A 57,671-nucleotide genomic window follows, 5' to 3' on the forward strand; every position below is an offset into this window, starting at 1 on the left:
TCGTCTGGAACGACGACAATCTGACATACGGCAGCATCATCACCGTTTACACTGGACCGGATGAGACCATTACGGCGCTCACCGACGATGGCGTCGACGAATTGTCAGATATGCTTCGAGAAGCACGCCGCACCACCCAGACCTGGCACGGCTTTCTCGATGCCTTCGTCGGCGACCCCGAGCTCGCTACGCGCTTCAAGGCCCAACCACCGCGGTAACAATCGGACGGTTACTGTGATTGCGGCGGGGACGTCTGCTCATCTCTGCTCCTGTCTGGCGGCCAACATGGCCCCCGTCAGGCAGAAAATCCACTTATCACGCTGTCCAGTTTCTCCAGGCCACCTCTCATCGCTGCATCACGATCGACACCCAGCCCTATGTTCATCATGGGGACACGTTCGTGTCAAAAGCACACCCTACGCGCAGTCGGTGTGTTTCCTCGAAAATCGGCCTTGCCAGGCAGCTGGCGATGGCATGAGACAGGGAATTCTGCCCCCCGTTACAATCTGGCCCGACTCAATCGAATGGATTGTTGTCCGAGTAGCGTTGTCCGATGAACTTCGTATTGTTTGTAAATGCATCGATATCGTGCTGAGCCAGGTTGCGCAGTATTTCGTCGACTTTATGCTGCATCTGATCCAAAGATTCATTTAGAATGAAGCTGGCGGACTTGCCCGTCTTACGGAATATTTCTGAGCGGTGCTCGGCGGGAATGTCGATGTAGCTCTTCACCAGCTTAGGCAGGTGTTGCTCGCGCATCTGAATGACGTCAACCTGCGTGAAGCCCGGGATCTGTTCGCGGGCCATCGCCTTTTCGGCGTCTACAAGACAGGCCAGAATGCGGCGGATACGCTCTTTGGCCCCGCTCGGAACCCGATCATCCTCATAGTCGATTTCTACGGGAGGAATGGCAGGCGCTGCTGGTACGGGCGGGAGGCTGGGCGAGGGCGCTCCGCTCAGCGCGCGCGCAATGCGACTGAAAATCCCATCGTCGCTCATCGTCGTTTGTCCTCCTTTCCATGCTGGCAGGGTGTCGGTTCGGCTGCGTATAAGCCGATTGTCCGGAGAAATGTAGTCTGCTCGTGGTATCCGCCAGACGAGTAGCCGGATCTGGACGCGCCCGATGATCTCGAGGATCAGCCGGGCAGCGAAGGCAAGTCCGATTATACAGAGGACAAGAGCGATCATGTGAGGCTGAGAAGGGGATCCGAAGTCGAGCTATTGCCGGTTGCCTGGGCTCGGGCGATGTAGCCCTTGGCTTTTTCGTTCTCGGCCGACAGAGTGTCGATCGTCGTCTTCATGTTGCCGAGAGCTTTGAGCTTGAACTCGTCGACCGCGTCCATCGTGGCGTAAATGTTTGCGAAGGCGCGCTGCAGGACCTCGACCTGAATCGTGGCGGAACTGGCCTGTTCGTGGATCTTGGCGGTGTTTTCCCGCAGCATCGTTCCGGTGGCGTCGATGATATTTGACGTCGTCGTGTTGAGCGCGCTGATCTGCTGCAGCACGAGACGCTGGTTCGTCAATGCCTGCGCGACGGTAACCGCAGTGCGCAATGCGCCGACTGTTGTCGTCGAGGCGCGGTCCACACCCTTGATGAGCTCGATGTTGTTCTTCTTGACCAGGTCGAGAGCAAGGTAGCCTTGGACTGTCACGGCCATCTGGGTGAGAAGATCGGTCGTGCGCTGGCGAACGTAAAAAAGAGCGCTCTCTCGAACTGCTTTGGCCTTGGAGGGATCTACATGGTCCAGCTCGTTGGCCTTGTCTTCGAGACGAGTGTCGAGCGTCTTGGAGATGACAATCATCTGTTCGAGCTTGCCCATCAGCTCCCAGAGTTTGGTGCGCTCGCCGTCAATCGCGATGTTGTCCTGAAGAAGCTCGTCCTTCCCGCGGGTGAGCGTTGCCAGGATCGCCTGGATGTGGCCTTGCGCTGAGGTGTAGCGATCGAAGTAGGCCTTGATCTTGCTGCCGAAGGGAATGATCCCGAGAAGCTTTCGTGGCTTGAGAAGATCTCCTTCGCGGCTGGGATCGAGATCCTCGACCACGGTCCGCAACTGCGTGAGCGCTTGACCCACGCCGCCTTCGCCGTCCATCGCCTTGGTCGGCCGGTCGAGGAAGCGGTTCGACTGGTTCGAGAGGGCGACGACCTCCTTCTGGCCGATATTGGTGAGTTGACTGGCCTTGTTGCCGAACTCTGGGCTCTGCGCATCGAGGGCAAGCAGTTCGGCGACGAAGCTATCGGCCTTCATCTGCAGTTCGGACCGGACGTTGTCGGACACGGGAACGAGGCCGGCAGCTTTCTCCGCCGGCACAACCGCGACGGGATCAGGAGCGGTGAGGGTAAGTTCGGTCATAGCGCGCTTTCGGATTGGATCGCCGCAGGCGGATCGAGATGCAGATTGAAATCAAACGAGTCCTGACTGGCAGCCTGAAAAACAGACACCTTTTGCCGAGCCGGTTCAAGAGCGGAAGATCAGGCTACCATGATGGAGGAAACAATGTTCCCTTCCTTGGCAGCGAACTGTTGGAGACGCGAGATGACGTTACCTGCCCAATGCCGATGCGTTGCCGGCTCGCACATGCTTCCTCCAGAGGCAAAGACGGCCCGCGCATCCGTGTCGAGAATCGACCGTGCCTCGAGGACCTCCTCGGCGCTGGGCTGATAGCAATTATGGATGACGGCGATTTGGGACGGATGGATGGCGGTCTTGGTCAGAAGACCGTGCTCGAGATCCTGCTCGACCTCCTCTCGGAGGAGATCCAGGGAGCCGTAGTGTTCGAACACGGGCGCCGCGACGGCAAAGCCCGCCGGTATAAACGTCGCGGCCATGTCGCGGATGACATTGCCGAGTGGACCATCATAGGCCGTCCGGCACTTCGAGCGACGGACCCCAAGTACATTGAGGATGTCGTTGCCGCCAATGCGGATCGCCGTCACACGGTCCTGGAATGGCAAGAGCTGGCGGCAAAGCTGTTCGAGTGCATTGCGGTCGAATGCTTCGGCGGTCTCTATCGTGGGCATGAACTTGTGATCATGTCCGGTCATTGGAGCCAACCACTGGGCGACATTGGCCGTTTCAACCTTCGGAAGAACGAAGCCGTCAATCGCATTGATATCCGGTATGGCAAGCATCCAATGCAGCATTTGGATATCACGGGGCCGAACGTAGACAATTATTCGGTTGCCGAGCTTCGACATGCTCCCCAGGAACTGGAGGAAGGCTGCGCGTGCATCCTCGACCTGGTCATCGCGGAGGGAGTCTTCCAGGCAAACAACAATGGACCGCAGGTCGAGATTGCTTCCAGACGCGACGTCGAGGAGGTTGGGACGCAGGACGGGAACATAGAGGGTCGCCCCCAAAGCGATTGCACTCACTCCTGATCGCCTCCGACTTTCTTGATGATTGTGACGGCGCGGTAGGTTGAGAGATCGCGTTCTTCGACCGGCACATCGTATTGATGGGCGAGGTGAACCAGGTGCTGAATCTCGGGGTCTTCAAGGTCGCTGACATAAAGCCGGTCCGGCACTCGCCGCAGGATTGCGCGGGTCGCTTCGGCAATGCCGGGCTTGATGCGGTTGACGTCATCGATTCCGGCTTCAAGCATCAGATCGGCCAGCAGTCTATCGCAGTTCGCCTTCGCAGCTTCTGCACGGTCGCGGCTCCAGTCAGGCTGGCGATCGGGCATCAGAGGCGAGGCCTCTATGCACTCGATGAACTCTGTGCTGATGTCATCGGCGCCATGCTCGACAATGTAGCGGCAGGCATGAAAGTCGTCAGGTCCAACGACGGAATCGTTAAGTACGGATCGGCTGATCAGGCCGGAGACAATACCGTTGAGGAGACCGCTCGGTATGACGTAGTCTTCGGTGGTCGCGGCAAGGTGCGCGCAGCCGGCGGGGTCGGCGACGACCGCCAGGAAGGGCGTGAACCCGAGGTCGCTGGCATCGAGGGAATGGAGCAGTTCCCTGGTAATCGCCCCCTTGCCGGTCCAGCCATCCACGAACACGGCCGTTTCGGTACCGTGGCGTTCCTTGATGTAGCGAAGGGCGTTCTCGTCGATACCGCGGCCACGGATGATGCTTACCGAGTAGTGGTGAGCCTCGATACCGATCCGCTCGAGGTTGCGCTTGAGCAGGACGCCGATGGGCGTACCGGCGCGGGCAAGGGAAATGACGACGCATTTCTCGCGCGTTTCCGCTCGATCAGCGATCCGGCGTGCAAGGTGGTCGATGTCCACCTTCAGGCGTGAGGCATTGCGAGCAAGCGCAATGCGGTAGAGCCGCATATATCGGGCATCGGGCACGCTTTCCGAAGAGAGCATCTCCGAGTAGTGCCGGGCGCCGGACTGGATGAATTGCTCCTTCTCGGCCACGGCAGTCGCGGGGATCCGGGAAGGCTTCAAAAGGATTTGAACGTCGCTTAGCTCGTAGCTTCCGGAAAACGGTATCACTGCGGTTTCGATGGTTGTGGCCATTTCGTCTCTCAGCACCAGGCGTTTTCAGAAATGACGTGCTTCCAGAGCTGGGAACTTGTGGGGGTCATTGCATAGTCGCACAGGTCCATGAACCCGACGTCGGAATGGCTGTCGCCGATGCCGACTATCGGCAGATGCGTATCACCGGCACGCAGCTTTTCGATGAGGTAGCGGGCAGCCTCGCGCTTATTGAGCCATGGCGGCAGGAATGCGAGGTTGTTGCCGTTACGGTGGATGCGCCAGCCAAGCGGTAGATCGCCGGCGAGCGAAGTCTCCAGATCCGCGAGGGAGGCGCCATCGTCCCCGGTGTTACTTTTGAAGACGATGTAGAGGTCGAGATCTTCCTCCATCACGACCCAGTGGCGGTAGGCTTCGGCGTCAAGGCCTGCGGTCATTACATTGTAGATTGTCCGGATAGCAGGACCTTGGTCGGCGCGCTGCTTCAGGAGCGCATGCCATTTCAGGTCGACTTGCCCATCGATGTCGATGACGCAGCCGCCATTGGCGCAGATCGCCGGCGCTTGGTCGATGTCGACCCGTGCGAGAACGTCACGATCGCGCGCTGTTACTGGCACGATCCGGCCATTGCCGAGCCATCCCAGCATTCGCCGCTGGCGCGGGGTCGCAAAGCCGCTTTCCGCGCCGTTGGTGAGATAGCTCATGGCCTTAAGTTCTCCGCCATCGGGCGGACACTTGCGCGCCGTTTGGAACAGGGTGTCGTCCAGGTCCGTAAGGATCAGCATGGCTTTATCGGGTCTCGTCCTGATAGGTGCAAAGTATCATTTCGACTGGGATGTCTACGCCCAGCTCCAGCACGGCTTTTCGGGCCTCGTCGACCTGACGATCCCAGATTTCTGACGCTACCAGGATCCGGTGCGGCTCATGGGCTAGAATGTTGTAGAGGAAGCATTTTGCGCCTGAACCATAGGCATCGCTGAAATGCGATACGCTTATCATCGCATCGCCGAGGATCGCCGGTGTACGGGTAATGCTTTGCACGGCGGCAATCCCGCCCTGCTTCTCGATCTCCTCAGCGATAAGCATCGCCTCGTAGGAGTGCTCGCCATCCCCCAGGACCAATACCCGCTCGTTCTGACGGCAGGTGACCGCCGGCCGTGCCGATGCCTCAGGGCGGCGCAATCCGGAGCGACTGCGCATTCCGCTCACGGGCGCGTTACCGGCACTGTTTGAGCCTGGTGCCAGGTTCGGCGGTGCTACGCTGCTCCCAACGGCCCATTCCATTGATCCAGCCAAGATGGAGTGCCGCGCTGCCGGGAGCGGCATGTTTGCGAGATAGGTGCCGCCGCTCCAGTCCGTTATGCAACACGTCTCGATGCGCTCGATGTTCGGCATCGAGGAAAGCATACCACCGGCGGCTGAAACGAAAGTGTTCCCTGTGCTGCTTTCGTCATCGATGATAACGAGGCTGCGGGCTGACCTGACGACCTCGGCAAGCTCGGTGTCTCCTATCTGGACGAGATGGGACGTCGCGTGACTATGACCCTCTTCGAAGCGGGCAATCGTGCTTGCCCCGGGCACAGACTGGCGCGCCGTCTGGAGGTAGATTGATGTCTGCGCAGGATAAAGCGTCTGAAAAGCCGCGAAGACGCCTTGGCCAAGCGCCGTCGCAGTTTCCGCCATGCCAAGAAACACGATCGGCTGAGGGAGGTCGTGTGGCAGTGATCGGGCGAGCTGATCCATGATAGTACGCATGGCTGCCGGGCGCGCAGGCAGATGGCGGCCCAGTACCGTCGAGACGATCAGGAAGCCCCGCTTTGGGTTGGCGCGAGCCGCGAAGTCACAGAAGTCTTCGATCCGGGGGCCGTTTTCGACCCGGAGCGTGAGATTTCCCGTCGGCAGGCGCACTGCCAGGGTTTGCACTTCGCCCTGAACCCGGTTCGTTCTGGTCTTGCCTGCGGCCGTAGTCCCCTGATGCGGGGATGCAACAGAGACGAGGCCAGCTGCGCTGTCGGGATCAAGCTCGAAGGGAGTGCCAACCAAGGTGCTAGAGGAATTCATCATATTTCCTAATAAGCTAGAGACTTGCGGCCAATGCTATTCAATTTGAATCTATCGCTCGAGCCGGCGGATCAGGTCAGGGGAACCTGCAGCATTAGCGTGCCCCGAGAATTCGCTTCCAGCTTCGCGCCAAGGTGCCGCAAAAGATTATCAGGTTCGATCTCGCCAATCCTTGCAAGATTGACCCCGTTCCATGCCGATCTCGTGACATCGACCGTGGCTACATACTCATCAGCGAGGTGACCGGTCGCGGTCGTGCGCTGCGTGTAGGCAGAGATGCCAACGGACCGGATTGCATTTGAACTCGCCATCGAATGTCCGATCAGCCGGAGCAGGATCGAGGCGACGTGATCACGGTAGAGAGCAGCAAGATCCTTTTGCGAGATCGGCTTGGCCTCGATGGCCATTCTCGTGACGATAGCCTTCCAACGCCTGGCTGGCATGTCCTCGATTTCGGGAAGGTCAACGTCCAGCAGAAGCCGGCCAGCCTGAAGTGAAACCATAATATTCGTTTCTGCAGGCCATTGCAGCGTGCCCAGATTCTCCAATAGCTTATCGGCCACCTGGTCGTCTGCCGAACAGGCATTTGCAATGGCAGCGTGCCAGCTCATCAAGGCCTGCATGTACTCGCCGTGCGATCCATACCTTTCTCGCTGTGGCTTCCCACTGGTGACAGGGTAAATCTGCTGAACGCCGTGAGGAACATCGTGATGCAGCATCCTCAGCGCATCAATCTGACCATTGCGCTCAGCTTCCTGCGCCGCGAGAAGGGCACGGATATCATCCTTCATGGCGGATTTCGCACTGGGTATCAGCGCTGAAACGAGCGGATTGCCAGCGTCATCGAAAAACTGGACTTCATCATTTACGAGCCGAGCCGTCACCGTCTCAGGGACCTGCGGCCGAATGCGGGTCGGCAGCCGATCGGTATCCTCGCTGGACCGAGAGTTTGGCTGGTCGAGGCGCTCCCGCCAGCTAAGCCCCGTACCGGGTAGACCAATATTCCCGTAAACCCCGCGCTTGCCAATACTGATGGATGCGCCGCGCGGGCCGAGACTCCAGGAAGCGCCGCTCTTTGATAAATTGAGCCGAACGCCGGGCATGATCTGGATGCGCTTGGAAAATCTGAAGCCCATGTGATTTTCCTCAGGCCACAACCAGGATACTGACGACGGAAGCGCGGAGGCGATCGACCGCCTCCCTGCGATTGCCGTTGTTCAATGGGGCGATAGCCGGAAGAGCGACGCCGGCAGCGGCAGCCATTTCGAACACGAGCGAGGAGCGGATACCGAAATTGACGTTCTCAGAAATGCTCCCGCGTTCGCGCATGTTTTCGTGGGCGAGCGAGGCCGAGGTAATGCCGACAAGGTTTCCGAATTCGTCGATGATTGCGCCGCCGGATGAACCTGACGCTATCGGTGCGGTAAACTGGAAGCGCGAGATGTCGCCCGACTTTCCGGTCAGACCAGACACGTTGCCGGTCGTGACTTTAAGATCCGCGCCGAGGACATCCATCAGCGGGTACCCGGAAGCCATGATGGCTTCACCGAGCCATAAAGGACTGCCCAGCCGGACGGGCAGAGGCGAGCCGCTAACCTGACCTTCAAGTAACGCGAGGTCATGAGTTTCATCCACGGCAATGGGTGTAAGTTCGCTCCGGATCCGGCCCATCTGGAAGCTGCCGCCGTCTTCGATGACATGCGCATTGGTAACCACCAGATTTGGGCCAATGATCACGCCGCTCCCGCTGGCGAGCGGAGAACCAGACCTGCGGCGAGGGCGGTCTTGCGTGCGAGGGGCAGGATCGTCCCCTAGTCGCGGTGCTGGCCGATTTCGATGCGGAACGACGACCGACTGCATCTGTTTTGCGCGCAGGTAGGCATCGATCCCGAAGGTGAACCCCTCATTCGAAACCTTCAGCCGCCGTTTGCCGTCCTTGAGATAGACTTCGCCCAGGATTACGGCGGCCAACTGCTGCGCGGGCGCGGGAAAGTCATATTGAGTGCCTTCGATCGTGACTTCGGTCGGATAGGCCGAGTTCACGAACCCTCCGTGCCGGTCATCGGTAATATAGGCGACGATGTCGTAGCGTTCACCCGGCTGTTCGAACGACGATAAACGCCATTCTCCGGCAGCATTCTCGCTTAACGCCGATAGGTTCCCGTCAGGAGAAATGACGGCAAGCGCGACGCGCGGCGAATCCCGTCCGCCAAAGCGCACCGTTGCCGCACCGTGGTTAGGAACCTCGATCCTTTGCCCGGACAGGAGCTGTATCATGCGGCAAGCTGCGAGCTGAGATTACGCAGCGTCGTCGACATCTCGAGATCGAGGTCGATGTTCGGCCTGGAAACCTGTTCCGGGGTAAGCCGGCCGGAAAGAAGGCCGCCCCAGTCTCCCAGCAGATGCGTGCCGAACGGTTCACCGTAGACCGATCCGCCAGCGGGGCGGGTGTTGATTTCGAGTGCTTTCCACGAACCGTCATCGGCACGCCGGAACTGCACGTTGATGATGCCGTGGAGTGAGAAGCGGTTCACGAGCATGCTCGTGGCTTTCTCCAGAGGATGTGAAGTCTGAAGGCGTTGACGGGTGCCATCCTTCGTTCGCGCAACATACTTCAGGATCCTGCCGTGGTGGGCCAGGACATCGAAGGAAACTTCGGGGCCGGGCAGGAAGGGCATGAGAATAAGGGGGCGCAGCATGCGATCGTTTTCCTCGGCGGCGAGTGCCGCTAGGAACAGGTCTTCACGAATACGGCGCGTGTCCGGATCCATCAGGTGGGCAAGCGGCGCAGCGGTTTTGGAGAGCGTCCAGAAGCCATGACCGTTCACACCAGTGCGGGGTTTCACGCAAGGGTCGATGTCGGGGTAAGCTGCCCGGAACTTGGCGAGCAGGACTACCAATTCATCCTTCGTCTGGGCCGAAGCGGTCGGCAGATGGATTTCTTCGTCTGCCAGTTCCATGGCGAAGAGATACTTGTCCTCGAGAAGGTCGAGCGTGGCGATGTCGGCAGGCAAGTGGACGGTGCAGGGAACAGCCGCCGAAACGAACAAGTGACGACGCGAGGTCGGAACGAAAACATCGATCTCATGTTCTGTGATCTGGCTGCAGACCCAATCGAAATAAGCCTGATCGTCGAGCTTTGGTTCGATCCAGGTTTGGGTCGGCCCCGCGTAGACGGGCATGCCTGCGCCGATGCTGACGATCACTTCAAGGGAGGGATCGGCAATCATCATGGCCTTGGCGATAGGGGCAAGTGAGAAACCGCGATTGAACCAGATGCGCATTTTCGGGTCCCGATACGAAGAAGTATGGCTGGGCCACGCGAGGCAAGTGCCAGGCGAAGCAGGTGTCAGGCAAGAATGCCTTTTGCACGGACCTCCTTAAGCCACTGCGGAAACTCGGAAAGGATGCGGTCGTAGAGTTCGTCATCGCTGATCTGCGAGAGATCGTCGACGCTGAAGAAACCTGCATTGTCGACCACTCGGCCGGATAGCGTGTCGAGTTTCTTGAGAACGCCATAATTGGCGCGGCCAACACCCACGAACTGCCAGAAAATCGGCCGGTTCGACGCTCGTTGCAGGATTTCCGAGATGTCCTTTGAGCGGGTGATGCCGCCGTCGGTGAGGAAGATGATGAGAAGCGGCGTTGTGCGATGAGGCGGTTCCTGGGCCAGCACGGCATTCATGACGATCGGCTCATCGTTGCCGTACCCAATCGATGTACCTGTGGTCTGACGCGCGCCGCCGAAAAGGCCTTTCTTGGTTACCTGCTCGCTACCGATTTTTGCGCCGGGCGAGGGGCAGGTACGCGAGACAAAGCCGACGAGATTCGTTGCTGTCAAATCTTCGACCCGCTTGCACTTCGAGGCATAGAACCACGTCGGCATGGTTCCGTCGCGGTCGAGGCGAAGCGCGACGGGAGCAATGCGCTCCACGGTTTCCTGGACAGTCCCGTTGCCGTAGAGGTGCCCCATCGAGCCGCTGGCGTCGATGATGAAGAGAACTTCGGCCTGCTCGTGCTCGATGCCCAGCTTTTTGAGCGATACGCCGACCTTGTTCTTGCGCAGGTCCACTTTGCTAAGGGATACCGGAGCAGGAGCAGGAGCAGGAGCAGGAGCAGGAGCAGGAGCAGGAGCAGGAGCAGGAGCGGCTTCCTCTACTACGCCGCCGAAATGCCGCACGAGATCGGCCAGCCCGCCCGCGAAACCCTGAACGACGGCGCCGACGCGCCAGTCGCCGCCATGCCGATAAAGATCGACCAGCATGAGTGCCTTTTCATCGCCCAGATTCGCTTTTCCATCGAGCTGGGCAGCGCCGGCGATCTGGACCGATAGGGTATGCGCTAAGCGGAGCGGCAGGGTGTCATGGGTTGCAGTGATCGTAACACGGTCGATCGTCGGGGGAATTCGATCGAGGGCAAGGATGAACTTTGTCGCGCTGCCGCTCTTCGAGTAACTGAGGGCGCCCTCCGGGCTGCGTTCGTTGCTGAATAGAATCGTGTAGCGATCGTCCGAAATCTTGCGGTTCGCGTCGAGCCCGAACGCAACGATGTCGATATCGGCGGGCTCGTGCGCGACCACGATTTCGATCTCACGGCTGGAGGTCAGGTCGGAAACGGCGCGCTTTTCGCCCGGGGTCATCGTCTTCAAGATTTCAAGTCCTACTCGCTAGAAAAGGAATGGACCGCCAGGTCGCGTGCGCGGCCCGGCAGTCCATCTTGGCATCGCGCCATCCGGCGCTTCCCCGGCTGGTCAGCCCAGGTTTACACCCATCGCGCCGGCGAGACCGGCGAGGCCGTTTTGCCATCCTTCGCCGACAGCCTTGACCTTGATCTCGCCTGCTGCGCTGCGGTAGAGCTCGACGAAGATCATCGCAGCATTGGTGCTGCTGTCTTCCGAAAGGTCGAAGCGGGCGAGTTCCTTGCCGTCGGCATCGTTTACGACGCGTGCGAATGCGTTCGAGACCGAGCCGAAGTTCTGACCGCGTTCCTGACCTTCGTGAATGGTCACGGCGATCACGACCTTCTTCACATTGGCCGGGAGCTTGGCAAAGTCGATCTTGATCGTCTCGTCATCGCCGTCGCCTTCGCCAGTGCGATTGTCGCCGCCGTGTTGGACCGAGCCATCGGGCGAGATCTTGTTGTTGTAGAAAACGAAATGACCGTCCGAGAGAACCTTCTCGCTCTCGCCGAGAACAAAGGCGGCCGCATCTAGGTCAAACCCCTGGCCATCGGTCTTTCGAACGTCCCAGCCGAGGCCGACCGTCACCGACGTGAGACCGGGGGCTTCCTTGGAAAGCGACACGTTGCCGCCCTTTACGAGAGAAACTGCCATGAAAATCCTGTCTTGCGAAAGAGAAGAGGGAGGGGGACAAAAAGCCCCCCTCCCGTCCAGTCAGCCGACGCTGACGCCGTAGTTGGTGGCAAGCGGACCAAGGCCGCCCTTGAAGCCTTGGCCAACGGCGCGGAACTTGAAGTCGGTACCATGGCGATAGACCTCTCCGAGGATCATCGCGGTTTCGACCGAAGCGTCTTCGGAAAGGTCGTAGCGTACGACTTCCTTGCCCGTCTTGACATTGACCAGGCGGATGAAGGCGTTCGAGACCTGGCCGAAGGACTGGCTCCGCCTCTCCGCTTCGTGGATGGTCACTACGATCGCGACCTTGTCGATGTCGGCAGGCAGCTTGGAGAGGGTAATCGCGACTTGTTCGTCGTCGCCTTCGCCTTCACCGGTACGGTTATCGCCCTGATGGACGACGGAGCCGCCCGCACCAGTGAGATTGTTGTAGAACACGAAGTCGGCGTCGTTGCGCACCTTGCCGCTGGCAGAGAGCAGGAAAGCCGAGGCATCGAGGTCGAAATCCTGGCCATCGGTCGCGCGTGCGTCCCAGCCGAGACCGATCATGATTTCGTCAAGGCCGGGATCTTCCTTGGAGAGCGAGACATTGCCGCCCTTCGAAAGTGAAATCGCCATGAGGTAATCCTTTCCATTCATATTGGCGGTGAGGTGTGTTCGAAGGGCCATCCGCCGAAGGCGCTTCGAAACCTGTTCAAGCATGTGCCTGAATTGGATTTCCGTCCTGCGACCCGCCTACGCGCCATTCCGGTGGAGACATGGAGCACGGGTCACCGCGAACGGGCGGAGATGGCGAGGTGCTGTGCACCCCGCGCTTTGAGATCAGATGCCGTGAAGGTTCGGGACGACGTTACCGGTTGGCAGGATGCCTTCGACTTCGCCGTCTTCCTCGTACTCGTGGGGGAAGCGCTTCTTGTGGCTGATCGAGGCCCACAGGGAGAGGCCGATGATTGCGGCACCGAGCAGGCCGGTTACGACCTCAGGGGTCTCGACGCGGATGCTGAGGAGCATGATGACCGACAAAGCGAGGATCGCGTAAAACGCGCCTGGTTCAAGGAAGCGGAATTCCGAGAGATGGCCGCCGCGAACCAGTGCGACAGTCATCGAGCGCACGAACATGGCGCCGATGCCAAGGCCAAGTGCAATCAGGATGATGTTGTTGGTGATAGCGAATGCGCCGATAACCCCGTCGAACGAGAACGAAGCGTCGAGGAATTCCAGGTAGACAAATGCGGCCGCCCCGGAGCGAACCACCTTACCCGTAGTCTCGTCTTCTTCGCCGCCCATGAAGTCGCCAAACATCTGAACGGCGAAATATGTGGCCACGCCGGACAGACCGGCAATCAAGAAGGTCTTCTGCTCCGCCGGTCCAACCAGGAACGACAGGCCGCAGATAACGAGCGCGGTCGCGGCGTAGGGTGCGAAGGGAACCTTTCCGATGAACCCCAGCGGCTTTTCGATGAAGCTGAGCCACAGGTGCTCACGGTCGGTATCGAAGAAGAAGCTCAAGCCGACAAGCATGAGGAAAGCGCCGCCGAAGCCGGAAATGCCAACATGGGCCCCGGTCACGATCTGCTCATAAAGCTGGTGGTCGGAAAGCGCGATACGGGTCGCCTCGATCGGCGATACCCAGGCTGCGACGGATACGATTACGATCGGGAAAATGATGCGCATGCCGAACACGGCGATGAGAATGCCCCAGGTGAGGAATCGGCGTTGCCACTTCTCATCCATGTCCTTGAGGATCGATGCGTTGACGACCGCGTTGTCGAGGCTGAGCGAGGTTTCCATGACGCCGAGAACACCGGCAAGGAAAACCATCGAAAGAGCAGGCCCGATCAAGCCTGTTTCGGAGTAGCCGAGCGCGCCGGCCGCGATGAGGCAGATGATCGTGAACACGATCGATCCAGTGAAATGTTTCATGGTGCACCCCGGGAAATTTGATGCCTGTCGGGAAAATCTCGACGAGCAAAATAGCGAAGATCAGTCTTTTCTGGCGCCCACCCAGTTGAGATAGATGCCGATGTCATCGGCAAATCCCTTCTGGCTTGGGTAATATTTCATGTGCCGGTTCATCAGAAGTTCGCCTCGAACATTCTCGATGACGGCGACGCCGCACAAGCGTTTGTCATTGCGGCCTTCGTTCATCCGGACTTCGATTTCCGGTTGTCCGGGAATATTCATACGGACGACACCATCGGTTTGCTGCCAGTTGGGAGCGCCGTCGTAGATAAGAGCGAAAACGCCGAGCCGCTTGATCTGATCAAAGTGTCGTCCGTTGACGCGAATGGTCTCGCCGGCCGCTACTGCACCGGTGCGATCGTCGCCGGACAACTCGATGTACGGTTCCTGATGGAAGTCGCCGAAAGTATTCCCCAGCGCTTGGATGACGCCGCAGTAGCCGTCCTGCATCTCGAAAAGCACGCCGAGATCGAGGTCGAGCTTCTTGGCGCCTCCGAAGAAGCCGCGTCCGCTACCCTGGTTCCAGTTGAGGTTGAGGACGATTTCACCGAAGGTCGACCCCGTCTTCTTCAAGCTGACTGTCGAGTTGGTTTTCTCGAGAGTGATCTTTTTGAGTGAGACCGGAGCCGGGGCGGGCGACGCCGGTGGGGCAGGGGGAGGTGAGACAGGAACATGCACGGGTGCAGGTGCGGGCGAGGATGCCGGGGTAGGGGCATCGGCCACTTCTCCTCCGAAGTGTGAAATAAGCGCTGCCAACCCGCCGGCAAATCCGGCCGCGATGGTACCGAGTTTCCAGCCGCTGGAATGACGATACATCTCGCACATCATCACGGCCTTCTCGGTCGTAAGATGCTCTGCGACATTGAAGACCGCTTTGTTGCCGTCGACCGATACCACCAGTGGGCGTGCGTCCGAGATGGGGCGGCTATCATGAGTCGCCGTGAAGACGATGCGGTCGATCGACACGGGAAGCATGTCGAGATCGAGGCTGAAGCTGGCGGTGTCCGAATGGGCATTCAGACGAATCGCACCTTCCGGAGAAGCCGTGTTCGAAAACAGCACTACATAGCGGTCATCGCCGATCTGCTTGGTCTGGTTGAGGCCGAAAGCTGCGATGTCGACGCCGTCCAGGCCGAAGTCGATTTTGACAGTGCACTGCGATCCGATACCGAGATCCGAAAGGCCGCGTTTTTCGCCGCGCTGAAGTTGCATGGATGCCCCCCATGAATTGGACGTAGAATGAACGCCCGGGGCGATTTGCCGCCCCGGGGCGTGGCCGCCGTCAGATCGCCGAGGTCGCGTCGCCCACGAGGTCATTGACCGTGCGGCCGCGCGCATGGCTGCCTACGGCCTTGAAGGTCCACTCACCGCCGGCGCGAGAAAGTACCGCAAGCACAAAGCCAGTGTGCGGACCGCTGTCCGAGATATTGAAGCGAGCCAGTTCGCGGTTGGAGTTGGTCTCGAAGACACGGCCATAGGCGTTGTCGACTTTGTCGAAAGTCTGACCGCGGAAACTGTTCACAGTCAGCACAATGTGCTCGACGTTGACGGGGAGGCGCGTCAGATCGATGGCAATCGACTCGTCGTCGCCATCGCCTTCGCCCGTCAGGTTGTCGCCGCTGTGCCGGATCGAACCGTCCTTGCTCTTGAGCTGCCCGAACCAGACCGAGTCGATAACATTCGCGCGGTTATCGAAAACAATCGCCGAAGCATCAAGGTCGATGCTGTCGGAGCCGCCCCCGAAGACTTTGCCAAAGAAACCTGTCGGCTTGGCAACATCCCAGCCGACGCCCAGAGTGATCGCGCTAAGGCTGGAACTGGATTGCTTGGCAAGGCTGACAGACTGGTTCTTAGAAAGCGAGACCGACATGGCATTCCTTTGGAACTTTGAGCTGAACGAATATGGTTACAATCTTATCGAAATGGCGTTATGATGGCGCGATAAACCTGATGTTATCATCGGCTTCCTAACAAACCATTTTGACGTAAATCGCGGTGATCTCGGTCACGCGCGGATAAAAAGATGTTAACAGTTCACACTGTTTCGCCACGGTGGAATTAGCTATCGTGCGGCCGCTTATCGCTATCCATCCGTACGATATACGGACAACACCGCTTTAGGCTCAGCCATTTTGTGAATTGAATCTCTCCCCTCTCCCGACAAGTCTAATCGTTTGAAGCACGGCGTCTAATGACGTTTGCTGTAAGGCTCCATAGATCGTGCTTCGCCGGGCGCGATGATCAAGTCCAAGCGCTCTGGACACGATCCGTCGAGCCGTTCAGAAGCCTCCGCTACCGGATATCCTCGTTCGGTGATCTGGGCCACCGCATCACGCTTGAAATCATCGTTGGAGCTGGACCTCCCCATCATCGTCTCCTGTCCTCAAAATTAGGATAGAAGGCGTCCAGAAATCGAGGGGCTACTCAATCGTCAGGTGAAGTTTTGTCGAGCCGCGCATGCCGGGCTCCAGATCAGACGCCATGCAGCGAATTCCGAAGGGCGAACTTGGTAGCGCGCGAAATTGCCCTCGTGCAGACCAAGCAACTCTGTCTCTGCAACCTCGATAAACTGCTCCTGATCTGCCGCTGGAATGATCTCGCGCACAATCTCAGCAAGGTGCGCGCGCGCAGCCATACGGTTCATGGGGCCGCGCACGACATCGCGGATGATGTCTCGCAACCTTTCGCGGTAGCGCAAGCGGAAGGGGTCCGGTTCACCCATCGATTGGCGAACGGCCGCATAGCGGCCCGCTGATCGCTCATAGGCCCAGAGAAATATGTCACGCAGGAGGGACGTATCGTTGCGTTCGTACACGCCAAGCGTAGCGCGCGTGTAGAGATCGCCTGGGACCTCGGTAAACGACAACGGCGCAAGGTTTGCCCTGATCATCGGAATGTTGGCCGCCAGTCGGGAGACTCGCTTGTTCACATCGTCGAACGGCTGAAGGTAGGGAAGTTGAACCATGACGAAGAAGGCTTGCTCGAACGGATCCGTTATGGCTGCTGCAGTAGCGAGGAGCTGATCAAAGCATTCCTCTATGAGCCCGGGCACTTCCAGCGGATGGAATGTCGAACCGTCGATGCCGACGATAATGTGACGTAACCGACCAACCGCCGTAGGGTCGGGCAACAGGTTGTTGGCGAGCAAGGCATGCAGATTGAGGATCGTATAGCGATTGAAGCCGATATCGTCGGCGTTGGTGACGAGAAACTCAATCGCGTCTTTGTGGTTGAGGATCATCTGCGCTTCGAGTGGCCCGCGACCCTCGGCAGCCTCCCCGAAATCGAGCAACCGCCGAGTGTCGAGCAGCGAATAGGTGTTGCCTTCGAGCCGGCTGGAATTCCACGCCAAGTCGATCAGCAGCCTGTTCAGGATTTGCTTCGCGTAGGTTCCGGCGGCCGCGGCCTCGATCTGCGGTTTGCCGATAGCGGCCAGATGGTCGCGATGCTCTTGGGTGAGATAATATGTTTCATTTGGTCGGTAGCCATCTAGGAACCCGCGATCATAACCGACTGGCAGTCGAGCCGCGACCGGCTGGCGGACATAGGCCAGGACCGCGCGGCCCTCGGCCGACATCGGGACGATGCCGGCCGCGTCCGGTTCAGCAACAGTATCACCAACAAGATGGTAACGGGCGGCGCGCCCGCCTCCGGCAAGCCTGAGGCGACCTGCATCAACCAGCGCGCGAAGGCGATATTGGAGAGTACGGCGGGCACCAGGCGCGGCGAGAACTTCAGTAATCTGCGCAGCTGATGCCCCGCCCGGGTATTGCGCTACCGCTGCCTCAATCGCTGCCAGATGGCCTTCGGGAATGGGTCGCGCCACACAAGCTCCTTCGTTGCGCGAAACATGAAACGCGCAACTAGATGAGTCAATGCGCAACTAAGCAGAGATTCGCGCAATCACATCCAGATTCGCGCAACATCAGCCCGCGCAAGGCCTCCGCCTCCCTCCGCGACGATGCCAGTAGCGACGACCGTATTCCGGAACTCGCACTCATGGCATAGGTTTGAGTAGCCACGAGATTTCTGGACGCCTTCTATCCTAATTTTGAGGACAGGGGATGACGATGGGGAGGCCAAGCTTCAACGATGATCTCAGACGCGATGCGGTGGGCCCAGATCACCGAACGAGGGGATCCGGTAGCGGAGGTTTCTGAACGGCTCAGCGTCAGTCGGCATTCGCTGTACGCGTGGAAGCGGCAACTGGCGCAGGTGGTGTCTGGCGATGCCAGCAAGGATGCAGCAGATCCGACAGTTGAAGCGCGCACTGGCCCGGGTGACCAAGGGCCGACATCCCGAAAAAGTGAATCACAGCCTTATGCTTACCGAATGCTTCACTATTTTCGCGAACCAAAGCTTCCAATTCCAATGAGCCGGCAAAGCTGCGGCCGTAACAAAATCATCGGCAAGGGTCGTCGCTGGGTGCGGCGTTCTCATAGGGACAGGGTAAGAACCCTTTATTGCCGATCTCGGCGAGATTTGCTTGATCAACTCCGCCCGCGATCTGCCAGCGCCCATTGCTTTCGAACGTGCCGATTGTTGCCTGCTGTTCTTTATCAAGCAGACGCGTCAGGAAGGGGAAAGCGGCGCGCATGTCTTCGCGCTTGGTCCAGGCTGGCGCATCGACAATGCGGTAACGATATTGCACCGGACCACCGTCTTCACGGGTTATCGCCGTCACATGCTTCTTACCGAAGCAAAGCTGTGGTTCGGGCGGGGCATCGGGGCCGATTTTGTAAAGGCGCAAGTAGGGCTCGCCAGCCTTTGTCATCGAGATGCGCGCGCGCGGGGTCACATGCGAGGGGTCTTCCACTGGCTCGCGTTCGACCAGGCCAGCGGCGATGAGTGCATCGATACCGGGTTTGGCGAGGAAATCGGCACTCCCCTCGATCGGCCAGGTCGGTGAAATCAGTGCCGCGCAAACGCGCGATCCCTCCAATTGTGCGCGCAAATCAGCGGTGCCGGACGATTCCGCCCTACCACCGCATGCTGCAAGCGCAGAAAGTATGGCAGTCCCGCACAGCGCCTGCAGCCCGCGTACCCGGTTGCTCACCATGCTCAGCTCTTCAGGCCGAGCGGGCTGAGTGGGCGGGTAGAATCGGCCAGTTTGCGCAGTGTTTGCTCGGCATTACGGAGTTCGCCCGTTTTGAGAGTTTCGTCCCGACCGAACCATCCCGAAGGCGCGTAAAAGGGCCTTTTGAAAACAATTTCGTTGCACTTGTCGATGCGTTCCTCAACTTTGCTGCCTGGGCGCGAGATACCGACCCAAGTAGAAGTTGCACCCATGGCGGTCGAAACCTTGCTCTTCGGGTAATTGGGAGAACTCGGCATTTCGTCAATCGGCTTGCTGGTAATGCGGCCGCCACCATAAGGACCTCCGCCGGTTTGGGTAACCAACTCGTCCGAGTCGAGCAGCGCCATCATGTAGAAGCCGAGTTCAATCTTCGGCGACAGCGCTGAGGGAATGATCGAGCCGCTTGGGCGCTGTGCGATCGGCGCCTGCCTGAGTGCGGCGAAGATAGCATCCTTCTCTCGCTCGCTCAGCCGCCGATCGTTTTCGACCGCTTGTGCCGTATCGGTCGCACACAGCCGATGTGTGATGATCCAGCTAGACAGTTGTTTGTCGCGACTGAGCGGGTCGGTGGCCAGGGTGTCATGGCTGTTCTGCACCGCCTTCGTGACATAGCTTTTGACCTCTTTGCCGATCTCGCCTTTCACGAGATCCAGAGTCTTTCCGAGGGCAAACATTGCGGTCGGACTTGAGCCCACGGCCTGATATGCAGCAAGCGTGCGGGTAAGGTTTGCCTTGGCAAGGCCTTGGAGCGCCACTTTGTTGGCCAGGATCCGAAGCGAGCTATTGGCTGCAGTTGCCATCAGGAATGACCCAGGGAGGATCGCAGCGATGGAAACGAAGAGTTCCGCCTTCCTCTTGTCGGTTTCCTTCTGGAGATTATAGGCGTCCGTATAATTTCTGTACGCCTCGTTATAGGCTATGATGTACTTGTTGCAGACGTTAGCCTGCCAGTCATCGGCCGCATCGATGACTTGCCGGCGAAACTGCGTCAGACGATCCACCAAAACCAATCCCCTTGTGTATAATCGCCAAATCTCTGAAATCGCCGGACAGGAAGGACTGCAATTACGCAGATCGACATGTCCTTCCGAATGTGGAAACAACAATCTCGTTTAGTTGCAACATGTTTGCGTTGTCAGCGGCAGGTGGGATATCTCGTGCTGCCTGTGAGATGAATGGTTCCTTACCCGATATAGAGGATAACTCTGCAATCGATAACGGGGACAGATGAGGGGATTGACCTGAGCGACTTAGAGGCGCCGATCAACCGATCGGTGCGCGCTCTGCTTGCTCACCTGCACAGGCCGTGCTGCCACCCAAGTCAGGACGGAGGTGCCGATACCGACTGCGGCTTGATGAGCAGGGGCTCAAGTGCTCCAAGACACCTCGGCGGCGATAGCTGCGTAAATGGCGACGAACTCGAAGTCGGGAACCGCACTGGCAACACCGGGATTAAAACGTTAATCATTCCAGAGGTTTCCCGAATCGCGAGACCTCGTATGATGCAAGATACCAGAAATGATGGAAAGACATGTGCGGCAACATGACCATATTGTTGGGGTGTTAGTCCGATTTCAAAGCGCAGTCGCGGCGAGTGCGTTAATGGCGGTTCTTTCCGCTCAAATTCGTAGCATTCGCAGCAGTTCTCGTCCTCTCGCTGGTGCCTGGCTTTTCTTCCATTGGGTTTCGGCAAATAGCACCGGAATTCTTCTACACCGCTCCGCGGGGGCCTTGTTCCGCTCGCGTGGCAAAACTGACCTTACGGTCTTATGGCGCTGTTATCCGCAATTTCCGTCGCCACGCCTAAGCCTCACCTCGGTTTTACCGTGAACACGCTCACCAGCAAGATTTCTCCTCTTTTCGCAGGGATGGGAGGAGCCCTCATCCTGGCAGGAATCCTGTTTGCGGGGGCTGATGTCACCGGAGTAATTGCGGCATCGCTGCTCGGCGGTGGCGGGAGTGATGTGGCGATCGAGACGCTGTTCACGCTTGTCGTTTACGGCACGATGCTGCTCGTAGCGGCGGTGGGGGCCGGGGTCTGTCGTACAACGCCTGTTATAGGGACAAGGGCTGGAACATCGCTGGTCGCGGGATGCTGTATCGGTTTGTGTGCGTTTCTTCTGACGCTCGGCTATGCGTGGCTCGCGGCGGCTGTAAATGTCGGAACCGGAAAGCAATCGTTCCAGCCGCTGACCTTTCTCGTGGGGCTGGGGGTGGTGCTTCTCCAGGTCACGGCGGAGGAGGCCTATTTCCGCGGCTGGTTACAGCCTTTGATCGCGCGGGCTTGCGGGAACCTCGGTGCGATCGTCATCACCGCCGCCCTGTTTGCCTTGGTCCATGTGATGGGGGGCGCGCGTTCGGCGTTGACGCTCTGCAACCTTGTGCTTGGGGGTATCTGGTTCGGAATCCTCGCAGTTCGCGCAAAGGGCATCGCCCTCCCGGTCGGCGCCCACTTCGCCTGGAACACCGCTGAGCAGATGCTTTTCGGCCTGGATCCCAATCCCGGAACAGGCAGTTTCGGCACCTTCGTTGACCTGGACCTCTACGGCTCCGCACTGTGGGGCGGATCGCATGAAGGCTTGAATGCGAGCCTTGCCATGACGATCGCGCTCATTGTCTTCATCGTGCCCGTTCTGCCAGGCCTGCAAAGGCGAAGCGATCATTCCGGCGCCAGATAGAGCAAGCATCGCTTCAATATTTGGCTGTAGCGCGCTGGGTATCAATAGCGTCGCGCTGCTTGTGAAACGCGGTCAAAGCCGGACCGCTGAGGGATTTTCCCTCACCCATCTGGATTTGAAGTGGATCCACGGGCTGTCCGTCAATATGGACTTCGTAGTGGAGGTGCGGTCCCGTCGACCGACCGGTCGTGCCGATTTCGCCGATTTGTTGACCCTGCAGCACTTTCGAACCGGGAGCAACGCCTGGTAGAATACGGTTGAGGTGCAGGTACAGCGTCTGCCAGCCATTATCGTGATGCAACCGGATGAAGTTGCCGTTGGCACCCTTGGGTCCTGCAAACTCAACCGTGGCGTTACCGGAGGCGAAAACCGGCGTGCCGGTCGGTGCGGCAAAGTCGGTGCCGCGATGCAGCTTCTGGTAGCCAAGAATTGGATGTGTTCGCATCCCGAACTGCGATGATATGCGTGCGGAATCGACCGGGGTGCGCATCAGGGCGCGCACGGTGCTCGATCCATTGCCGTCGAACCATCCGGCCTCGCGTTCGTTTGGCGGCGTAAAGCGGTAGAGCGAGCGCGACATCGTCGCGGTGCGCAGCGAGACGTATACCAACCGGGGCACGCCCACCGGTTCGTTGGAAGGATTGTAGGACTGTTCGAAGGCGACCTCAAAAATATCGCCCGGCGCCACTTCTCGCTGCATGTCGAAGTCGAAACTGAAGGCATTGGCCAGTTCGCCGATCAGGCTGTCGGTTACACCTGCGGCAACGGCCGAGGAGTAGAAGCTGTTGCTGTCGATTTCACCGCGCACGACCGAGAGGCGGCTGGTGAGCTCTCCCGTAAACGCCTGCGAGGCCAGTGTCCCGTTCGCGAGGCGGTGGAGCAACAGCCCGGTGCCGTTGATGCGCGTGGCTTCCAGCGCCAGAAGCCGGGTCTGGTTGCCTTCGCTCTCCAAATCCAGAATCAGGCGAATTTCCCCCGGAACGTTGCCGAACGCGGCCCTGACCTGCCGGCTCGTCGCCTCGATGTCGGGGCCAGAAAGGCCCGAGGATCCAAGCGCGGGTTCGATTTCGCTCAAATCCGCAAGCATCAAAGTGCGGCGACCGGAGGCGCGCATGGCTTGGACTGGTGGTGCCGGCGGTGAGTTGACCGTAGGCGGCCGTATTGCGGGGCGGTTGAGTACGGCGAGCCCGGCGCCGCCAAGGGCAATGGCGCAGGCGAGTGCGATGAATTTCGGGTCAAGGCGGGCGCGGGGCAGCTTCGATGGCGGAATCGCATTGGTGCAGTCCCGGCCCGATGCGCCAGCGGTGGCGGAACGCGAAATCCAGGTCCTCGGATCGAACGAATGGCTGTCTTGTTCGTTCACGAGGGACTGCTCCGGAAAGATAATCTTTGGAAAAAGCTTTTCTGCTGCAATAACGCTCGTTTATGCAGACCGGAAGCAATGTTTAAACGTGACCGCGTCAAGGGAGGCTTGAAGCCAGATGGGTGGAAATAACCGGGTTGCCTGGCGGGAGGGCATGTTTCTTCGCCCCCAGCACTTCCAGGCCCAGGACCGCTTCATTGAATCACTGGTGCGCGCACGCGTAGGCAGCGTCTCTCCCTGGCCGTGGGGTTTCACCGAAATCGTGGTCGACGAGGATCTCGCCTCTCTTGGCAAGTTTGGCGTCGTGCGCGCGGCGGGTATTCTTCCCGACGGCACGCCTTTCGCCATTCCCGACGATATGCCACCGCCCGAACCGCTCGATGTGCCGGGTGAAGTCCGCGATGCGGTGATCCATCTTACCTTGCCGGCACAGCAGAGCGGCGCCACGGAATTTCGCGATGCGGAGAATCCGACACTGGATGCCCGCTTCCTTGTCGACGAGCGCGAGACGGCTGATAGGTTTTCCGACAATCGCACCACCGAGCCCGTCGATTTCGGCCGGCCCAACTTGCGCTTTGGCGTCACGCGGGACCAGATTTACGGCCGCGTCACGCTTGGCATCGCGCGCGTACGCGAAGTGCACAATCGCCGCCTCATGTTCGACGATCGTTTCATTCCGCCCACGCTCGACAAGGATGCTTCAATCCGGCTGCGCGGCGCGGTCACCGACATTCTCGGCAGGGTCGAGCAGCGCGCCGAGGAACTCGCCCTGCGCGCGGTGGAAGCTACCGACGGCGGCGCGGAAACCTTCGCCAGCTTCCTCCTGCTTCAGGCGCTTAATCGCTGGCTCCCGGTGCTCCAGCATGCCGAGCGGCTGCCGATGTTGCACCCCGAGCGGCTCTACGAAACGCTGATCGCAATGGCAGGCGAAATCGCGACTATGGTCCGGCCCGAACGCAAGCCGCCGCCATTGCCGCGCTACGATCACGAAAATCCGCAAACCTGCTTCGATCCGGTCATAGACCTGCTTCAGTCGATGCTGGCTGCCGTGTTCGACCGTTCGGCGGTGCAACTGCCGCTGGAGAACGCCGGGCCGGGCGCGTACGTTTCGAAGATCACGGACCATTCGCTCTACCAGCACGGCTATTTCTATCTTGCCGTGGCGGCCGCCTCCCCGCTTGAGGAAATTCGCGGGCTGTTCCCGTCGGTCGCCAAGATCGGGGCAATCCAGAAGATGCGCCAGATTGTGGACAGCGCGCTGCCGGGTGTGCCCTTGCGGCATACGCCGACGCCGCCGCCGCAGATACGCGTGCTGCCCGGTTTCGTCTATTTCGAGCTGGACCGCGGCGCGGCCGACTGGCGAGATATACTGACCGCGCCTGCGCTTGGCCTTCATGTCGCGGGAGATTGGCCGCAGCTCAATCTCGAACTCTGGTGCGTCAAGAAAAGCGGCCGATGAGCAGCAACGAAAACGACCAGGGCGGCAATCGGACGGTGTTCCGTCCCTCGCCGCTGCAAGGGCTGCGGGGTGGGAGCGACCGGTCGGCGCCGCCTCCGGTCGATCACGGTTACGGCACCCCGCCGCCGCTGTCGCGCGCGGGAATGCCGCCTTCCGGGGCCGGGCTTGCTCCTTCGAGGCTGGCCGAGGACGACGTGCCCGGCCCGGCAACACCGCGCAGCGTGCGCAACCTCATGCTGGCCGAGGCGGCGCCCGTGCTCGCTCTCGCGGCAGGTATCCGCTCGGGCCGAGTCCGGGCGCCGATGCCGCAGTTCCACCGCGAGGCGACGCAAATCATCTCCGCCTTCGACCGTGCGATCGCGCCGCATTACCGGGAGGAAGTGCGGCAGCGCGCCAAGTACGCGGTTTGCGCGACGGTCGACGACATAGCGCAGAACCTGCCCAATATCGGCACTGACGGCGCGGAATGGGCACGACGGTCGATGGTCGTACAGTTCTTCCAGGAGAACATCGGCGGCGACCGTTTCTGGCAGCTTACCGATGACATGCTGCGCTCGCCCGCCGACAACCTCGATATCATCGAGCTCTATCATGCCTGTCTTGCGGCGGGTTTCGAAGGGCGGTTCCGCGTGATGCCGGACGGCAAGCGGCGGCTTCACGAGATCATGGCAAAGCTGCACGGCAGTCTCCAGCACGTCCGCTCGCTGTCGATGCTCGAACTGTCGCCGCAATGGCGCGGAGAGAATGCGCCGCTGCGGCGGATCGGGGCGTGGAATCTGTTCGCCCTGGCAGGTGCTGCCGCAGCAGGCTTCCTGCTGCTCGCCTACATTGTGCTGCGGCTGATCCTGATGTCCGGCGGTGAAGCACCGTCAACGGCCTTGCTCGGGTTGGTGCCGGAGGATCGCCTGACGCTTTCCAGGCCTGCCGCCGATGTTCCGACGGGGAGTAGTGCCCAGGCCTCCGAACTGCGCCGTTTCCTCGAACCCGAAATCCGCGAAGGCCTGGTCACGGTTGAGGAAGATGCGCAAACCGTCCGCGTCCGCACGAGCGTGGGGCAACTGTTCCGTTCTGGATCCGATCAACTCGAAGCCGGACGCGAAACCCTTTTCCGCCGCATCGGCGAGGCAATCGAGAATGAAAAGGGCAATGTCCTGGTCGAGGGCCATGCCGACAGCGATCGCGTCGCCAATCTCAGCTTCCCGGATAATATGGCGCTTTCGCAGGCGCGGGCCGAGACTGTTGCCGCCATCGTGCGCGGCACGCTCAGCGACCCCAGCCGGGTGAGCGCCAAGGGCATGGGAGAGACCGTGCCGATCGCCTCGAATGCCACCGCATCAGGCAAATCCCGTAACAGGCGCGTCGAGATCATCGTGCCTCGCCGATATTGACCGGAGAGCATCGGATGCGTCTGTTGAAGAACTGGTGGTTCGTCACAATCGCCTGCGCGCTCGTCGTGGCGCTGCTGCTGGCCGTGGGGCTGCCGCTGTTCGTCGGATTTCTGCGTCCCTGGTGGGTGCGGCTGATCTGCGTGCTGGGGGTGGGGACGGTCTGGGGTCTGTTCGCGTATCTGCGCCGGCTGAAGGCGCGGAAGGCTGCACGGGCGCTGGGCGAGGAACTCGCGCCCTCCGCCGAGGACGAGGAAGATCGCGCCCTGAGTCAGCGCATGAGAGATGCCCTGGCGCAGCTCAAGGGCGCCTCGGGCAAGCGACGCGACTATCTCTACACGCGGCCCTGGTATGTCATCATCGGCCCGCCGGGCGCGGGAAAAACCACGGCCCTGTTGAATTCGGGCCTGCGGTTTCCGTTCAGCGACAGTGCGGTTAAGGGTGTCGGCGGCACGCGCAATCTCGATTTCTGGTTCGCCGACGAAGCCGTCATGGTCGATACCGCCGGACGGTACACCACTCAGGATTCTGAGTATCAGGTTGATCGGCGTGGCTGGATCTCGATTCTCGCCCTGTTGCGCAGGCATCGCCCGCGCCAGCCGATCAACGGTATCATCGTTGCGATCGGGGTGGACGAGCTGCTGGCGGCCGACTGTGCCCGGATCGATACCCATGCTGCGGCGGTACGCCGCCGGCTGACGGAGCTGCGCCAGACGCTCGAAGTGTCGGCGCCGGTCTATATCCTGTTTACCAAGTCGGACCTGATCGCCGGGTTCACCGAATATTTCGATGATCTCGATGTTGAAGGGCGTCGCGCCGTGCTGGGCCACAGCTTCGCCTGGCAGGAGGGCCGCCCTAGCGCGGAAGCGGTCGTGAAGGCTTTCGACGGCGCGGCGCAGGCGGTGGCGGACCGTCAGGCCAAGCGGTTGTTCGAAGAAGTCGACCCCTTGCGCCGCGCGCTCCTGCTCGGGTTTCCGGCGCAGTTCGGGTCGCTGCGCTCGCGCGTCGCCCGTTTTCTCGACGGTGCATTCACGGCGGGCGAGGAATCGCCGGCCCGGCTGCGCGGATTCTATTTCACCAGCGGTGTCCAGCAAGGTGCGCCGCTCGACCGCATTCTGTCGGGCATGGCGGATATCTACGACCGCCCTGCGCAGCCTTCCCATGGCGGTGCTTCCGGTCGGGCTTACTTTCTCAATCGCTTGCTCGGTGAAGTGGTTTTCCCCGAGGCGGGGCTGGTCTCGCACGATCCGGCGGCACGGCTGCGCCAGCGCGCACGCCTGATCGGCGGCCTGTCGGCAATGGGAGTTGCCGTCCTCGTGGTTCTGTCGCTCTGGGGGGTGAGCTTTGCGCGCAATCGCATGCTCCAGTCCGAAATGCTGGCCCAAACCGAAATGGCGCGCGGCCAGTTGCGGGATGCCGGGATCGACCTCAAGCAGGTTCGCGAAAGCGATGGAGACTTGCGCGCGGCACTTCCTGCGCTCGACAGTCTGCGCAAGCTTCCGCGTGGTTACGCGGAGAGCCGGGCTGGCGGTCCGCCGCTGCTCATGACCTTCGGTCTCTATCAGGACAGCCTAAGCCGTCAGGCCGAGGAAAGCTATCGCGAAGCCCTGCGCCGGGTGATGCTGCCGCGTCTGATGCTGCGGCTGGAGCAGTTCATGGCCGCGAACGGCGACGACGCCATGGCGCTCTACGAACCGCTCAAGGTCTATCTGATGCTTGGCCAGCAGGGGCCAATGGACGCGCAGGCGGTGCACCGCTGGGTTACCGCTGATTGGTCGAGTGAGGTCTTTCCCGGGCCGGACAGCGCATCGGAACGCAAGCGTCTGGCAGAGCATCTCGACGCTCTGCTGGAGGACAGAGATCTTGCCGGAGTCTGGCCCGATCGCAAGCCGCCGCTAAACGGCGAACTCGTCGCGGCGGCTCGCAGCGCCATCGGTACGCTCTCGCTGGCGGACCGCGCTTATGCGGTAATGAAGCAGAAGGCGGCAAGCGGCGGCGGCGATTGGCAGGCATCGGCCGTCCTATCACAAGGCGATGCCTCTGCCTTTGCGAACAGCGATCAGATACTCTCCGTGCGGGTGCCCTATTTCTTCACCCGTGAAGGCTTCGAGAAGAGCTATGCGGTGGGCCTTGCCACTGTGCAGCAGGATTTGAAGCGCGATCTTTGGGTGCTGGGCGGGGATGCCGATACCGGCGGCGTTCGCGAGGAAATGAGCGGTATCCGTCCAGGTATCGCCGGTCTCTATGCCAAGGACTATATCGCCGCTTGGGAAGGCGTTATCGCGGCAATGCAGCCGGGCGATTACTTCCGCGATCCCGCCGCGTTCGGGGCGGTGACGAAGAGCCCGTCGCCGATCAAGCGGGTGTTGCTCGAACTGCGTAAAAACACGATCTTCGATGGCGGCGCCCAGGCAGTTGGCAAGCGGCTGGTGCAGGAACGGCTCAACCGTTCGGGTCTCGGGCGCTATGCCGGCGATGCTACCGCAGGGCGCGCTACCGGGCTGGACGCCGGTGCGGAGATCGCGAACTATTTCAGTCCGCTTCACGACTATGTCGGCGACGGCAAGAACCCGGCGCCAGTCGACGAATTCGTGGCCGCTCTCAAGGAAGCGGGCCAGGCGGTGATCGCGGCGCGCTCAATCGGCGGCGGAGGCGGTGCCGATGCTACCCAGGCGCAGATGGCTGCGGCAATGGCATCGGTACAGGCTGCGGCGGCCGGCGCACCGCCGCAGCTTCAGGGCTTCATGAAATCGGCGGCGGGAGGCGGCGCTGCGGCGCAAGTCAGCGCGGCCAAAGGCGCAGTCGCCGATGCCTATATCCAAAGCGTGCTTCCCTTGTGCCAGGAGGCTGCCAAGGAGCGCTTCCCTTTTTTCGGAGCCGCCACGGATGCCTCGGCAGCGAACGTCTTGCGTGTATTTGGGATGGGCGGTCAGCTTGATACCTTTGTCCAGCAGCGGTTGAGCCCGCTGATCGACACCAGTGGGCCGATCTGGCGCTGGCGCGACGATGACCCCTTGGCACGGACTCTCGATCCCGGCAGTCCCGAGCAATTCGCCAAGGCGGCGCAGATCCGCGACATGTTGGCCGAGGGCCTGACGATCCGGGTGTCGGTGGCAACGCTGGGCAGCGGTGTCAGCGCCGTTGCAGTGGCCAACGGTGGAGCGAGCTATCGTTTCGATGCGGCGCAGAACCAGCCGCGCCCGTTGCTCTGGTCGCTGTCCGGCGGGGTGCCGCATGCCGAAGTCGTGCTTTACGGTCCAGAGGGCCAGGAAGTCCGCCGTTTCGATGCGGAAGGCCCCTGGGCGCTGTTCCGGCTGATGGGCACGGCGACAAAGGAAAATGCGGGTGTGCGGACGATCCGCGCACGCTTCGGCGAAGGCACCCTCAGCGCTACGCTTGCGATTGAGTTGCCAAGTCAGCGCAATCCTTTCAGTCGCGGTGATCTCTGGTCTTTCCGCTGTCCGGTGACGCTGTAATGATGGATCGCAAGCCGGTCGTGCAGCTCTTCGGGAAGTTGCCCAGCCATGGTGATTTTGTGTCGCGCGGACTTGCGGCGGGCGAGCGCGATGCGCTCGATAGTTGGCTCTCGGCCGAACTGGATACCGCGCGCAAACTGTTCGAAGGCGCTTTCGACGATCTCTATGATCGCGCTCCTCCCTGGTTTTTCCAGCACAGTGAAGGGCCCGCGGGCCATGCCGGCGTGCTGGCGCCCTCGATCGACCGTGCGGGTCGCCGTTATCCCGTCTACCTCGCGCTCCTTGGTATCGATGGAACGGCTGGGGAGGCCGCTGCCAGATGGTGCGAGGAAATGTTGCATCAGGGTTTCGCCGGTGGTTGGGACGCGGATCGGCTGGCAGGGCAGGCTGCCGCATTCAGTATCCGGGCGTCGCTGGGCCCGGCTCGCGGGACGGTCCCGGGGTGGTGGTCCGATGGCGGTGAGGGGTTCTCGCCGGGGGCGATTGAGGGGCTCCGGCCCGAACGGCTTCTGTCGTTGATGCTGCAACCTGAGGAGAATTCATGACGTCGCAGCTTCGCCTCGAAAGTTTCGGGGCCACGCATGTCGGATGCGTGCGAACGAACAACGAAGACAGCTACTGGGTCTCGTCCGAGCGCTCGATCTGGGCGATCGCCGACGGTATGGGCGGCCACGAGAAAGGCGAATGGGCCTCGGCCGTCGTCATTCGCGCGCTCACCGAAGTCACGCTCTGCCACGACTTCAATGCTGATTGCGCGGCGCTTGCCGATGCCATCCACGGTGCCAATGCCGAAATTTTCGAGGAAGCGGGCAAGCTGGGGGGGCAAATGGGCTCCACTGCAGTGGTCCTGCATGTCAGCGGTGCGCATTTCGCGCTGTTCTGGGTAGGAGACAGTCGGGGCTATCTGCTGCGCGGCGGAGTACTGCATCGATTGACCAGCGACCACAGCCAGGTGCAGGCCATGGTCGAGCGCGGCTTGATCACGCTGGACGAGGCTGCAGGGCACCCGATGGCGCATGTGCTGGCGCGCGCCGTGGGCGCGCAGGCCGGCCTTGCGGTGGATGTCATTACCGATGAAGCGCAACCCGGTGACGTCTTTCTCCTGTGCAGCGACGGGCTGACGGGCCGTGTCACGGACGAGGAAATTGCGGCGATCCTTACGCGGGAGGGACACCGGGCGGCGCTCGACCGGCTGATCGATCTGACACTGGAGAGGCAGGCTCCCGATAACGTCACAGCCGTGATCGTGGGGGCGAGCGAGGCCACCCGTCTGGCACTTCCACAAGCGGCGCGGGGGGCGCAGCCATGACGGATAAACCGGACGATTCCGAAGACCCCAGGACCGTGTTCATACCGATCTCCGACGGCGCCACCGGTTTTCCGCCGGGAGGGACTAACAGCCCGGCGCCTACTACCTTTGCGCCGCGTCAGGGGCAGGTCACGCTACAGGCCGGTGACGTACTCAACCATATGTTCGAGGTGCGGCGGTTCATCGCGCGCGGCGGCATGGGGGAAGTGTTCGAAGGCGTTAACGTCACCAGCGGCGAACGTGTCGCGATCAAGGTGATCCTGCCGGCGCTCGCTGCCGATCCCAACGTGACGCAGATGTTCCGCAAGGAGGCCCGCACGCTGACCGGACTGCGGCACGACGCTCTTGTGCAGTACCGCGTACTGGCGCAGGAACCCCAGCTTGGGGTGCTCTACATCGTCACGGAATATATCGACGGGACGAATCTTTCCGCAGAACTGGGACGCCTCAAGCCGGATGCCGGCGAACTGCTCGCGTTGGTACGCAGGCTCGCAAAAGGGCTGGACGCGGCGCACCGGGTAGGTGCGATCCACCGCGATATCGCACCTGACAACGTCCTACTGGAAGGCAGCTTGCTCTCGAAGGCCAAGATCATCGACTTCGGCATCGCCAAGGAGATGGATTCTGGCAGCGCCACGATCGTCGGTGACGGTTTTGCCGGAAAGCTCAATTATGTCGCACCCGAGCAGCTTGGGGATTTCGGCCGTGAAATCGGTCCCTGGACCGATGTCTACAGCTTGGGCCTGGTCGCTCTCGCGATTGCCCAGGGCCGAGAAGTGGCCATGGGCGGCTCCCTGGTTGATGCCGTCAACAAGCGTAGGCTTGTACCGGACCTGACAGGCCTGGCCGAGCCCCTGAAGCCGCTACTGACGGCCATGCTCGAGCCCGATCCCGCGCAGCGGCTCCGGTCGATGACGGACGTCCTCACGCGGATCGAGCGGATCGAAGCACAACTGAATCCGCCGACACCGATGGTCGCGCCGCGAGCCTCCGGCCTGCGATGGCTCAAGTTGGGCGGTGCCGGGCTCGCGCTCGTCCTGCTGGCAGCAAGCGGATTGTGGATTGCCTTGCGTCCCGCCGATCCCGCGGCCGTACCGCAGCCGCCAGCAGGGCAGGGTCCGGGCGACCCGAATCAGCAGGCGCGATCGGCCATCGATTCCGTGCTGCCTTCGGTGGGCTGCACCTGGCTTCAGATCGTTGATATCAAGCCGGGCAAGGAAGGTCCCGATATCGCACTGGCCGGTGTCGCGGGCAATCCGGCGGCTGCACAGAATGAGATCTCGCAGGCGCTTGCCCAGCACGGCATTCGGGAAGCGAACATCGATTTCAGCGACGTCGCGCAGATTACCCAGTCGGGCTGCGCTGCGCTGGACACCTATCGCCAGATACGCGCCCCGGATTCGCGGCAACTCAAAGTGCCGCAGCGCAAGTTCGAGATGCGTATGCAGCCCGACGATCCGGCGCAAACGGGTTATCCTGGCGAGCGCGCCGCCAATGTTGTTCTGCAACTGGCGATAGGCGACCCGAAGGCCGACTTCGCCGTGATCGGCCTGGAACCTTCGGGAGTGATTTCGCCGGAGTTCTCGGGGCCGGGCACCGGCGTCCTGGGGCGGGAGGCATTGCGGAAGCTGGCCCGTGAAACCCGTATTGTGACCGATCAGGGGAATGACCGATATCAGATGCAGCTCGATGTCAACCACGCGGGTTGGTCGGGTGTGCTGCTGCTGACGGGGAAAGGGCCTTTCGAAAAAGACGTGATCGCCCCGCCCATCGGCCAGCGCGGCCCGGAGTGGACCACGCGGTTCGTCTCCGAGGCTGCTGATCGTGGCTGGCAGGCGCAGATGGTCTGGTTCAAAACCGTGGACGAAGTGCGCGAATAGCCTGTTCAGCGGTGCGGTGTACGCTCTCGGAGTTGTTCCTCGTAGGCACGGCGGAATTCCTTCGCGAACATGTCCATGAAGGCCTCATCGGACCCTTGCGCGACGCCGCCAAATTCCTTTTCATAAGCCTGCCACAAGGCGGCATCGCGTGCGGTGGGTAGAATTCGGGCTAGCAATCCGCGGCTTTCGGCACGCTTGCGGATAGCCCCCGGCGAGAAACGGTCGAGCGTGGTGCGCAGCGCGCCCTGCATGGCACGCAGAGTTGCAAGCTGGTGTGACTGAAGATCGAAGAAGGCCTCTTCGATGGCTGGTCCCGCATCCAGGAATCCGCGCGCAGGCGGATTCAGCAATGCCGTGATCGCATCCTCGGGCGTGCGGGAAAACTTGATTGGGTTGTTGCCGTCCACTTCGAATGCGGTCGATTGCGCCCCCATCTGCGACTTCGCCCGTGCCCGTGCCTCGACCATGACCACGAGCCCGGCCACGAGTCGGTGAAACATCTTGCCAGCGCGTTCCAGAAGGGCCGGATTGCGCTGGGTCACGCTGGTTTCTACGCCGGCTGCGCGCAGGAATGCTTCCAGCAGGGCATCTGGTGCAGGGGTGGCAGGCGGAACCGGCGCTTGCGGCGCGGCGCGGGCGCTGTCGGCAGGAAGAGGAGCATTGCCCTGTGCGGGGGGCATCGCGAAGTGGATGTCCGATATCGGCGCGCCGGCGGGGCGAGGGGGAACATCCGACCAAGGAGTGCTGCGGTCGAAGGGATTGGCAGGCGCTACGCCCAGTACGTCTTTCGGCTGGGGATTGAGACCCAGGGGATCAGGCTGCTCGTCGATAGGCTGGCCAAAGCCGCCCCGTGCCCAATCCACGACATTTCCCTCGGCCAGGCGTCCCCAGATGTCGTCCGGGGCTGGGGCCGGGGGGCGGTCCGGAGCAGCGCTGGACCAGCCCGATGCCGATTGCTGCGGAGCTTCGGCGCTCGCCCAGGCAGAAGATACCGGCATCGCTGAACCCGAACCGGTACCGATCGCAGGAGCCCAGCCGTCGTTGCCGGAGGCCGGTGGCGCTACCGGTACGCTGCCCCATGCGTCGGACTGGCCATGCGATGCATTGCTTGGTGAACCGGCGAACGCGGGCGGCGCCCCCCAGCCCAGCGATGGAGACGGCGCGGGTTCCCACCCTGCACCGGGGTTCTCCGACGGGGCACCCCAGTTGCTGGCCGGAGCGGGAGCTGACGGCAAAGGAGGCTCTGAAAGGCCGGAGGAGAATGGCGGAGAAGGCGGTGTCGGTGCGCCCCAGGCGTCCCATCCGCTCGGCGCGGGCGCGGGAGCAGGGGAATGGCCTGCGTCATGACCGCCTGCGTGGGATGTCGTCCCGGTGCCTGCTCCGGCAAGCGGAGCGGCGAACCCTTGGGACAGCCCCACTCTTATCCGGTAGTGACCGATGGTCAGCAGGTCGCCATCATTCAGCGCTTGCGGCTGAATTAGCCGATCAGGGCGATCGTTGAGGAACGTGCCGTTCATGCTGATGTCGCTCAGGACATAACGAGCGTCCTGAAAGCGAATTTCGCAGTGGCGCGAGGAGATGTGGTTGCGGGCATCGGGCAGGCTCCAGTCGCAACTGGGCGAGCGACCGATCAGTGCGCCGCGCCGGTCCAGACAGAACTCCACCGGAGTGCCATTGTCGAGCGTGGCGCTGCCTGCATTCAGGATGCTGAGACGCAGAATCATGCGGCGCCGCGCCCGTCGGTTCTCGGGCTCTCGTTTTCCGGCCCCTCTGTTTTCGGTCGGGTGCCATGCTTGGCCACGGCTTCCGCCTCATGGAGCGCACTTGCGATGAAGGCTTGCGCATCGCCGCCGAGATACGCGGCCTGGAGCACTGCTGTTGCGGCCAGGCGATTGGCAAGACCCGGTATGGGCAGGATCGGCGCGGCATCGGCCGGCGCGATCGAGCCTCCTGAATAGAATATGGCTCCGGCCAGGCTGCGCTCCGGCAAGTCGCGGGCAATTGCCTGGGCGCGATCATAAGCCAGGCGGCGCGTGCGCTCGTCCTGCTGCTCCAGCCAACTCCTGATGGCTTCGCGCGTCGCCTGCTGGTCGCCGGTCGGCGGCGGCGAGGACTGGCTGGCCGCCATGATGGTGCCTGCTGCCCAGTAGATGGCTTCCAGGCGCGGGAGGGCATGAACCAGGAAATTAAGCGCCTGCGAGGGATTGTCCCGCTTCAATTCCTCAAAGCGTGCGCGGACCGTTACTTCCGGTGCGGGCAACGCGGTTTTCTGGTCCATCAGAGCCGCAACCTGACGGGCCTGGGTAAGGTGTATGGTTGGCCACTCGGTCATGTCTTGCCGATGCTAGCGTCTTCAATTGATTTTGACGAGTCCGCCGGTCAGGGTCAGCGTGCCCTTCCCGTCGGCCGAAGTCTCCGGCGCATCAATCGAAACCGAAGCTGTCCCGTTGACAGTCACATTGGGGGCGCTGATCGAGATCGACGTTGGCCGTATCTCGATCCTGGACTCTCCGACCTGGAGCTCGATGCTGGTATTGGCAGTGAGCTTGAACGACTGCACGACATCGAGGACATCGTCTTTGCCCACTTTGGTCCGGCGCTGTTCGACCACTTCGACATCCTGGTCCCGCCCGACCTTGAGGCTCTCGTCGCGGTGAATGGTCTCGTCATGGTCCAGTCCGACCTTCACCGACTGGCTGCGACCGACATGGCGGGTTTCGTCCAGGCGAATGCGGGTGTTCATGAAGCGCTCGGCATGGACGTAGAGCTCCTCCGAACCGGTCTTGTCCTCGAAGCGGATCTCGTTTGCCCCCGGTGCGCCGCTGTCAAGCGCCTGCGCTTCGGGATAGGCCTCGGCCTCGCCATAGCGCTTCGTTCGCCACAAGGCGCGAGTCTTGTTCGCGGGTAGCGGGTAGGTCGGCATGTGGTTGGCGTTGAACACACGTCCCACCACGACCGGCCGATCCGGATCGCCGCCGAGGAAATCAACCAGTACTTCGTGGCCCACGCGCGGAAGGATCAGGTTCCCCAGGCCGCCGGTCTGCGACACGCGGATCCAACAGGTCGCTGCTTCTCCAGGAGTGGTGTCGCGATCCCAGTGGAAGCGCACTTTCACCCGGCCATACTCATCGGTAAAGATTTCCTCCCCGTCCGGCCCGGAGACGACCGCCGTCTCCAGTCCCTGAACCACGGGACGCGGGGTGGAATGCGGAGGATGAAACCGTGTTTCCGCAGGGATCGCCTCGAACCGGACATTGAATGATGCCTCCTCGGCGTGGGCGCCGCTGCGATAGCTCTCCGCCACGATGCTGTGATAAGCCGACAGTATCAGGTAGTCGCCGTTCATCCTGGCGATCTGATGGTCGGTCACGGCGACCTTGAAGCCACAGGACAGACCCGCCGCCTGCGATGCTCCGGTGAAGATCCGGCGCTGTGCCCGCATGGCGTTGACCATCGTGTCGCTGCGCTCGGCGCCATGAGTTTGGATTTCGCCGGTGCCGATTGATTCATGGTAGAAACGGCCGGGATAGACGTAGACTTCCTGATCGTCGCGCTGGTGCTGGGCCTCGCTCTGGGTCTTGGCTTCCACGAACCGGTCGGGCGCGCGAAAGTCCCAGTCGCGCACAGTCACGCGGGAGCCGGCCTGCGTGCTCACCTTTTCGCGCCAACTCTGGAGATGATGGCGGCCTCCACTCGCGCGCTCGGCGGAATCGGCCATGAACACCGAGATCGAGTTGGGTGCATACGTCAGCGCGGGCGGCGTGCCGGCGACATGGGACGCGGAGGCGTCGCAGATGATCATGACGTGGCGCTCCGCCTCGTGGCGGAAGAAATAGTAGTAACCTTCCTCTTCCATCAGTCGCGATACGAAAGCGAAGTCGCTTTCCTGGTACTGGACGCAGTAGGCGCGGGGCCGCGGACTGCTCGAAAGTTTGAACTCGAAGTCGGAGATACCGGCGCGCTGGAAGACCTGGCCGATGATATCCTGGGCGGTGAGGTCCTGGAAGATCGCCATCGAGCGGTTCTGGGCGAGGAAGTAGCTCCAGGGCTTCAGGGCCAGCCGATAGCGATGTCCCGAAGGCGTCTCGTCGATTTGCTCGCCGGAGATCACCAGGCCGTGGAAGTACCGTTGCAGGACGTCGTCCTCCCGCACCTTGAGGGCACAGGGTTTGCCGAGGTGAGGCTGCAGGTCGATTTCGAGCGGCGCAAAGAGATCCACGGTTATAGTAAACGGCGCGCTAAGCGTTTCCATGCAATCGATGCGCTCAAGTTCGACCTGCTCATCGCCCAGGTCGATCGACATTTCCGACAGTCTCGACGTACCCGCCAAAATCGGCCTCCGACATGAATACTCGATGCCATGTCTGGCTTATCCTACACGCTGAATGCAAGCATCTAACGGTGGTTGTTATATTTTTGCCGGCTTTCATCCTTGTCGGACGGAAATTGGCAAAGTAGGATAAGCGTTCCGGGGGCGGACTCATTAGGCAAAGAGGGCTTGATGCGAAGTGTAATTCCAACCGCATTCGCGGGTTTGGCGATAGCGATCGCCGTGCCTGCGATTGCCCAGGAAAGCCGGGAGCCTTCGGTCGAAGGCTACTTGTGCATCTTCGCGGGCAAATGCGGTGGTTCCGATGCCGCCGATACGGCCGTAACCGACGAATCGGGAGTGACGGAAGGTTTCCGCATCGCTCGTCCCGATGCCGGTAAGGCGGGCGGCGGGAAGCCGGCAAGTGCCGCCTCCGGCGGCCGTCATAATGCATCCGCGTCGCGAGACTTGACCAAGCCTCCACGTGGTTCTGCGGCCGTCGGCGGACGCGGCGCGCAATCGTCGCAGGCGCAGCCCGTGCGCGCGCAAGGCGTGACGGCGGCACGTCCGCCGGTCGCGTCGCAGTCCGTGCGCGGCCAGCGGAGCGCCGCAGCTGATGCGCGTGCCGATCTGATGATCGGCTTCAAGCTCAATTCCACGCAGATCACGCCGGATGGGCAGGCGAAGGCGCGAATTTTCGCCAAGTCCCTGCTAATGCCGGAACTTTCCAGCAAGCGCTTCCTGATCGAAGGGCACACCGATTCGCTCGGCGGTCTAAACGCGAACATGGACTTGTCCCGTCGCCGCGCCCAGGCCGTGGCCGACTTCCTGTCGCAGCAAGGGGTCGATCGTTCCCGGATCGAGGTTCGGGGGTTCGGTCCCAGCACTCCGCTGCCGGGGCGTAGTGCCGCGGATACCCGTAACCGCCGCGTGGAGGCACGGCTCATTTCCTGATCCTTTTCGCCTTCGGGCGAAAGGACGGCGATGGCCATTGGGGAGGGGCTCCGGCAGTGATGACACTTGACGAATTATTGGCGCCCGTGTCCGGCGAGGCGCCAGGCGGCGAAGACTTTTTCGAACATCCCGATCGGCAGCAGATCGAGCAGGCTTTCGAGGAGGATGCAGCCTCGGTCGACTGGCGCGCTATCGTATCCCTGATTGAGGAGCAGAGCCGTCAGTCCAAGGACATATGGCTGGCGATCTATCTTGCCCGCGCCGGTGCGCGCATGGGGCGGATCGATGTGGTCGCCACCGGTTGTGAAATGTTGGCGGGGCTCATGGAGCAGTACTGGGACGTATTGCATCCCTCGCTGGACGACTACGGCTTTATCGGCAGGCGCGGTGCTTGCGAATCCCTGGCTCGGATCGGCACTTTTCTCGGGCCTTTGAAGCGCATTGTGCTCGTCGATCATCCGCGGCTCGGCTCCTACACCGCCGAAGATCTGGAGCGCTTCGAGACCGAAGGCGATGCAGCGGACGGCTTCGGGATGTTCCGTCATGCGATCGAGGAAACGCCGACCGAAGCACTCGAGCAGGCCTTGACCAGCCTCGCTGTCGTACGGGAGGCGATCGAACGCGTTGACAATGCGCTGATGGCCAATGCCGGCGACGAGACCGGGACCGATTTCAAGGCGACCTATCAGGCGCTCGATGCCATCCGCCGCTCACTTGTGCCTTACGTGTCGACCGAGTCCACGCTCGATGATGCCAGCGCTGCGGCAGTGGAGGAGCATTCCGAACATTCCGTTCAGCGCGGTATCGGGCGCCTCGATTCGCGCGAGGATGTCGCACGGGCGCTCGATGCGATATCGGATTATTACTCTCGCCGGGAACCTTCCAGCCCAATACTCGTTGCATTGCGTCGGGTCAGGGGGTGGATCAACATGGATTTCATGGCATTGTTGGAAGACATCGCTCCGAACAGCGTCTCGGAAGCTGGTTCCGTTCTGTTAACCAGAGCTAACGGAGATAACTCCGATTACTGATCGCGATATTGCGTGATTTTTGCAGTGATCGACGAATTAACGGCCATCACTGGCCAGTGAAAAGCGGGGAAATGCCATGAGTACAAAGAGTGGTCAGCGCTTCATCAAGGAAAATCGGGCGCCTCGCGTTCATATCGAATATGAAGTGGAAACTTACGGCTCGCGCCAGAAGATCGAGCTTCCGTTCGTCATGGGCGTCCTGTCCGATCTCTCGGGCAAGAGTCTGGTTGACAAGAAGGACGTTGCCAAGCGTGATTTCGTCGAATTCGACATCGACAATTTCGACGAGCGCATGGATGCGATCGCTCCGCGTGCCGCCTTTGCGGTCGACAATACCCTGACCGGTGACGGCAAGCTTGCCGTCGACCTGACCTTCAAGTCGATCAACGATTTCCTGCCGGGCGAGGTGGTGAAGAACGTACCGGCCCTCGCGCAATTGCTCGAAGCGCGGCAGAAGCTGCAGGACCTGCTCGTCTACATGGACGGCAAGGAAGGCGCGCAGCAACTGCTCGAAAAGGTGCTGAAGGATCCGGCGCTGCTCTCTGCGCTCTCTTCCGCGGATGCTGCGAAGAACGCGGCGAACAGCGATGCCAATTCGGCCGAGCCGGCCTGAGATCGGGGATAAGCAAGATGGCACAAGAGGCAGTTCAGGGCGGCACTGCGTCGCTCCAGTCCGACAGCGCGCAAGTCGATGATTTTTCGGCGTTGCTCCAGCGGGAATTCAAGCCCGCCGACGATGTCCGCAAGAACCGGATTGAGGAATCGGTAAAGACGCTCGCGCATCAGGCGCTCGAGAACGCGTCCATCATCGGTGACGACGTCTATTCGACCGTCGATGCCTTGCGCGCGGAACTCGACCGCAAGCTCACCGAGCAGGTCAATCAGATCATTCACAACGAGGAGTTCCAGGCGCTCGAAAGCGCATGGCGCGGTCTTCACTACATGGTGATGAACACCTCGACCGGCAAGGACATGAAGATCCGTGTCATGAACATGTCGAAGGAGGAATGTCGCAAGATGTTCCGCCAGTATCGCGACGCGGCATGGGATCAGAGCCCGCTCTTCAAGAAGGTCTACGAATCCGAATTCGGCCAGCTCGGCGGTCAGCCTTACGGTGCCTTCGTCTGCGATTACTACTTCGACCACACCGCGCCGAACCTGGAAGTGATGAAGGGGCTTGCCAAGATCGGCGCTGCCGCGCACGCGCCCTTCATCGCCGCCGCCGCGCCGCCGCTTTTCGGCATGGAAAGCTGGACCGAACTCGCTAATCCGCGTGACCTCGGCAAACTGTTCGATGCGCAGGAATATATGGCATGGCGCACCTTCCGCGCCTCCGACGACAGCCGCTACATGTCGCTGACGATGCCGCGCTTCCTCGGACGCCCGGTTTACGGCGCCAAGACCGAACCGGTTGACGAGTTCGACTTCGAGGAGGAGACCGGCGGAGAGCATGATCGTCACCTCTGGCTCAACGCGTCCTATGCCATGGGTACGCGCATCACCGAGGCGTTCAACACTTACGGCTGGTGCACCCGTATCCGCGGCGTCGAATCGGGCGGTACAGTCGAAGGTCTCCCGACCGCGACGTTCCCGACCGACGAGGGCGGCGTTGACTACAAGTGCCCGACCGAGATCGCGATTTCGGATCGCCGCGAGGCGGAGCTTTCCGCTGCCGGCATGATCGCGCTGATCCACCGCAAGAACAGCGACCAGGCGACTTTCATCGGTGCCCAGACGCTGCACCGCGCGAAGAACTACGAGAACGTGGACGCTACCGCCAATGCCAACCTTTCGGCGCGGCTTCCCTACATCTTCGCCAGTTGCCGTTTTGCGCACTACCTGAAGTGCATGGTGCGTGACTGGGTGGGTGGAAACCGCGAAGCGGATCAACTCCAGCGCGATCTGCACAACTGGGTTCTCCAGTATGTCGACGGGTCCCCGGCTCTGTCGAGCGAGGAAACCAAGGCGCGTCTGCCGCTCAAGGATGCCAAGATCGAAGTCGTCCCCGACGAAGAGAATCCGGGCTACTACCAGGGCAAGTTCATGTTCGTTCCGCACTATCAGCTGGAAGGAATGGATATCGCGCTCAGTATGGTGTCGAGATTGCCACGAACTGCGTGATATTTGAGACGAATTGATTTTCCTGCGACGAAGTGTTCGTCTATCGCAATGAACTGAATTTATTGTCGCTTTGCGATGAATATTTACAGGAGATAAATAATGGCAGTTGACCTGTTCTTGAAGATCGATGGCATCGAGGGCGAGAGCCAGAAAAAGGGTCACGAGAAGGAAATCGATATCATTTCCTTCAACTTCGGCGCGGCCCAGCATGGGTCGTTCCACACCGGCGGCGCCGGCGGTGGTGCCGGCAAGGCGGAAATCCGCGACATCTCGATCACCAAGGAAGTCGACAAGTCGTCGCCCAAGTTGTTCAGCGCTTGCGCCTCGGGTCGTCACATCAAGGAAATCCTCATCTACTCGCAGAAGGCTGGCGATGATCGCAATCCGCTGGTCTACTACAAGATCAAGCTGGAAGACGTGATCGTTTCCTCGATCGACAACCAGGGCGCAAGCCATGGCGACGCGATCATGGAATCGATCGTGTTCAATACCGCAAAGGTTACGTTCGACTACCAGCCGCAGAACCGTACCGGCGGCAAGGATGGCGGCGTCATCACGGCCAGCTACGACATTCGCCAGAACGTCGCCAGCTGATAGCCGGTTCCATCATGGCGGATGCCGATACCCTGCTGCGTTCGGGCGATTTCGACGGTGCGCGTGCTGCACTGGTCGAAACCGTTCGGGCGCAGCCCGCCGACCAGGCGGCACGCATGTTCCTGTTCCAGTTGCTTGCAGTGGCGGGCGAATGGGACAAGGCTCGGCGGCAACTGCAGGCTTTGGCCCAGCTTTCGGGCGAGGCCCAGATGCTCGCGGTGGCCTATGGCCAGGCGATCGACGCCGAGCTGGAGCGAGCAGAGGTTCTTGCTGGGCGCCAGCGCGCGCGCCAGCATGCGGCATCCGATTGGTGCGAAGGTCTCGTGGAGGCGATCCACCACCTTGGCAACGGGCGTACCGGAGAAGCGATCGCCGCGCGCGATGCAGCTTTCGATGCGGCCCCGGACACGCCCGGCATCTTCAACGATGAACCTTTCGAATGGATTGCCGACGCGGACGCTCGGTTTGGTCCCGCTTTTGAAGCGATCATTGCCGGGCGCTACGGAATTCAGCCATTCGACCAGGTTGCCGTCATCACCAGCGAGGGACCGCGCGATCTGCGCGACCTGGTATGGTACCCGGTCCAGATCGCGTTCAAGTCGGGACAGTCGGTCGCTGCGTTCCTGCCCGCCCGCTATCCGGGCAGCGAGGTTTCGCGGGAAACCGACGAGCGCATGGCCCGCGCGACATGGTGGCATGCCAGCGAATGGGGTGATATCGGATCGGGACAGCGCCTCTGGACGCTTTCCGATGGCGATGATCGCGGATTGCTGGCGCTGCGCGACCTGCGTTTCGACTGATCGCCATGGTCGTAAGCCACCGTCTCACGCCCACGCTGTTCGACAAGCTGGTGGCGGACATCGAAATTTCCGGGCTCAAGGACATCCATTCCGATGTGCCCGAAGTGTCGCGCGAAAAGTTCCGGCACTATGCCGTGCCGCGCCTCGACCGCTTCAATGAGGCGGCGCTGCGGGGGACGATCCGGCGCGAACTCGCCTGGCTGCTGAACACGACCAACCTGGAGGCGCTCTACGACCTGGAAGCGTACCCTCATGTCCAGAGCTCGGTCCTGAATTATGGACTGAGCGATCTGGCGGGGAAGCCACTTACCAGAAGGGCGATATTGGCGCGCGCGCGGGAGATCCGCAAGGCGATCCGGCAGTACGAACCACGTCTTGCGGAGGATACGCTCAGCGTGGAACCGGCGGAAAACAGCGAGCGTCCCAACACCGTGACGTTCGTGATCCGTGCCGACATCACCGCTGCCGCTCAGGCCATGCCGGTGAAGTTCCGGACCGAAGTGGACCCGGAAACGGTGTCCGTCGACGTGCGGGAGTAGCGACATGGATCCGCGCCTTCTGCGCCATTACAACGACGAGCTCGCCTATCTGCGCGAAGCCGCGCGGGAGTTCGGCGAGGAGCACGAGACTGTCGCGGGTCGCCTCGGCCTCAAGACGCCCACTGACCCCGATCCCTACGTCGAGCGGCTACTGGAAGGCGTGGCTTTCCTGGGCGCACGTGTCCAACTCAAGCTGGCCGACCAGTATCCCGAATTCACGTCGCATCTGCTCCATGCGATCCAGCCGCACTACCTCGCACCGATGCCCTCGATCTGCATTGCCGGGTTCGAGCCGAAGCAGGGCGATCAGACTTTGCTGGCCGGGCATCACGTCCCTCGCGGGACGCAGCTCGTGGCCAACACGCAAGACAACGCTCCGGTGATTTTCCGTACCGGTCACGACGTTACTATGTGGCCGCTGGCCATCGTCGAGGCGGAATACCTGTCCACACGCGCTGCCGTCGCGTCTTATGCGGGCCCGAGTGCAGGGGCCGGCGATATCCGCGCCGAGGCCGGGCTGCGCCTGCGGTTCGCCGCGACACCGGGCTGCGAACTGCCGAAGGTTCGCGTCAAGGATCTGCCGATCCATCTGCACGGTGCCGAGGCCGTTCCCAACGAACTCTACCGGCAGATCGTTGGCGAAACCCTTGGTGTGCTCGCGCGCTCGGCGGACGCGCCGGCCAATGCGCCGTGGATGTCCCTGCCGCTTCCCGAACAGGTTGGTTTCGAGGATGACGAGGCCCTGCTTCCGGCGGAGCAGCGTTCGTTTCGCGGCTACCGACTGCTGTCCGAATATTTTGCCTGTCCGGAGCGGTTCCTCTTCACGCGTCTCAAAGGCTTGGACCGCGCATTTCGCGCTGCGCCGCAGATGTGCGACGTGGTTTTGCTGTTCTCGCGCGCTTCCTCCACGTTGGCGCGCGCCGTGGACAAGAGCAATTTCAAGCTCTTCGCCACGCCTGCGATCAATCTTTTCGAGAAGCAGCTGGACCGCGTGCAGGTCCGCCCGCACGATCACGAGCTTCATGTCATACCGGACCGTACCCGAAGGCACGATTTCGAGGTGTTCCGGCTGCTCGACGTAAAGGCCTATGCGCGCGACAACCTCGATCCGCGAACCGTTGCGCCGCTTTATGCCTTCGGTGCGCTACTCTACGACTGGCGCGAAGCGCTGTTCTATTCGACGCAGCTCAGGCCGCGTAGACTTTCCACCCGCGAAAGGCGTCTGCGGCGTCGCAGCGAATATGTCGGGACCGACACCTGGATCAGCCTGACCTCGCCCGGCGATGCCGCTCGGCTGGACGACGTGCATGAACTCTCCGTGCGCGCGCTCGTCACCAATCGCGAACTGCCGGAACTGCTGTCCTTTCGCGGCGAAAACCACTTCACCGTCTCGGGTGTCCCGGCGCGGGCCGTCTCCGTGCTGCGCGCGCCGACCCGGCCGCGGCCGCCGCTGGGTCTCGGTGATGCGGCCTGGCGCGTCATTGCTCATCTCACGCCGAATTATGCCACGCTTGCCCCGGAAGATAACGACGATCCCTCGGCGCTGCGCGATCACTTGGCGCTTTACGGGCAACAGGACGAGGCGGCCCTCCGCCGCCAAATCGACGGGGTTCTGGCGATCCGCTCGGGGAAGGTGACGCGGCGTGTGCCGGGCCTCGACCGGATGGCGCTGGCGCGCGGGCACCGGATTCGCATCAAGCTGGACGACGCCGCTTTCGACAAGAGCGGCATGTTTCTGTTCACCGCCGTTCTGGAACGCTTTCTGGCGGAATTCGCCAGCATCAACGCGTTCACCGAATGTCACTTCCACAGTCCGAACGAGGGGGATGTTGCGCAATGGCCGCCGCGCATGGGTCGACGCCACACCATCTGACCTTCCTCGACAGGATCAAGGCGAGTGCCCGCCGTTTCGGGATGTTCCCGGCGGTGCGCGGCGCGGAGGCGCGCGCGCCGAATTTGCCGCGTCTCGGCCATGCCCGCCGCCCCGACCAGAGCATCGTGGATCTTGCGCAAGTGCCCGCCATGTCGTTTCCGGCACCGACGCTGCACTCCGTGGAGTTCAGAAACGAGCGAGCGCAGCTCAACGGATACTGGCTGGGGCTGACGGGGCCGGCGGGGCCGCTGCCGACCCACCTCACCGAGTTTGCAACGTTCGAGCATCGCTACGCCAAGCAGCGGCCGTTCGGCAGGTGGCTGGACGTGCTGGCGAATCGCATGTTGCAGTTCTTCTACCGGGCCTGGGCGGATTCGCAGCCCGCAGTCCAGGCAGATCGTCCCGCAGACGACAGGTTCGCCGATTATCTCGCCTTCCTCTCGGGGGCGTCCGAAGGGGTTTCGGACCGCGCGGCGTTTCCGGCGCGTGCCCGAGTTCATTATGCCGCGCTGTTCGCTTCGCGGCGCAGCGCGATTGGTATCGAGGATTCTTTGGGGCATTTGCTCGGCCAGCCGGTTCGGGTCATCGAGTATCAGCCGCGCTGGCGCGAAATCGAGGCGGAAGATCGCAGCCGTCTCGGCCGCGGTTTTGCGACCTTGGGCCAGGATATCGTACTCGGCAGTCGCATCCGTACTGCGTCGGACAGTTTCAGCGTGGCAATCGGTGCGCGCTCCTTCGCGGAGTTCGAGAGACTGCTACCCGGTCAGCCCCGCTTCACGATCGCATCGGAGGCGCTCGATGCATTTGCGCCGAGCCATCTCGAGTGGGACATCCGCATCGATATTCCTGAGCGGGAAGTTCCGCCCGCGCGGCTGGATGGCCGGACCCGGCTTGGTTGGACCGGTTGGATAAGTCCGCAGAAATCGGATCGCGTCCGCTCCGACGCTCATTTGCGCCGCATGAAACCGGTCCACACAGCATTGGGGGAACTGTAAATGCCCGAGATTAGCCGCACTGCCTTGTTCGAGCGCCTCGGCCCCGTCCCGCTGAAAGCGATCGAGACCGCAACCAGCTTCTGCAAGATGCGGGGTAACCCTTATGTCGAATTGGTGCACTGGGTGCATATCCTCCTGCAGGACCCCCGCAATGACGTTGCGGCCATCCGCACCGCCTTCGATATCGACGATGCGCGGCTGACGCAGGATGTTGTTGCGGCGCTCGATGCGCTGCCACGCGGTGCCAGCGCAATCTCCGATTTCGCGCCCCAGATCGAGGAAGCGATAGAGAAGGGCTGGCTTTACGCCTCACTTCAGTTCGGCGCAGGCCGCGTGCGCTCTGGGCACTTGCTTTACGGCATGCTCAAGACGCCGACGCTGCGCAATGCGCTCCACTCCTTGAGCGGCGAATGGCGCAAGGTGAGTGCCGACCGGCTTGGCAGCGCTTTCGACGAGGTGATCGCCGCCTCAGCCGAGACCACCGAACGCAGCGGGCCGGTGCCCGTGGCGGGAGACGCGATGGGCGATACCGATGCGCTCTCGTCCGGCCGGGGAGAGGCGCTGGCGAAGTATTCGATCGATCTCACGGCCAAGGCGCGGGACAAGGAGATCGATCGCATCGTCGGGCGCGATGCGGAAATCCGCCAGGTGGTCGATATCCTGCTGCGCCGCCGCCAGAACAACCCGATCCTCGTCGGCGAAGCGGGCGTGGGCAAGACTGCAGTGGCCGAAGGGTTCGCCCGGCGAGTCGCGGACGGTGACGTTCCGCCCGCGTTGGAAGGCGTTACTGTGCGCTCGCTCGACATCGGCCTGATGCAGGCGGGAGCCGGCGTGAAGGGCGAGTTCGAGAAGCGGCTCAGGCAAGTGATCGACGAAGTCGAAAGCTCGCCGGTGCCCATCATCCTGTTCATCGATGAGGCGCATACGCTGATCGGGGCAGGCGGGCAGGCGGGTACCGGCGATGCCGCGAACCTGCTCAAGCCGGCGTTGGCGCGCGGACGCCTGCGCACGATCGCGGCTACGACTTATGCCGAGTACCGGCAGTATTTCGAGAAGGATCCAGCGCTCACCAGGCGCTTTCAGACCGTCGATGTCGGCGAGCCGGAAACGGCGCAGGCGATCGACATGATCCGTTCTGTCGCGCCGATGATGGAAGCGCATCACGGCATCGTGGTGCTGGATGAAGCCATAGCGGCGGCCGTCCTGCTCTCGCAGCGCTACGTTCCCGCCCGGCAGTTGCCGGACAAGGCGGTCAGTCTGCTTGACACCGCCTGTGCACGGGTCGCGGTATCGCAGCATGCCACCCCTGCGGTGGTCGAAGACCGCCGCCGCCGCCTCGAGCTGCTCGAGATCGAGCGTGAGGTCGTTTGGCGTGAAGCGGTGGATCATTATCGAAGCGACGACCGTCTCGACCGCGTCGACGAGGAAATTGCCGCCGCTCAGGATGCGCTGGATGTGGTAACGGCCAAATGGGAACGTGAAAAGCAGGCGCTTGGCGCTGTCGCCTCGGCGCGTGCCGCCTTGCGCGAGGCGCGTGCCGGAGAGGAGGGAGCCGCGGACGAAACCGCGTTGCGTACCGCACTCCAAACCGCGCTGAGCGAGATGCACGCGGTGCAGGAAGATTCCCCGATGGTGTTCGGCGTGGTCGACCAAGACGCGATCGCGGCCGTTGTGGGTGACTGGACCGGCATTCCGGTCGGGCGCATGGTCAAGGACGAGATCCAGAGCGTGCTCACCATTTCCGACCAGCTCAAGACGCGGGTGGTGGGACAGGATCACGCCATGGATGCCATCGCCAAGCGCATCCAGACCAGCCGTGCCAAGCTGGACAACCCCAACAAACCGGTGGGCGTATTCATGCTCTGCGGCCCATCGGGCGTTGGCAAGACCGAAACCGCACATGCCCTGGCGGAATTGCTGTTCTCGGGCGACGATTCGCTCATCGTCATCAACATGAGCGAGTTTCAGGAAGCCCATACCGTCTCGACGTTGAAGGGCGCCCCCGCCGGCTACGTTGGTTACGGGCAGGGCGGAGTTCTCACCGAGGCGGTGCGCCGCCGACCCTATTCGGTCGTGCTGCTCGACGAAGTGGAGAAGGCCCATCCCGACGTCCATGAGATGTTCTTCCAGGTCTTCGACAAGGGCTTCATGAACGACAGCGAAGGCCGGTTCATCGACTTCAAGAACACGATCATCCTGCTCACCTCGAACGTCGGCACCGATCTGGTCATGACGCTTTCCGAGGACGAGGAAATGAAACCGGATCCAGAAGCTTTGGCAGGCGCGTTGCGGCCCGATCTGCTCAAGACTTTCCCGCCTGCGCTGCTGGGCCGCTTGCTGGTGCTGCCCTATTATCCGCTAAGCCCGGAAATGCTGTCAGGCATAGTGAGGCTCCAACTGGGGCGGATCGAGCGGCGGATTGCGGAAAACCACAAGATCGGCCTGACCTTCACTGATTCCGTGATCGACCTGATCGTCTCGCGGTGCAACGAGGTGGCGTCGGGCGGGCGCATGATCGACGCGATCCTGACGAACACGATGTTGCCGGAAATGTCGATCCAGTTGCTGGAGCGGCAGATGCGCGGCGAGGAAGTCGCGGCGATCGAGGTTTCGGCCGGGCCTGACGGGTTCCGCTACCGCTTCACCAACCGGCAGATCGCTCCCGCTTCGGCCGAGGCGCCGGGATTGGTCGATACCCTTGTCCAGTAATCATCAACCGAGCGCGGTACGTCCGCGCCGCTTAGGCGTAACAATCCTTGGAGGTGGGTCATGACCACGCCGTTGAGAGGTTCTGTCGGTGTGTCGGGGATGAACGGGCGGCAGGATACGATCACTGTCCAAGCCCTGCTGACGCGGGCTGGATTGCGTCTCGGGCTTGTAGACGGGATCTGCGGGCCAAAGACGATCTCCGCGATCGTGCGCTATCAGAGCGGCTTCCTGCGCAGGCCGGACGGCCTGATAGAACCCGAAGCAGCGACGTGGCGCCACCTGACGGGCGAGCGATCGGCCCGTGGACACTCTGCGCCCCGTCCTTCCGGTTCGGCGCAGAGAGTACCTTCCGCGGCCATGCGCCCACCTGCTCGTCCCCCGGTTGTCCGAACGGCCCTTCCTGCCCAGGCGGCCCGTCCAACGCCCGCCCCGAACAGCAATACATCGTTCACGACGCTGCTTCCCCGGCCCGATCGCAACACGCTGAATCCAGGGCTGTCATCGCCTTCCAACCAGACACTGTTGAGGAAGTTCGGTTCTCCACGCGAGAATTACAGCCAGCACGACCAACCGATGACGAACAGCAAGCTGCTCGCCTTGATGACGACCCAGTCGGTCGGGCCGTTTCGGGCTTATGGGATGCGCTCTGCCGTCGAAAGCCTGGCGCGGGTCCTGTCGGACGTTCAACGGGACATTCCCGAGTTGTACAACTCGCTGAGTTCGGCCGGCATGACGGTCGTACGAAACGTCCGAGGTTCATCGACTTCGATCTCGAACCATAGCTGGGGCACCGCGATCGATCTCAAGATCAACGGCAAGCTCGACGTCTACGGCGACGGCAAGGTTTTTCACGGCCTGCTTCTGCTGGCCCCCTACTTCAACAAGCACGGCTGGTACTGGGGGGCGGCTTTTCGCAAGGAAGATTCCATGCACTTCGAATGCAGCGCATCACTCATTTCGAGTTTCCCCAATCCATGAACGCGCTGATGAAGAAAGGCGCGGCGCTGGCCGCGATGCTGGCCCTGGTTGGCGGTATGACCGCAGCCGTGCAAGGACAAGCAGCGGTGGGTCAGTGGGGAAGCAATGTCTGGTCCCAGGATCCTTCCACGAAATGCCGCTTCGTGATGCCGAGGTCGCTGCCGTCAGGCCCGACCTATTGGACGGGAGCCTGCCCTGGCGGCAAGGCGTCGGGTCTCGGCATGCTGCGACGCCGGGACGGCGGGCAGAGCGGGGAAGTGTTCTTCGGCGAACTGCGCGACGGCGTACCGACACTCGGAGTGATCGACACGAGTCGGGGAAATGAAGGCGGCTATATTGCCGGTCGCTTCCTCGACGGCGACCTCGGGCAAGGCGAGGTCAAATGGCAGGACCGGGCTGATGCTTTCAATGTCGCCGCTTCAGCCGCTCGGGCTGTGAGTTCGCGGTTCAGGGCGCAGAAGAACCCGGCATCAGCCCGCTTCTACGAGCGGCAGGCCAAGCTTCTCGAATCGCAGATCGAATAGATTGCCATGAAAGCGCTTCTTCCCCTTCTGCTCCGCTCTTGTGCCGCCTGCGCGGGCGTCTCCTGTGGCTCCGGTGTCGCTATGGCGTCTCTGGCCCAGGAGACGCGCGCGCCGGAAGGACTGCCCAGGGATGTCCGCGCTTTCGTGGCGCGGCATGAAGCCTGCGAGCATTTCCTCGGCGAGGAGCCGTACGATGCGGCACGGGCAAGGGAACTGGCGCGCAATGTGAAGAGCCTTTGCACCGGCTCGGATGCGAAACTCGCCCGGCTCAAACGGAAATATGCAGGGCACGCAGCAATCATGGATGTGCTCCTGCGGCTGGACCCGGATCTCGAATGAGGGGCGGTTCCGACATTTCCCTCAAGGCCTCGGTCGGTCGCGGTGCTGTAAACCTGCGCGCGGACGTCGCTGCTGTTCAGCAGGCGCTCTGTGCCCGCGCGGCAGATCTCGGGCTCGCCGCTCTGCGGACCGACGGTATCATGGACGAGGCAACCATGACGGCGATCGGCCGCTACCAGTCGTTCGTTATGCGTGCCGGCTCGGGCGGACGGATAGAGCCGCGCGATGCCGTGCTCCGGAAGCTGGCGGACACATCGACATCTGTCCTGATGCAGGAGCGTCTGGAGGCGCGGGCGACCCGCCTCAATCTCAGCGGGGCAGCGTGGTTTCGGGCCAACGAGGCGCGTTTTCCCAATAGCGACCGGATCAGCGACCTCAGCCCGGCCTTTGCCGTCCAGGTGGACGCCTTCGTTGCGATGCTGCGCCGGGCCTCGGCCACGGTGCGGATAAACTCCACGCGGCGTAGTGCCAATCGCGCATGGATCATGCACTACGCTTGGCGGATCGCCGGGGGCGAAATCCGGCCCGACGCGGTTCCCGTGAACCCGCAAGTGGATATTCACTGGGATCACGGCGATCTGCGTGCTTCCCGCCGCGAGGCCCAGGCAATGGTCGACCTTTTCCGCATCCGCTATCGGCCATCGCTGGTGTCCAACCATATCGATGGAACCGCAGTCGACATGACTATCGACTGGGATCAGGCCATCGATGTGGTCGATGCCTCCGGTCGTACGCGGCGTATCGATCATCCCCGCATGGGCAGTACCAACAGCGATCTCCATGCCGTCGGGGCCAGTTACGGCGTTCGCAAGTTGGTGAGCGATCCGCCGCATTGGTCTGCTGATGGTCGTTGAGGTCGATCCGCTGCAACAAGGCGGTCTTGAGCAGGTTCTGCGATGAGGCAATGTTTTCGTGGCAGGAAAAGCAGTAGAGGGCTCTGCAACCTCAGTTAATATTGAATGTAATTATATAACGTCTATGTCTTAATCTTATGGTGGAGTTGTTATGAAAAAGATCATTTTGTCTGTCAGCGGTGTGCTTCTGGCCGTGGCGAGCCTGAATACGGCGGTCGTCGCTGCCGAGAAGAAGTGTGGTTCGGGTGTGGGCGGTGCCGCGATCGGCGGTGCGGTCGGCGGCCTGCTCGGCAACAAGCTGGGCGGCAAGGACAAGACCGTCGGCACGGTGATGGGTGCACTGGGCGGTGCGATCGTCGGTTCGATCATCGCCAAGCAGCTAGACCAGTGCGAGAAGGAAAAGATGGCCGAAGCGACCGTCAGCGCCGTAAACGCCCCGACCGGCAAGGCCCAGGCCTGGAAGAGCGACAGCCGAGACGACGTGCACGGTACCGTGACCGCAGCAGCTCCGGAAAAGCTGGCCGATGGCCGCCAGTGCCGGACCGTGACCAACGTCGCCTACATCTCGGGCAAGGAAGTGCGCGAGACACCCCGTCTGTGCCGCACGCCCCCGGCCAGCGACTGGAAGGTCGCCTGACCTTGCGCCGCTTGGCTGCATTGTTCTGTCTGACTGCGCTGGTGCCCCAAGCGGCACTGGCGCAGAAAGCCGAGCAGACCTACTGCGCATCCTTCGACTTACCCGATTCTTATCAGACGGATGGTTTCGCCTCACCGATGACTTACACGGTGTCGAACACGCCCAATGGCAAGGTTCTGGTGGCGGAAGGACAAATTCTGCCCGGAGAGGCACAGCGGCTTGAACTGGCATTGCGCAAGGCGGGGCCGATCGAGGAAGTCTGGTTCAACTCGCCCGGCGGCGCCGCGATGGAAGGGCCTTACATGGGCCGCGTCATCCGTGCGAGGAACCTTGCGGTGCGCCTGCGGAGTGATCATGCCTGCATCAGCGCCTGCTCTTATGCCTTTTTGGGCGGGGTCGTGCGTACCGTCGAGCCGGGTGCCTATTACGGCGTCCATATGTTCAGCGGTACGGGCAACCCCCATCAGATGCTGAACCTGTTGAACCGGTTTCAGACCGTGAACACGAAGCGGGCCGAACTGATCCGCAAGGGCAATCCCCAGGCGCAGGTCGATCAGGCCGTCGCCATGTTCGTCGCCGAAGAACTTCGGACCTGGGAACAGGAATCGGCCAAGCTCGCAGCCACGCGCGCACGCTACCTCGTGGAAATGTCGCTTTCGCTCGATTTCATGACGGATGCGTTCAACACGCAGTCCGACAAGGTCTGCTACCTCAGTCAAGCCGGTCTCACGCGTTACAATGTAGCGAACGCGGGCTGATCCGGGCAGTTATCGAAGAGTAAGGAACGATGCCACAGGCTGCGCGGCTGGGAGATGCCGAAAAGTGCCCGAACGGTAGCGGCCCGATCGTGACCGGGGCCGCAACCGTTTTTATCGAGGGCAGGCAGGCCGCGGTGAAAGGCAGCAAGATCGATTGCAGCTGCGGCGACACCGTGATCGAGACGGGATCGCCTACCGTTCTGATCGAGAAGCATCTCGCCGCGCGCCGCACGGATACCACCTGCCACAAGGGGGCCGTCGATATCGGTGCTGCTACCGTGTTCATCGGGAACGGCGGAGGCTCCGGTACAGGGGGCGGAACGGGCACCATGGATCGCGCACATCGCAGCGGCGCGCCTTTCGTTCGTGTTTGATGCAGGCCGGCAGGCGCCGGGCCGATCGCCCGTCTGTCTTCAGCAGATCGACCCGCGGTATCTCGACGAGGCGGCTGCGAAAGGCGCTCTCTACGCGATCGTCGATGGCTGCGCGGTACCGGGGATTGCGGAAATCGCTCGCGACCATGGGCAGGGGACGTGCCTTTACCTGGGCGCGGCGAGGGCCACGCATGGAGACAAGGCACCTTGGCTGTTCGCCGTCAGGGAAGGCGAACGGGAAACTCTGATTGCGAGCTTTGGCTCTGTGGAATGGGGCTGTTTCCTGACGTCCGGCGAGGGGCATCGGCGCGTCCGGCATCACCTTCGCGGCATGCTGACCGTTCGATCGCCAGAGGGGGAGCGCTGGCTCTTTCGTTTTTGGGACCCCCGCGTCCTGCCTGCCTACTTGCGCGCTTCGAACGAGCGCGAACTCAACGACTTTTTCGGGCCGATTTCTGCCTTCAGCGCCATCGATCCGGCGGGCCGTACATTAGGGGCCTGGCGGGACAATGCCATCATTGCGCCGCCGGCTCGCCGGGCAGTGGGGGCGGTTCTGCGCATTAGCCCGCATCAGGAGGCGGCCTTGCGCCGGCAAGGGGTCGCTGGAAAGCTCGCCGCAAGTTTCGGTGCCGGACGGGCCGAGGTCAGTCCTGCTCAGGATGCGGTTCTGGCGCCTGCGCCGGGCGGCGGAGTGCTGCGGCTGGGATTGGGAGCGACCGGTCTCGTGGACGAGGTGACCAGTCCTCTGAACCGGCGCTGGAAGATCGGCGCACACGAGGACGGCAGACTGGCTGCATTGGCGATGCCGTCTGGCTGTGTCCTTTCGATCGATTACGACCTCAAGAAAAGGCCCGAGCGTGTCTCACGAGATGGCATGGAGCGGTTCCGCGCCGGATACGACGGGATCGGGCGGATCGAGCGGCTCGATTTTCCGGACGGCACGAGTGTATGCACGGATTATGCCCGAAAAGGAGCGGCCGCACTTAGCGATGCGGACGGTACCCTGGTTTCGGCGCGGCGGGATCGTATCGGCAGAGTGGAGCGATTTGCCTATGAAGGAAACCGCCTGGTTGCGGCCTCTGACGGTGCAGGGCAAGTAACGCGCTTCGAATACGGGGTCGGCCCAAGCCCGGAAGTCATGCATTACGCAGACGGCCGGAGCGAGCGCTACAGCTTCGATCCGGCGGGGCGGGTGGTGCAGATCGCCAGGCCTGGCGGGCACATGCTGGATGTGACCTATGACGATGCGGGGCGTCCCATCCGCTTCAACGCCTCCGGCGAAATGCCGGCGAGTTTCGAGTACGACGACGCAGGGCGTTTGATCGCTGCAACCAATGGCGAGGTAGAGCTGGCCTGGGTCTACGATGTTGCCGGAAGGCTGGTGGAAGAACGCCAGGGACCGAACGTCATCCGCCATCTCTATGATGCCGCCGGTCACGCAGGCATCGTCTATCCGAGCGGAGATGTGGTGCAATGGCGCCGGGATGCCGACCAGCGGATCGTGGAAGTGACCGACTGGTCAGGCGCACGGCACGTGATCGATTATGCAGACGGCGATGCCGGGTGGAGGTTTTCAGGGGCCGATGGGGTCATCGAAAGCCATTGGTCGGATCGCACGGGCCTGCCGGTCGCGTCGCGGGTCGAGGTTGCTGGCGCAACTTTGTGGGAGAATGCCTGGTCGCACGATTCCGAGGATCGGCTGATCGGGCGCAGCGACACCCGGATTGGCCCTGCAGCGTGGCGCTACGATGCGGAAGGGCAGGTCGCCGCAGCCGTCCTTGGCGATGGGCGGGAAGAGCGTTTCACTTACGATGGCGCTGGTAACCGGATATTCGGCCCCGGCGGGGCAGCGACGTTCGATTCCGCCAATCGCATCGTCACGCATGGCGGTGACAGCTATCGGCACGACCCCGCTGGCGGTGTGATCCACCGCTCGGGAAGCTCGGGCCAATGGCGTTATCGTTACGACGGATTTGGAAGGCTGATCGAAGCGACCAGTTCCGGCGACAACAGTCTTACCTTCGGCTACGATCCGTTGGGGCGACGCGTCTGGAAACGGGCTCGCGCCGGCGGCACTGTTACGCTGACCCAATTCTTCTGGGCAGGTGAGCAGATGATCAGCGAGATCGTCACGCCGGAGCAGGATATCTCCGATTGGCAGGGTGCCGGCCGGCCCGCGAGCCTGAAGCGGGACCATTGCTATTGGCCGATGAGTTTCGTGCCGTTGCTGATGCGTGTGCAAGGTGTGGTCTATCGCTCCCACACCGCGCCCAACGGCGCGCCGCTAAGATTGACGGCCCCAGGCGGCCGGGTGGTGTGGGAGGCGGAGCACGATACCTTCGGGCGGGCGTACATCCGTATAAGCGAAGTCGATCAACCCTTGCGCCTGCAAGGCCAGTATGCGGACGACGAATTCGGCTTCGCCCTGCATTACAATCGGTTCCGTTACTTTGATCCTGCTACCGGTCGATACCTTACTCCTGATCCGATCGGCGTTGCCGGCGGGCTCAATCTCTATCTTTATGTAGGTAATAACCCGCTGAACAATGCCGATCCACTCGGCCTGTGGTGGAAGACGGCGCTGGCTGTCATCGCGGCGGTGGTCGTGGCGGCTGTAGTCGTGATCACGGCGCCGGTTACGGCACCTTTGGCGCTTGTCGTAATCGGTGCAGGGGCCGCAGCCGGTGCGGCGGGCTTCATGGTGAACGAGGCTCTGAACCAGGAGGAGTTCTGTCTTTCCTGTATTCTGGTGGCAGGTCTCAAGGGAGCTCTGGTTGGCGCTCTCGCTGCCGTGCCATTTGTGTTCGTGCCGGCTTCGGCAGGGATCGGGGTCGTGGCGGGCACCGGCGGCGTCAGCGGCCTGATCGGATACTCCGCCGATGTTGCCATGACGCCTGGCGCCGAGTGGAACATGACGGATGCCGCTAAAGCGGTCGCCTTCGGGGCTGTCATGGGCCCGGTGGGCCGTTTCATCGGCAGCAGATTGCCGATCAAGCGGCCTTATGCGCAACTGGAAGACCCGGCTAACGTCAAACCTGGCGGAAACTTCACTCCAGCGCAGAAGCGCGCGATTTACGAAGAGAACATGCGCCGCAATAACGGTGTTCTTCGCGCGGACGACACCGGCGAAGTCTTGGTCAGACCTCAGAAAAGCCAACGCGGGGTGACACCCCCGCTCAACGAGGCGCAGATCGATCATATCGATGCGAGAAATCCCGCATCGCCGAACGCCGCGCGCGGTACGAACAGCTATGGCAATGCGCGCGTTATTTCGCGTGAGACAAACCAGCAGAAGTCAAATAACCCGGCGCGTAACAATCGATCAATTCCTCCTCCTCCGCTGCCAAATGAGCCGAAAAGATAAAAAATGAAGGACTATCATAATGGATAACTGGGTTTTCGCGGATCCGCCGAACGTTGCTGTTCTTACCACGCGGTCCGTTGTTGAAGATGGGCGCTGGATCGCGAAAGTGTCGCATGACGAGGAGGACGGAGCGTGGCAGTTCCACGACGACGATGACGTGCCAAAGAGCGAGGAAGAGGCTCGCTTGGTCTCGCTGCGCAGCATGGTAGCGAGAGACGCCTCTTTGAACAGATTGGCTGACCTGCCACTGGGGTGGCGGGCTTGGCGGGACGAACCAGGGGGGGAATGGCAGCGCGCTCGCGCTTAGGGTCAGGATCTGCAGTTGCAGAGCCAGGCGGTGTGATCCCTTGAGGGTTTGTGAATCTGTCCGCACTGGCCGGGCCGAAGCTTGGTCGCGGCGCATCGGATCACACAGAGGTGAACGTTGCATTTAATCGATGCAGGCTTTTCGGCCCATCTGACTATTTTCGCACATCGTTCGTTCCTGCGTTTCCTCTCGGGACACCGCCCTCTGATAAGCTTTGACGCTTCACCGCCGGCAAGCAGATAGTGCCCTATCTCATGCGTTGAACAAAGTACGATCCGGCAGCATGTCATCCATGACGACCGCGAAGCGGCGGGCTAGAGCAGTTTCCGATCCGACTGCATCGGATCAACGGCTCTACCTCTTTGATCTACCGCATTTTCCGAGCCATCAAACGATTCTACCCGATTGGAAAATGCTCTAGAACTACGGTGGCCTTCGTTAGGCACCGGCACTCGGCGCTCTTCATAACCTGCGCCTTAAGGGCTAAGGCTTCCCGGCTCCAAGTTAGGATCGAGTTGTTCGGCTCGCAGAGCAGTTTGCGCACGGTCCTGTCCCCCCTCTGCCTGGTGATCCAGGCTGTCCAGTCGAACTGGCCCGCCTGATGGCGCCGGCGGCAATGGTCGGCACGAAGAATTGATCATCGGGCCGACCTTTCGGAAAATCACAGATTGACTTCCTTCCGGGCGGACAATCTGAACGGACGACGGATATCGCCGTCAGATTGCCGTAGTGTCGCTATAATCGATCTCGGTTGAATTCGGCGGAGCGGCGAACGCTTCCGGGGGGAGCCAAGTCCGGGAAATGTAGCCGTGTTCCTTGAGGAAGCTCAGGAGTGCATCGGGGTAGCTTTGGTAAGTTACTTGTTGATGCTCGGGGCAACCATTGCGGCCCATCGAAACCTGGCATCCCACCGGAAATTCCCAGTCAACTGAGGCGTCATAAGAGGCGACCATGATCGGCCATGCTTCGTTCAGGCGCCCTACCCGGCTAGCGACCGCGACGAACGCTGCGCAGGCGCCATTGCGAACATTTCCGTCCGGATCGTTCCGGCACACCTTGGCCAGTTCCGGAAGGCGGAGTATGTCTCGCCGCCGGAACGCCTTGCGGCCTGAGACGTCAGCCGCTTTGCCTTCGATCACATTCACGAACCGCGACGGTGTGTAACTCATCGCATAGG

The 57,671-nt window shown here is 61.6% G+C and carries 49 protein-coding genes (1 of these 49 running past the window's edge); 27 read left to right on the forward strand and 22 right to left on the reverse strand.

The genetic code is table 11. The features are described from left to right. Positions 1-218: hypothetical protein (locus V7066_RS20920; protein WP_334184922.1), on the forward strand; the 218-nt coding region annotated here is incomplete at its 5' end. A gap of 298 nt (positions 219-516) precedes the next feature. Here the strand turns inward: V7066_RS20920 and V7066_RS20925 are convergent. The 16 genes from V7066_RS20925 to V7066_RS21000 all read right to left on the reverse strand — a co-directional run bounded on the left by V7066_RS20925 (position 517) and on the right by V7066_RS21000 (position 17,633). After that, the gene (locus V7066_RS20925; RefSeq protein WP_334184923.1) at positions 517-999 is read right to left on the reverse strand and encodes a hypothetical protein; all 483 of its coding nucleotides are present in this window, start codon (positions 997-999) and stop codon (positions 517-519) included. 185 nt (positions 1,000-1,184) lie between these two features. Next, positions 1,185-2,351, reverse strand: coding sequence for a toxic anion resistance protein (locus V7066_RS20930; RefSeq protein ID WP_334184924.1), 1,167 nt, complete (start codon positions 2,349-2,351; stop codon positions 1,185-1,187). A 119-nt stretch (positions 2,352-2,470) separates the two neighbouring features. Beyond that, a complete protein-coding gene (locus tag V7066_RS20935; protein ID WP_334184925.1) occupies positions 2,471-3,373 on the reverse strand; it encodes an HpcH/HpaI aldolase/citrate lyase family protein in 903 nt (300 codons plus the stop codon). Further along, positions 3,370-4,473 (reverse strand): cysteine protease StiP family protein, encoded by a 1,104-nt coding sequence (locus V7066_RS20940; protein WP_334184926.1) that lies wholly within the window; start codon positions 4,471-4,473, stop codon positions 3,370-3,372. Before V7066_RS20940 ends, V7066_RS20935 begins: the two co-directional genes overlap by 4 nt. Before the next feature lie 8 nt (positions 4,474-4,481). Beyond that, positions 4,482-5,216 (reverse strand): sucrose-6-phosphate hydrolase, encoded by a 735-nt coding sequence (locus tag V7066_RS20945; RefSeq protein ID WP_334184927.1) that lies wholly within the window; start codon positions 5,214-5,216, stop codon positions 4,482-4,484. A 4-nt stretch (positions 5,217-5,220) separates the two neighbouring features. Beyond that, positions 5,221-6,492: a phosphoribosyltransferase domain-containing protein gene (locus tag V7066_RS20950; RefSeq protein ID WP_334184928.1), complete on the reverse strand. Its 1,272-nt coding sequence runs from the start codon at positions 6,490-6,492 to the stop codon at positions 5,221-5,223. A 71-nt stretch (positions 6,493-6,563) separates the two neighbouring features. Then, positions 6,564-7,628, reverse strand: coding sequence for a DUF4236 domain-containing protein (locus tag V7066_RS20955; protein WP_334184929.1), 1,065 nt, complete (start codon positions 7,626-7,628; stop codon positions 6,564-6,566). Between the two features lie 10 nt (positions 7,629-7,638). Beyond that, positions 7,639-8,769 carry a S1C family serine protease gene (locus V7066_RS20960; RefSeq protein ID WP_334184930.1) on the reverse strand — a complete coding sequence of 377 codons (1,131 nt, stop codon included), beginning with the start codon at positions 8,767-8,769 and terminating at the stop codon, positions 7,639-7,641. Then, positions 8,766-9,776 (reverse strand): ATP-grasp domain-containing protein, encoded by a 1,011-nt coding sequence (locus V7066_RS20965; protein WP_334184931.1) that lies wholly within the window; start codon positions 9,774-9,776, stop codon positions 8,766-8,768. Before V7066_RS20965 ends, V7066_RS20960 begins: the two co-directional genes overlap by 4 nt. Before the next feature lie 65 nt (positions 9,777-9,841). Then, positions 9,842-11,131: a VWA domain-containing protein gene (locus tag V7066_RS20970; RefSeq protein ID WP_334184982.1), complete on the reverse strand. Its 1,290-nt coding sequence runs from the start codon at positions 11,129-11,131 to the stop codon at positions 9,842-9,844. Between the two features lie 111 nt (positions 11,132-11,242). Further along, positions 11,243-11,824 (reverse strand): TerD family protein, encoded by a 582-nt coding sequence (locus V7066_RS20975; protein WP_334184932.1) that lies wholly within the window; start codon positions 11,822-11,824, stop codon positions 11,243-11,245. 60 nt (positions 11,825-11,884) lie between these two features. Then, a complete protein-coding gene (locus tag V7066_RS20980; protein WP_334184933.1) occupies positions 11,885-12,463 on the reverse strand; it encodes a TerD family protein in 579 nt (192 codons plus the stop codon). Between the two features lie 204 nt (positions 12,464-12,667). Then, the gene (locus V7066_RS20985) at positions 12,668-13,768 is read right to left on the reverse strand and encodes a DUF475 domain-containing protein (protein ID WP_334184934.1); all 1,101 of its coding nucleotides are present in this window, start codon (positions 13,766-13,768) and stop codon (positions 12,668-12,670) included. 60 nt (positions 13,769-13,828) lie between these two features. Further along, positions 13,829-15,019, reverse strand: a complete 1,191-nt coding sequence (locus tag V7066_RS20990; RefSeq protein WP_334184935.1) for a TerD family protein — start codon at positions 15,017-15,019, stop codon at positions 13,829-13,831. 70 nt (positions 15,020-15,089) lie between these two features. Further along, a complete protein-coding gene (locus V7066_RS20995; RefSeq protein ID WP_334184936.1) occupies positions 15,090-15,677 on the reverse strand; it encodes a TerD family protein in 588 nt (195 codons plus the stop codon). Between the two features lie 561 nt (positions 15,678-16,238). Then, positions 16,239-17,633, reverse strand: coding sequence for a Fic family protein (locus tag V7066_RS21000; RefSeq protein ID WP_334184937.1), 1,395 nt, complete (start codon positions 17,631-17,633; stop codon positions 16,239-16,241). Between the two features lie 266 nt (positions 17,634-17,899). Here V7066_RS21000 and V7066_RS28830 point away from each other — a divergent pair, with 266 nt between their 5' ends. After that, on the forward strand, positions 17,900-18,655 hold the full coding sequence (locus V7066_RS28830; protein WP_442947358.1) for a transposase: 756 nt from the start codon (positions 17,900-17,902) through the stop codon (positions 18,653-18,655). Positions 18,656-18,868: 213 nt separating this feature from the next. Here V7066_RS28830 and V7066_RS21015 read toward each other — a convergent pair whose 3' ends face one another. After that, the gene (locus V7066_RS21015; protein ID WP_334184939.1) at positions 18,869-19,885 is read right to left on the reverse strand and encodes a hypothetical protein; all 1,017 of its coding nucleotides are present in this window, start codon (positions 19,883-19,885) and stop codon (positions 18,869-18,871) included. Between the two features lie 825 nt (positions 19,886-20,710). Between V7066_RS21015 and V7066_RS21020 the strand changes: the two genes are divergently transcribed. Beyond that, the gene (locus V7066_RS21020; RefSeq protein WP_334184940.1) at positions 20,711-21,562 is read left to right on the forward strand and encodes a CPBP family intramembrane glutamic endopeptidase; all 852 of its coding nucleotides are present in this window, start codon (positions 20,711-20,713) and stop codon (positions 21,560-21,562) included. A gap of 13 nt (positions 21,563-21,575) precedes the next feature. On the opposite strand, the gene V7066_RS21025 is transcribed toward V7066_RS21020, so the two are convergent. Then, positions 21,576-22,925, reverse strand: a complete 1,350-nt coding sequence (locus V7066_RS21025; RefSeq protein WP_334184941.1) for a M23 family metallopeptidase — start codon at positions 22,923-22,925, stop codon at positions 21,576-21,578. 154 nt (positions 22,926-23,079) lie between these two features. Between V7066_RS21025 and tssK the strand changes: the two genes are divergently transcribed. The 6 genes from tssK to V7066_RS21055 are packed head-to-tail and all read left to right on the forward strand — an operon-like array spanning position 23,080 to position 32,434. Beyond that, positions 23,080-24,384 (forward strand): type VI secretion system baseplate subunit TssK, encoded by a 1,305-nt coding sequence (tssK, locus tag V7066_RS21030; RefSeq protein ID WP_334184942.1) that lies wholly within the window; start codon positions 23,080-23,082, stop codon positions 24,382-24,384. Then, on the forward strand, positions 24,381-25,772 hold the full coding sequence (gene icmH / locus V7066_RS21035) for a type IVB secretion system protein IcmH/DotU (protein ID WP_334184943.1): 1,392 nt from the start codon (positions 24,381-24,383) through the stop codon (positions 25,770-25,772). Before tssK ends, icmH begins: the two co-directional genes overlap by 4 nt. Positions 25,773-25,786: 14 nt before the next feature. After that, complete coding sequence (gene tssM, locus V7066_RS21040; protein ID WP_334184944.1) at positions 25,787-29,245, forward strand: type VI secretion system membrane subunit TssM; 3,459 nt, start codon at positions 25,787-25,789, stop codon at positions 29,243-29,245. Next, entirely contained in the window at positions 29,245-29,790 is a 546-nt protein-coding gene (gene tagF, locus V7066_RS21045; RefSeq protein ID WP_334184945.1) for a type VI secretion system-associated protein TagF, read from the forward strand. The genes tssM and tagF overlap by 1 nt, the downstream gene beginning before the upstream one ends. Beyond that, positions 29,787-30,554, forward strand: coding sequence for a PP2C family protein-serine/threonine phosphatase (locus tag V7066_RS21050; protein ID WP_334184946.1), 768 nt, complete (start codon positions 29,787-29,789; stop codon positions 30,552-30,554). The genes tagF and V7066_RS21050 overlap by 4 nt, the downstream gene beginning before the upstream one ends. After that, entirely contained in the window at positions 30,551-32,434 is a 1,884-nt protein-coding gene (locus tag V7066_RS21055; RefSeq protein ID WP_334184947.1) for a serine/threonine protein kinase, read from the forward strand. The genes V7066_RS21050 and V7066_RS21055 overlap by 4 nt, the downstream gene beginning before the upstream one ends. Positions 32,435-32,439: 5 nt before the next feature. On the opposite strand, the gene tagH is transcribed toward V7066_RS21055, so the two are convergent. The 3 genes from tagH to V7066_RS21070 are packed head-to-tail and all read right to left on the reverse strand — an operon-like array spanning position 32,440 to position 36,737. Then, positions 32,440-34,158, reverse strand: coding sequence for a type VI secretion system-associated FHA domain protein TagH (tagH, locus tag V7066_RS21060; protein WP_334184948.1), 1,719 nt, complete (start codon positions 34,156-34,158; stop codon positions 32,440-32,442). After that, the gene (locus V7066_RS21065) at positions 34,155-34,766 is read right to left on the reverse strand and encodes a DUF6931 family protein (RefSeq protein ID WP_334184949.1); all 612 of its coding nucleotides are present in this window, start codon (positions 34,764-34,766) and stop codon (positions 34,155-34,157) included. The genes tagH and V7066_RS21065 overlap by 4 nt, the downstream gene beginning before the upstream one ends. A gap of 21 nt (positions 34,767-34,787) precedes the next feature. Continuing rightward, the gene (locus V7066_RS21070) at positions 34,788-36,737 is read right to left on the reverse strand and encodes a type VI secretion system Vgr family protein (RefSeq protein ID WP_334184950.1); all 1,950 of its coding nucleotides are present in this window, start codon (positions 36,735-36,737) and stop codon (positions 34,788-34,790) included. A gap of 198 nt (positions 36,738-36,935) precedes the next feature. Here V7066_RS21070 and V7066_RS21075 point away from each other — a divergent pair, with 198 nt between their 5' ends. The 18 genes from V7066_RS21075 to V7066_RS21160 all read left to right on the forward strand — a co-directional run bounded on the left by V7066_RS21075 (position 36,936) and on the right by V7066_RS21160 (position 56,187). Next, on the forward strand, positions 36,936-37,697 hold the full coding sequence (locus tag V7066_RS21075) for an OmpA family protein (RefSeq protein WP_334184951.1): 762 nt from the start codon (positions 36,936-36,938) through the stop codon (positions 37,695-37,697). A 59-nt stretch (positions 37,698-37,756) separates the two neighbouring features. Continuing rightward, entirely contained in the window at positions 37,757-38,728 is a 972-nt protein-coding gene (locus V7066_RS21080; protein ID WP_334184952.1) for a type VI secretion system protein TssA, read from the forward strand. 76 nt (positions 38,729-38,804) lie between these two features. Continuing rightward, the gene (tssB, locus tag V7066_RS21085) at positions 38,805-39,341 is read left to right on the forward strand and encodes a type VI secretion system contractile sheath small subunit (RefSeq protein WP_334184953.1); all 537 of its coding nucleotides are present in this window, start codon (positions 38,805-38,807) and stop codon (positions 39,339-39,341) included. Between the two features lie 17 nt (positions 39,342-39,358). Then, positions 39,359-40,849 (forward strand): type VI secretion system contractile sheath large subunit, encoded by a 1,491-nt coding sequence (gene tssC / locus V7066_RS21090; protein ID WP_334184954.1) that lies wholly within the window; start codon positions 39,359-39,361, stop codon positions 40,847-40,849. 99 nt (positions 40,850-40,948) lie between these two features. After that, on the forward strand, positions 40,949-41,443 hold the full coding sequence (locus V7066_RS21095; protein ID WP_334184955.1) for an Hcp family type VI secretion system effector: 495 nt from the start codon (positions 40,949-40,951) through the stop codon (positions 41,441-41,443). 14 nt (positions 41,444-41,457) lie between these two features. Next, a complete protein-coding gene (locus V7066_RS21100; protein ID WP_334184956.1) occupies positions 41,458-42,243 on the forward strand; it encodes a type VI secretion system accessory protein TagJ in 786 nt (261 codons plus the stop codon). A gap of 5 nt (positions 42,244-42,248) precedes the next feature. After that, entirely contained in the window at positions 42,249-42,782 is a 534-nt protein-coding gene (tssE, locus tag V7066_RS21105; protein WP_334184957.1) for a type VI secretion system baseplate subunit TssE, read from the forward strand. Positions 42,783-42,786: 4 nt separating this feature from the next. Beyond that, on the forward strand, positions 42,787-44,655 hold the full coding sequence (tssF, locus tag V7066_RS21110) for a type VI secretion system baseplate subunit TssF (protein WP_334184958.1): 1,869 nt from the start codon (positions 42,787-42,789) through the stop codon (positions 44,653-44,655). Beyond that, positions 44,619-45,650 (forward strand): type VI secretion system baseplate subunit TssG, encoded by a 1,032-nt coding sequence (tssG, locus tag V7066_RS21115; RefSeq protein ID WP_334184959.1) that lies wholly within the window; start codon positions 44,619-44,621, stop codon positions 45,648-45,650. Before tssF ends, tssG begins: the two co-directional genes overlap by 37 nt. Further along, the gene (gene tssH, locus V7066_RS21120) at positions 45,651-48,359 is read left to right on the forward strand and encodes a type VI secretion system ATPase TssH (RefSeq protein WP_334184960.1); all 2,709 of its coding nucleotides are present in this window, start codon (positions 45,651-45,653) and stop codon (positions 48,357-48,359) included. Positions 48,360-48,419: 60 nt separating this feature from the next. After that, positions 48,420-49,337 carry a M15 family metallopeptidase gene (locus V7066_RS21125; protein ID WP_334184961.1) on the forward strand — a complete coding sequence of 306 codons (918 nt, stop codon included), beginning with the start codon at positions 48,420-48,422 and terminating at the stop codon, positions 49,335-49,337. Further along, the gene (locus V7066_RS21130) at positions 49,298-49,861 is read left to right on the forward strand and encodes a hypothetical protein (protein WP_334184962.1); all 564 of its coding nucleotides are present in this window, start codon (positions 49,298-49,300) and stop codon (positions 49,859-49,861) included. The genes V7066_RS21125 and V7066_RS21130 overlap by 40 nt, the downstream gene beginning before the upstream one ends. An 81-nt stretch (positions 49,862-49,942) precedes the next feature. Next, positions 49,943-50,200: a hypothetical protein gene (locus tag V7066_RS21135; RefSeq protein ID WP_334184963.1), complete on the forward strand. Its 258-nt coding sequence runs from the start codon at positions 49,943-49,945 to the stop codon at positions 50,198-50,200. Continuing rightward, a complete protein-coding gene (locus V7066_RS21140; protein WP_334184964.1) occupies positions 50,197-51,054 on the forward strand; it encodes a hypothetical protein in 858 nt (285 codons plus the stop codon). The genes V7066_RS21135 and V7066_RS21140 overlap by 4 nt, the downstream gene beginning before the upstream one ends. A 151-nt stretch (positions 51,055-51,205) precedes the next feature. Continuing rightward, positions 51,206-51,691: a glycine zipper 2TM domain-containing protein gene (locus V7066_RS21145; RefSeq protein WP_334184965.1), complete on the forward strand. Its 486-nt coding sequence runs from the start codon at positions 51,206-51,208 to the stop codon at positions 51,689-51,691. Then, positions 51,652-52,449 (forward strand): hypothetical protein, encoded by a 798-nt coding sequence (locus V7066_RS21150; protein WP_334184966.1) that lies wholly within the window; start codon positions 51,652-51,654, stop codon positions 52,447-52,449. The genes V7066_RS21145 and V7066_RS21150 overlap by 40 nt, the downstream gene beginning before the upstream one ends. Positions 52,450-52,478: 29 nt before the next feature. Then, positions 52,479-52,823, forward strand: coding sequence for a PAAR domain-containing protein (locus tag V7066_RS21155; protein WP_334184967.1), 345 nt, complete (start codon positions 52,479-52,481; stop codon positions 52,821-52,823). Beyond that, positions 52,816-56,187 carry an RHS repeat domain-containing protein gene (locus V7066_RS21160; protein WP_334184968.1) on the forward strand — a complete coding sequence of 1,124 codons (3,372 nt, stop codon included), beginning with the start codon at positions 52,816-52,818 and terminating at the stop codon, positions 56,185-56,187. Before V7066_RS21155 ends, V7066_RS21160 begins: the two co-directional genes overlap by 8 nt. A gap of 1,023 nt (positions 56,188-57,210) precedes the next feature. On the opposite strand, the gene V7066_RS21165 is transcribed toward V7066_RS21160, so the two are convergent. Next, a protein-coding gene (locus tag V7066_RS21165; protein ID WP_334184969.1) for a hypothetical protein crosses the window boundary here: on the reverse strand, positions 57,211-57,671 show its end. 574 nt of this gene lie beyond the right edge of the window; the window shows 461 of its 1,035 coding nt (coding positions 575-1,035); the start codon falls outside the window, past its right edge — the gene reads right to left on this strand; its stop codon occupies positions 57,211-57,213.

Origin of the sequence: Novosphingobium sp., assembly GCF_036820275.1 — a bacterium.
Classification (GTDB): Bacteria; Pseudomonadota; Alphaproteobacteria; order Sphingomonadales; family Sphingomonadaceae; genus Novosphingobium.

What these genes read in the sequence shown, in the direction of transcription:
- V7066_RS20975 (WP_334184932.1), bottom strand. Translation starts at nt 11,824, where the DNA reads ATGGCAGTTTCTCTCGTAAAGGGCGGCAACGTGTCGCTTTCCAAGGAA.
- V7066_RS28830 (WP_442947358.1), top strand. Translation starts at nt 17,900, where the DNA reads ATGATCTCAGACGCGATGCGGTGGGCCCAGATCACCGAACGAGGGGAT.
- tssK (WP_334184942.1), top strand. Translation starts at nt 23,080, where the DNA reads ATGTTTCTTCGCCCCCAGCACTTCCAGGCCCAGGACCGCTTCATTGAA.
- V7066_RS21155 (WP_334184967.1), top strand. Translation starts at nt 52,479, where the DNA reads ATGCCACAGGCTGCGCGGCTGGGAGATGCCGAAAAGTGCCCGAACGGT.
- V7066_RS21130 (WP_334184962.1), top strand. Translation starts at nt 49,298, where the DNA reads ATGCAGCGCATCACTCATTTCGAGTTTCCCCAATCCATGAACGCGCTG.
- tssF (WP_334184958.1), top strand. Translation starts at nt 42,787, where the DNA reads ATGGATCCGCGCCTTCTGCGCCATTACAACGACGAGCTCGCCTATCTG.
- V7066_RS21055 (WP_334184947.1), top strand. Translation starts at nt 30,551, where the DNA reads ATGACGGATAAACCGGACGATTCCGAAGACCCCAGGACCGTGTTCATA.
- V7066_RS20950 (WP_334184928.1), bottom strand. Translation starts at nt 6,492, where the DNA reads ATGAATTCCTCTAGCACCTTGGTTGGCACTCCCTTCGAGCTTGATCCC.
- V7066_RS21140 (WP_334184964.1), top strand. Translation starts at nt 50,197, where the DNA reads ATGAGGGGCGGTTCCGACATTTCCCTCAAGGCCTCGGTCGGTCGCGGT.
- V7066_RS20990 (WP_334184935.1), bottom strand. Translation starts at nt 15,019, where the DNA reads ATGCAACTTCAGCGCGGCGAAAAACGCGGCCTTTCGGATCTCGGTATC.
- tssC (WP_334184954.1), top strand. Translation starts at nt 39,359, where the DNA reads ATGGCACAAGAGGCAGTTCAGGGCGGCACTGCGTCGCTCCAGTCCGAC.
- tssM (WP_334184944.1), top strand. Translation starts at nt 25,787, where the DNA reads ATGCGTCTGTTGAAGAACTGGTGGTTCGTCACAATCGCCTGCGCGCTC.
- V7066_RS21065 (WP_334184949.1), bottom strand. Translation starts at nt 34,766, where the DNA reads ATGACCGAGTGGCCAACCATACACCTTACCCAGGCCCGTCAGGTTGCG.
- tagF (WP_334184945.1), top strand. Translation starts at nt 29,245, where the DNA reads ATGATGGATCGCAAGCCGGTCGTGCAGCTCTTCGGGAAGTTGCCCAGC.
- V7066_RS20960 (WP_334184930.1), bottom strand. Translation starts at nt 8,769, where the DNA reads ATGATACAGCTCCTGTCCGGGCAAAGGATCGAGGTTCCTAACCACGGT.
- V7066_RS21050 (WP_334184946.1), top strand. Translation starts at nt 29,787, where the DNA reads ATGACGTCGCAGCTTCGCCTCGAAAGTTTCGGGGCCACGCATGTCGGA.
- tssB (WP_334184953.1), top strand. Translation starts at nt 38,805, where the DNA reads ATGAGTACAAAGAGTGGTCAGCGCTTCATCAAGGAAAATCGGGCGCCT.
- V7066_RS21080 (WP_334184952.1), top strand. Translation starts at nt 37,757, where the DNA reads ATGACACTTGACGAATTATTGGCGCCCGTGTCCGGCGAGGCGCCAGGC.
- V7066_RS21095 (WP_334184955.1), top strand. Translation starts at nt 40,949, where the DNA reads ATGGCAGTTGACCTGTTCTTGAAGATCGATGGCATCGAGGGCGAGAGC.
- V7066_RS20945 (WP_334184927.1), bottom strand. Translation starts at nt 5,216, where the DNA reads ATGCTGATCCTTACGGACCTGGACGACACCCTGTTCCAAACGGCGCGC.
- V7066_RS21070 (WP_334184950.1), bottom strand. Translation starts at nt 36,737, where the DNA reads ATGTCGATCGACCTGGGCGATGAGCAGGTCGAACTTGAGCGCATCGAT.
- V7066_RS20925 (WP_334184923.1), bottom strand. Translation starts at nt 999, where the DNA reads ATGAGCGACGATGGGATTTTCAGTCGCATTGCGCGCGCGCTGAGCGGA.
- V7066_RS20995 (WP_334184936.1), bottom strand. Translation starts at nt 15,677, where the DNA reads ATGTCGGTCTCGCTTTCTAAGAACCAGTCTGTCAGCCTTGCCAAGCAA.
- V7066_RS20985 (WP_334184934.1), bottom strand. Translation starts at nt 13,768, where the DNA reads ATGAAACATTTCACTGGATCGATCGTGTTCACGATCATCTGCCTCATC.
- V7066_RS21145 (WP_334184965.1), top strand. Translation starts at nt 51,206, where the DNA reads ATGAAAAAGATCATTTTGTCTGTCAGCGGTGTGCTTCTGGCCGTGGCG.
- V7066_RS20980 (WP_334184933.1), bottom strand. Translation starts at nt 12,463, where the DNA reads ATGGCGATTTCACTTTCGAAGGGCGGCAATGTCTCGCTCTCCAAGGAA.
- tagH (WP_334184948.1), bottom strand. Translation starts at nt 34,158, where the DNA reads ATGATTCTGCGTCTCAGCATCCTGAATGCAGGCAGCGCCACGCTCGAC.
- tssE (WP_334184957.1), top strand. Translation starts at nt 42,249, where the DNA reads ATGGTCGTAAGCCACCGTCTCACGCCCACGCTGTTCGACAAGCTGGTG.
- V7066_RS20930 (WP_334184924.1), bottom strand. Translation starts at nt 2,351, where the DNA reads ATGACCGAACTTACCCTCACCGCTCCTGATCCCGTCGCGGTTGTGCCG.
- tssH (WP_334184960.1), top strand. Translation starts at nt 45,651, where the DNA reads ATGCCCGAGATTAGCCGCACTGCCTTGTTCGAGCGCCTCGGCCCCGTC.
- V7066_RS21075 (WP_334184951.1), top strand. Translation starts at nt 36,936, where the DNA reads ATGCGAAGTGTAATTCCAACCGCATTCGCGGGTTTGGCGATAGCGATC.
- icmH (WP_334184943.1), top strand. Translation starts at nt 24,381, where the DNA reads ATGAGCAGCAACGAAAACGACCAGGGCGGCAATCGGACGGTGTTCCGT.
- V7066_RS20955 (WP_334184929.1), bottom strand. Translation starts at nt 7,628, where the DNA reads ATGGGCTTCAGATTTTCCAAGCGCATCCAGATCATGCCCGGCGTTCGG.
- V7066_RS20970 (WP_334184982.1), bottom strand. Translation starts at nt 11,131, where the DNA reads ATGACCCCGGGCGAAAAGCGCGCCGTTTCCGACCTGACCTCCAGCCGT.
- V7066_RS20965 (WP_334184931.1), bottom strand. Translation starts at nt 9,776, where the DNA reads ATGCGCATCTGGTTCAATCGCGGTTTCTCACTTGCCCCTATCGCCAAG.
- V7066_RS21125 (WP_334184961.1), top strand. Translation starts at nt 48,420, where the DNA reads ATGACCACGCCGTTGAGAGGTTCTGTCGGTGTGTCGGGGATGAACGGG.
- V7066_RS21135 (WP_334184963.1), top strand. Translation starts at nt 49,943, where the DNA reads ATGGCGTCTCTGGCCCAGGAGACGCGCGCGCCGGAAGGACTGCCCAGG.
- V7066_RS21100 (WP_334184956.1), top strand. Translation starts at nt 41,458, where the DNA reads ATGGCGGATGCCGATACCCTGCTGCGTTCGGGCGATTTCGACGGTGCG.
- V7066_RS20940 (WP_334184926.1), bottom strand. Translation starts at nt 4,473, where the DNA reads ATGGCCACAACCATCGAAACCGCAGTGATACCGTTTTCCGGAAGCTAC.
- tssG (WP_334184959.1), top strand. Translation starts at nt 44,619, where the DNA reads ATGGCCGCCGCGCATGGGTCGACGCCACACCATCTGACCTTCCTCGAC.